This window comes from Streptomyces sp. NPDC045899 (assembly GCF_056431485.1).
In genome coordinates, this window is record NZ_JBWKKP010000020.1 from 24308 (window position 1) to 81832 (window position 57525).

The 57525-nt window shown below is 72.7% G+C and carries 45 protein-coding genes, 2 pseudogenes and 1 riboswitch (1 of these 48 running past the window's edge); of the genes and pseudogenes, 14 read left to right on the forward strand and 33 right to left on the reverse strand.

Annotation, left to right across the window (positions count from 1 at the left end; all coding sequences use genetic code 11):
- Positions 1 to 121: 121 nt before the first annotated feature.
- The gene (locus tag AC07FT_RS26140; protein ID WP_431774727.1) at positions 122 to 2056 is read right to left on the reverse strand and encodes an acyl-CoA dehydrogenase family protein; all 1935 of its coding nucleotides are present in this window, start codon (positions 2054 to 2056) and stop codon (positions 122 to 124) included.
- A gap of 355 nt (positions 2057 to 2411) precedes the next feature.
- Here AC07FT_RS26140 and AC07FT_RS26145 point away from each other — a divergent pair, with 355 nt between their 5' ends.
- A complete protein-coding gene (locus AC07FT_RS26145; protein ID WP_479178310.1) occupies positions 2412 to 6785 on the forward strand; it encodes a CHAT domain-containing protein in 4374 nt (1457 codons plus the stop codon).
- A 76-nt stretch (positions 6786 to 6861) separates the two neighbouring features.
- On the opposite strand, the gene AC07FT_RS26150 is transcribed toward AC07FT_RS26145, so the two are convergent.
- The 3 genes from AC07FT_RS26150 to AC07FT_RS26160 form a co-directional block, all read right to left on the reverse strand.
- Positions 6862 to 8322: an aldehyde dehydrogenase family protein gene (locus AC07FT_RS26150; RefSeq protein ID WP_471202089.1), complete on the reverse strand. Its 1461-nt coding sequence runs from the start codon at positions 8320 to 8322 to the stop codon at positions 6862 to 6864.
- Positions 8323 to 8481: 159 nt separating this feature from the next.
- Positions 8482 to 10272 (reverse strand): PucR family transcriptional regulator, encoded by a 1791-nt coding sequence (locus AC07FT_RS26155; protein WP_479178311.1) that lies wholly within the window; start codon positions 10270 to 10272, stop codon positions 8482 to 8484.
- Between the two features lie 229 nt (positions 10273 to 10501).
- Positions 10502 to 12706 (reverse strand): ATP-binding protein, encoded by a 2205-nt coding sequence (locus AC07FT_RS26160; protein WP_479178312.1) that lies wholly within the window; start codon positions 12704 to 12706, stop codon positions 10502 to 10504.
- Positions 12707 to 13046: 340 nt separating this feature from the next.
- Between AC07FT_RS26160 and gabT the strand changes: the two genes are divergently transcribed.
- Both gabT and AC07FT_RS26170 read left to right on the forward strand, forming a co-directional pair.
- Positions 13047 to 14396, forward strand: a complete 1350-nt coding sequence (gabT, locus tag AC07FT_RS26165) for a 4-aminobutyrate--2-oxoglutarate transaminase (RefSeq protein WP_479178313.1) — start codon at positions 13047 to 13049, stop codon at positions 14394 to 14396.
- 372 nt (positions 14397 to 14768) lie between these two features.
- Complete coding sequence (locus tag AC07FT_RS26170) at positions 14769 to 15437, forward strand: phosphatase PAP2 family protein (RefSeq protein ID WP_479178314.1); 669 nt, start codon at positions 14769 to 14771, stop codon at positions 15435 to 15437.
- 9 nt (positions 15438 to 15446) lie between these two features.
- Here AC07FT_RS26170 and AC07FT_RS26175 read toward each other — a convergent pair whose 3' ends face one another.
- The 7 genes from AC07FT_RS26175 to AC07FT_RS26205 all read right to left on the reverse strand — a co-directional run bounded on the left by AC07FT_RS26175 (position 15447) and on the right by AC07FT_RS26205 (position 23263).
- Positions 15447 to 16892, reverse strand: coding sequence for an NAD(P)/FAD-dependent oxidoreductase (locus AC07FT_RS26175; RefSeq protein WP_479178315.1), 1446 nt, complete (start codon positions 16890 to 16892; stop codon positions 15447 to 15449).
- A 5-nt stretch (positions 16893 to 16897) separates the two neighbouring features.
- Positions 16898 to 17692, reverse strand: a complete 795-nt coding sequence (locus AC07FT_RS26180; RefSeq protein ID WP_479178316.1) for an ABC transporter permease — start codon at positions 17690 to 17692, stop codon at positions 16898 to 16900.
- Complete coding sequence (locus tag AC07FT_RS26185; RefSeq protein WP_479178317.1) at positions 17692 to 18630, reverse strand: ABC transporter permease; 939 nt, start codon at positions 18628 to 18630, stop codon at positions 17692 to 17694. Before AC07FT_RS26185 ends, AC07FT_RS26180 begins: the two co-directional genes overlap by 1 nt.
- Entirely contained in the window at positions 18627 to 19781 is a 1155-nt protein-coding gene (locus AC07FT_RS26190) for an ABC transporter ATP-binding protein (RefSeq protein ID WP_479178318.1), read from the reverse strand. Before AC07FT_RS26190 ends, AC07FT_RS26185 begins: the two co-directional genes overlap by 4 nt.
- Before the next feature lie 21 nt (positions 19782 to 19802).
- A complete protein-coding gene (locus AC07FT_RS26195) occupies positions 19803 to 21050 on the reverse strand; it encodes a polyamine ABC transporter substrate-binding protein (RefSeq protein WP_479178319.1) in 1248 nt (415 codons plus the stop codon).
- A gap of 68 nt (positions 21051 to 21118) precedes the next feature.
- The gene (locus AC07FT_RS26200; protein ID WP_479178320.1) at positions 21119 to 22639 is read right to left on the reverse strand and encodes a gamma-aminobutyraldehyde dehydrogenase; all 1521 of its coding nucleotides are present in this window, start codon (positions 22637 to 22639) and stop codon (positions 21119 to 21121) included.
- Positions 22640 to 22807: 168 nt separating this feature from the next.
- Entirely contained in the window at positions 22808 to 23263 is a 456-nt protein-coding gene (locus AC07FT_RS26205) for a DUF4190 domain-containing protein (RefSeq protein WP_479178321.1), read from the reverse strand.
- 113 nt (positions 23264 to 23376) lie between these two features.
- On the opposite strand from AC07FT_RS26205, the gene AC07FT_RS26210 reads away from it, so the two are divergent.
- Complete coding sequence (locus tag AC07FT_RS26210) at positions 23377 to 24015, forward strand: NADAR family protein (protein ID WP_479178322.1); 639 nt, start codon at positions 23377 to 23379, stop codon at positions 24013 to 24015.
- On the opposite strand, the gene AC07FT_RS26215 is transcribed toward AC07FT_RS26210, so the two are convergent.
- Positions 23943 to 24746: a DUF4190 domain-containing protein gene (locus tag AC07FT_RS26215; RefSeq protein ID WP_471202064.1), complete on the reverse strand. Its 804-nt coding sequence runs from the start codon at positions 24744 to 24746 to the stop codon at positions 23943 to 23945. The two genes, AC07FT_RS26210 and AC07FT_RS26215, sit on opposite strands and share 73 nt — an antisense overlap.
- Before the next feature lie 110 nt (positions 24747 to 24856).
- Here AC07FT_RS26215 and AC07FT_RS26220 point away from each other — a divergent pair, with 110 nt between their 5' ends.
- Positions 24857 to 25879 (forward strand): adenosine deaminase, encoded by a 1023-nt coding sequence (locus tag AC07FT_RS26220; RefSeq protein ID WP_479178323.1) that lies wholly within the window; start codon positions 24857 to 24859, stop codon positions 25877 to 25879.
- Positions 25876 to 26565: a glycerophosphodiester phosphodiesterase gene (locus AC07FT_RS26225; protein WP_479178324.1), complete on the forward strand. Its 690-nt coding sequence runs from the start codon at positions 25876 to 25878 to the stop codon at positions 26563 to 26565. The genes AC07FT_RS26220 and AC07FT_RS26225 overlap by 4 nt, the downstream gene beginning before the upstream one ends.
- Before the next feature lie 82 nt (positions 26566 to 26647).
- Here the strand turns inward: AC07FT_RS26225 and AC07FT_RS26230 are convergent, their stop codons facing one another.
- Entirely contained in the window at positions 26648 to 28102 is a 1455-nt protein-coding gene (locus AC07FT_RS26230; RefSeq protein ID WP_479178325.1) for a gamma-aminobutyraldehyde dehydrogenase, read from the reverse strand.
- Positions 28103 to 28283: 181 nt separating this feature from the next.
- Here AC07FT_RS26230 and AC07FT_RS26235 point away from each other — a divergent pair, with 181 nt between their 5' ends.
- Positions 28284 to 28757 (forward strand): Lrp/AsnC family transcriptional regulator, encoded by a 474-nt coding sequence (locus tag AC07FT_RS26235; RefSeq protein ID WP_254745116.1) that lies wholly within the window; start codon positions 28284 to 28286, stop codon positions 28755 to 28757.
- Positions 28758 to 28759: 2 nt separating this feature from the next.
- A complete protein-coding gene (locus AC07FT_RS26240) occupies positions 28760 to 30121 on the forward strand; it encodes an aspartate aminotransferase family protein (RefSeq protein WP_471202056.1) in 1362 nt (453 codons plus the stop codon).
- A 78-nt stretch (positions 30122 to 30199) separates the two neighbouring features.
- Here AC07FT_RS26240 and AC07FT_RS26245 read toward each other — a convergent pair whose 3' ends face one another.
- Entirely contained in the window at positions 30200 to 31741 is a 1542-nt protein-coding gene (locus tag AC07FT_RS26245) for a PucR family transcriptional regulator (RefSeq protein WP_479178326.1), read from the reverse strand.
- 207 nt (positions 31742 to 31948) lie between these two features.
- On the opposite strand from AC07FT_RS26245, the gene AC07FT_RS26250 reads away from it, so the two are divergent.
- From AC07FT_RS26250 to AC07FT_RS26270, 5 genes and pseudogenes are all read left to right on the forward strand, one after another.
- Positions 31949 to 33415: a sodium:solute symporter family protein gene (locus tag AC07FT_RS26250; protein WP_479178327.1), complete on the forward strand. Its 1467-nt coding sequence runs from the start codon at positions 31949 to 31951 to the stop codon at positions 33413 to 33415.
- A 55-nt stretch (positions 33416 to 33470) separates the two neighbouring features.
- Positions 33471 to 35108 (forward strand): thiamine pyrophosphate-binding protein, encoded by a 1638-nt coding sequence (locus AC07FT_RS26255; RefSeq protein WP_479178328.1) that lies wholly within the window; start codon positions 33471 to 33473, stop codon positions 35106 to 35108.
- 231 nt (positions 35109 to 35339) lie between these two features.
- Positions 35340 to 35984: pseudogene (locus AC07FT_RS26260) on the forward strand (ABC transporter ATP-binding protein); the annotation flags it as partial.
- Positions 35966 to 37201 carry a hypothetical protein gene (locus tag AC07FT_RS26265; RefSeq protein ID WP_479178329.1) on the forward strand — a complete coding sequence of 412 codons (1236 nt, stop codon included), beginning with the start codon at positions 35966 to 35968 and terminating at the stop codon, positions 37199 to 37201. The pseudogene AC07FT_RS26260 and the gene AC07FT_RS26265, both read left to right, overlap by 19 nt.
- 75 nt (positions 37202 to 37276) lie before the next feature.
- Entirely contained in the window at positions 37277 to 38395 is a 1119-nt protein-coding gene (locus tag AC07FT_RS26270; RefSeq protein ID WP_479178330.1) for an LOG family protein, read from the forward strand.
- A gap of 15 nt (positions 38396 to 38410) precedes the next feature.
- Here the strand turns inward: AC07FT_RS26270 and AC07FT_RS26275 are convergent, their stop codons facing one another.
- From AC07FT_RS26275 to rpsB, 9 genes are all read right to left on the reverse strand, one after another.
- Positions 38411 to 39448 (reverse strand): ABC transporter ATP-binding protein, encoded by a 1038-nt coding sequence (locus tag AC07FT_RS26275; RefSeq protein ID WP_479178331.1) that lies wholly within the window; start codon positions 39446 to 39448, stop codon positions 38411 to 38413.
- Positions 39449 to 41062 carry an ABC transporter permease gene (locus AC07FT_RS26280; RefSeq protein WP_479178371.1) on the reverse strand — a complete coding sequence of 538 codons (1614 nt, stop codon included), beginning with the start codon at positions 41060 to 41062 and terminating at the stop codon, positions 39449 to 39451.
- 113 nt (positions 41063 to 41175) lie between these two features.
- Positions 41176 to 42246 carry a thiamine ABC transporter substrate-binding protein gene (locus AC07FT_RS26285; RefSeq protein ID WP_479178332.1) on the reverse strand — a complete coding sequence of 357 codons (1071 nt, stop codon included), beginning with the start codon at positions 42244 to 42246 and terminating at the stop codon, positions 41176 to 41178.
- Positions 42242 to 42346: riboswitch (TPP riboswitch) on the reverse strand. It overlaps the preceding gene by 5 nt.
- A 51-nt stretch (positions 42347 to 42397) precedes the next feature.
- Positions 42398 to 43504 (reverse strand): dual-specificity RNA methyltransferase RlmN, encoded by a 1107-nt coding sequence (rlmN, locus tag AC07FT_RS26290; RefSeq protein ID WP_479178333.1) that lies wholly within the window; start codon positions 43502 to 43504, stop codon positions 42398 to 42400.
- Positions 43505 to 43576: 72 nt separating this feature from the next.
- The gene (locus AC07FT_RS26295; RefSeq protein WP_479178334.1) at positions 43577 to 44752 is read right to left on the reverse strand and encodes a phosphatidate cytidylyltransferase; all 1176 of its coding nucleotides are present in this window, start codon (positions 44750 to 44752) and stop codon (positions 43577 to 43579) included.
- On the reverse strand, positions 44752 to 45309 hold the full coding sequence (gene frr / locus AC07FT_RS26300; protein WP_176180391.1) for a ribosome recycling factor: 558 nt from the start codon (positions 45307 to 45309) through the stop codon (positions 44752 to 44754). Before frr ends, AC07FT_RS26295 begins: the two co-directional genes overlap by 1 nt.
- A 104-nt stretch (positions 45310 to 45413) precedes the next feature.
- Positions 45414 to 46196: a UMP kinase gene (gene pyrH / locus AC07FT_RS26305; RefSeq protein WP_254745138.1), complete on the reverse strand. Its 783-nt coding sequence runs from the start codon at positions 46194 to 46196 to the stop codon at positions 45414 to 45416.
- A 154-nt stretch (positions 46197 to 46350) separates the two neighbouring features.
- Complete coding sequence (tsf, locus tag AC07FT_RS26310) at positions 46351 to 47187, reverse strand: translation elongation factor Ts (protein WP_471202037.1); 837 nt, start codon at positions 47185 to 47187, stop codon at positions 46351 to 46353.
- A 99-nt stretch (positions 47188 to 47286) separates the two neighbouring features.
- A complete protein-coding gene (gene rpsB / locus AC07FT_RS26315; RefSeq protein ID WP_479178335.1) occupies positions 47287 to 48213 on the reverse strand; it encodes a 30S ribosomal protein S2 in 927 nt (308 codons plus the stop codon).
- A gap of 313 nt (positions 48214 to 48526) precedes the next feature.
- Between rpsB and AC07FT_RS26320 the strand changes: the two genes are divergently transcribed.
- Positions 48527 to 49465, forward strand: a complete 939-nt coding sequence (locus tag AC07FT_RS26320; RefSeq protein ID WP_479178336.1) for a peptidoglycan DD-metalloendopeptidase family protein — start codon at positions 48527 to 48529, stop codon at positions 49463 to 49465.
- Here the strand turns inward: AC07FT_RS26320 and AC07FT_RS26325 are convergent.
- The 10 genes and pseudogenes from AC07FT_RS26325 to lepB (AC07FT_RS26370) all read right to left on the reverse strand — a co-directional run.
- Positions 49416 to 49958, reverse strand: coding sequence for a TetR/AcrR family transcriptional regulator (locus tag AC07FT_RS26325; protein ID WP_471202169.1), 543 nt, complete (start codon positions 49956 to 49958; stop codon positions 49416 to 49418). The genes AC07FT_RS26320 and AC07FT_RS26325 overlap by 50 nt on opposite strands.
- 93 nt (positions 49959 to 50051) lie before the next feature.
- Entirely contained in the window at positions 50052 to 50885 is an 834-nt protein-coding gene (gene whiG, locus AC07FT_RS26330) for an RNA polymerase sigma factor WhiG (RefSeq protein ID WP_254745141.1), read from the reverse strand.
- Between the two features lie 129 nt (positions 50886 to 51014).
- Complete coding sequence (dprA, locus tag AC07FT_RS26335; protein WP_479178337.1) at positions 51015 to 52301, reverse strand: DNA-processing protein DprA; 1287 nt, start codon at positions 52299 to 52301, stop codon at positions 51015 to 51017.
- The gene (locus tag AC07FT_RS26340; protein WP_479178338.1) at positions 52301 to 53926 is read right to left on the reverse strand and encodes a YifB family Mg chelatase-like AAA ATPase; all 1626 of its coding nucleotides are present in this window, start codon (positions 53924 to 53926) and stop codon (positions 52301 to 52303) included. Before AC07FT_RS26340 ends, dprA begins: the two co-directional genes overlap by 1 nt.
- Positions 53926 to 54285 carry a YraN family protein gene (locus AC07FT_RS26345; RefSeq protein ID WP_479178339.1) on the reverse strand — a complete coding sequence of 120 codons (360 nt, stop codon included), beginning with the start codon at positions 54283 to 54285 and terminating at the stop codon, positions 53926 to 53928. Before AC07FT_RS26345 ends, AC07FT_RS26340 begins: the two co-directional genes overlap by 1 nt.
- Before the next feature lie 92 nt (positions 54286 to 54377).
- Positions 54378 to 54686, reverse strand: coding sequence for a DUF2469 domain-containing protein (locus AC07FT_RS26350; RefSeq protein ID WP_176180398.1), 309 nt, complete (start codon positions 54684 to 54686; stop codon positions 54378 to 54380).
- 39 nt (positions 54687 to 54725) lie between these two features.
- A complete protein-coding gene (locus AC07FT_RS26355) occupies positions 54726 to 55259 on the reverse strand; it encodes an NUDIX hydrolase (protein ID WP_479178340.1) in 534 nt (177 codons plus the stop codon).
- Positions 55252 to 56001, reverse strand: coding sequence for a signal peptidase I (gene lepB / locus AC07FT_RS26360; RefSeq protein ID WP_479178341.1), 750 nt, complete (start codon positions 55999 to 56001; stop codon positions 55252 to 55254). Before lepB (AC07FT_RS26360) ends, AC07FT_RS26355 begins: the two co-directional genes overlap by 8 nt.
- Before the next feature lie 145 nt (positions 56002 to 56146).
- Positions 56147 to 57229: a signal peptidase I gene (gene lepB, locus AC07FT_RS26365; protein WP_479178372.1), complete on the reverse strand. Its 1083-nt coding sequence runs from the start codon at positions 57227 to 57229 to the stop codon at positions 56147 to 56149.
- Positions 57177 to 57525, reverse strand: a pseudogene (lepB, locus tag AC07FT_RS26370) (signal peptidase I); its annotated part runs 683 nt beyond the window's last position; the annotation flags it as partial. The gene lepB (AC07FT_RS26365) and the pseudogene lepB (AC07FT_RS26370), both read right to left, overlap by 53 nt.

Sequence of the window (57525 nt, forward strand, 5' to 3'; positions counted from 1 at the left end):
TCTCCCCCCCTCCCTCTCCCCCCCCCCCCCCCCCTCCCCCCCCCCCCCCCCCCCCCCCCCCCCCCCCCCCCCCCCCCCCCCCCCCCCCCCCCCCCCCCCGGGCCCGGCTCAGGCCGCACCGTCAGCGGATGGGGCGGTGGACGTTGTCCTTCGCGGAGGGGCCGGGGGTGGCGTCGGCGATCCAGGGACCGTCGTCACTGGGGTCGAGGACACCCTCTTCCAGCCAGGTGTACGAGCCGGAGAGCACCCCGGAGACCACCTTGCGGTCGAGCTCGTCGGTGTTGGTCCACAGCCGGCCGAAGAGCTCCTCGGCACGGATCCGGGCCTGCCGGCAGAAGACGTCGGCCAGTTGGTACGCCTCCGCGCCGTGGTCCCCACGGCTGCGCAGCATCTCGGCCCGCACACAGGCCGCGCTCATCGCGAACAGCTCCGCCCCGATGTCGACGATCCGGCCCAGGAACCCCTGCTTGGTCTCCATCCGGCCCTGCCAGCGCGACATGGCGTAGAAGGTGGAGCGCGCCAGCTTGCGCGCCGAACGCTCCACGTAGCGCAGATGGGGCGAGAGGTCCCGGTGGCCCTCGGGGTGGAACTCGCCGTAGGAGCGGGGCAGCTGGCCGGGGCCGGTGACCAGGCCGGGCAGCCAGCGGGCGTAGAAACCGCCGGCCTTGGCGGCCGCCTTGCCCTTGTCGGACAGGGACTTGTCCGGGTCGATGAGGTCACCCGCCACCGACAGATGGGCGTCGACCGCCTCGCGGGCGATCAGCAGGTGCATGATCTCCGTGGAGCCCTCGAAGATCCGGTTGATGCGCAGATCGCGGAGCATCTGCTCGGTCGGGACGGCCCGTTCGCCGCGGGCGGCGAGCGAGGCGGCCGTCTCGAAGCCGCGGCCACCGCGGATCTGGACCAGTTCGTCCGCCATCAGCCAGGACATCTCACTGCCGTACAGCTTGGCGAGCGCGGCCTCGATGCGGATGTCGTTGCGGTCCTCGTCGGCCATCTGGGAGGCGAGGTCGATCACGGCCTCCAGGGCGAAGGTGGTCGCCGCGATGAACGAGATCTTGGCGCCGACGGCCTCGTGGCGGGCGATCGGCTTGCCCCACTGCTCACGGGCGGCGGACCACTCGCGGGCGATCTTCAGACACCACTTCCCGGCACCCGCGCACATCGCGGGCAGCGAGAGCCGGCCGGTGTTGAGCGTGGTGAGCGCGATCTTGAGCCCGGCGCCCTCGGGGCCGATCCGGTTGACGGCGGGGACGCGCACCCGGTGGAGCCGGGTCACCCCGTTCTCCAGACCGCGCAGCCCCATGAAGGCGTTGCGGTTCTCGACCGTGACACCTTCGGACGCGGTCTCGACGACGAAGGCGGTGATCCCGCCCTTGTGCCCCTCGGACCGCGGCACCCGGGCCATCACCACCAGCAGATCGGCGACCACCCCGTTGGTCGTCCACAGCTTGACGCCGTCGAGGACGTAGTCGTCGCCGTCCGGGACGGCGGTGGTGGCGAGCCGGGCCGGGTCGGAGCCCACGTCCGGTTCGGTGAGCAGGAACGCCGAGATGTCGGTGCGGGCGCAGCGCGGCAGGAACAGGTCCCTCTGCTCCTGGGTGCCGAACAGTTTGAGGGGCTGTGGCACACCGATGGACTGGTGGGCGGAGAGCAGCGCGCCGACGGCGGGGCTGACGGAACCGACCAGCGCCAGGGCCTTGTTGTAGTACACCTGCGTGAGGCCCATGCCCCCGTACTTGGTGTCGATCTTCATGCCCAGGGCGCCGATCTCCTTGAGACCGTTGATGGTCTCGTCGGGGATCCGTGCCTCGCGCTCGATGCGGGCGGCGTCGATCCGCGTCTCGCAGAACTCGCGGAGCTTGGCGAGGAACGCCTCGCCGCGCCGCACGTCGTCCGGTGCGGGGGCGGGGTGCGGATGGATCAGATCGAGTCGGAAGCGGCCGAGGAACAGCTCCTTGGCGAAGCTCGGCTTGTGCCATACCTGTTCGCGGGCGGCCTCGGCCACCTGGCGCGCTTCACGTTCGGACACCGGCCTGACGGATGATGCGGTCATCGGTGCTCCCTTGCCGCGAATGACGATCTCGTGACATTACCGGCACGTACCGCTGCCAGTGTGCCTCCCGCCGGGCACTCCGGCAAAGCGGGCGGACGCGGGGATCCTCGGCGGATCCGCGAGCGGGGCGCGAGGGGGCCGTGCCACGCTGCGGCCGGGGCACCGGGACGGCCCGCCCCGGCTTCTCCGGTTGAGGGTCCGCGGAAGCCGGGCCGGGTCCCGGGCCCCGCTCGCCGTCCGGGTCCTGGGGCTTCGCCTAGGACCCCGCTCGCACAGGCTCGATTCGCACCCCGTGCGACCTGCCGCCTGCCACACTCACCCCGGGGAGATCCGCACGCTCTGGGGGGTGCCGCGCATGGGGGGACATCAGCCTTTCTGCCCGTCCCGTCCGCCGTGGGGCGGGGAGCGGGAGAACGGCGGGACGGAGGCCCGGGACAGCTCCTGGGCACGCCCCGGCGGCTCCCCGTACGGCCTGCAGGACGGTCCCCAGGAGAACGGCCCCGCACACCGGGCCGCCGCGGGCCGCTCGGGCCAGGAGGACGCGCGCGCCCAGGCCGACGTCGGACAGCGGCTGGCCCGGCGCGGAGACGCCGAGGGAGCGCGGCGGTGGTTGACACGGGCGGCCCACACCGACGACCCGGAGGTGCTGTGCACGGTCGCGGGCGTGCACCACCGGCTGCTCGGCGACCCCGGCGCGGCGCGGCCCCTGTACGAGCGCGCCGCTCGGTACGGCTCGACGGACGCCATGCGGACGCTGGGCGCGCTGCTCGGTGAGCCGGAGCGGCGGCCGCCGGCCGACGCCGAGCGCCCACTGCGCGAGGCGGCCGGGACCGGCGACCCGGACGCGGCGTACCGGCTCGGCCGCGCGCTCCACGAGCGCGGTGACCTCGGCGAGGCGGCCGTCTGGTTCGAGCGGGCGTATCTGACCGGGGGCGATCCGGACGCGCTGGGCGGACTCGCCGGCACCCTGCGGGCCCTCGGCCGGGACGAGGAGGCGCGTGAGCTGCTGGCGGCGGCAGCGGAGCGGGGCGACCCGCTGACCCCCGGCCACGACCCCGTGCGCACCGGAGGGGAGGACCGCCCGCCGTCCGGACAGCCGGGGGAACCGCCCACGAGCCAGGAGCCGCCGCGACGGCCGCCGACCGACCCCGCCCCCGACGTCGCCGACGCCGACGCCGACGCCGCGAGATCCGGAACGGACCCCACGGACCCCGGGCACCCCGCCGTCACCATCGACCCCGGTGATCCGCTCACCTCCGCGGACGGGCTGCGGCTGGCCTACGCCCGGACCGGCGATCCCCAACTGCTGGAACTCGCCCTGGACATGGGCCGCCTCGCGGTCCAGACCTACCGGGGCTCCGCGCGCACCGACCGCCACGCCCTCGCCCTCTCCACCCTCGGCGTCCTGCTGCGCATGACGTACGAACGCGACCGCTCCCCCGCGACACTGACCGAGGCCGTCGAGACCGGACGGGCCGCGGTCGCCGTCTCCTCCCGGGAGGACCCCGACCACGCCCGGCACCTGTCCGGGCTCGCCAACTCCCTCCAGGAGGTGTTCGGGCGCTCGGGCGACCTCGCCGTGATCGACGAGGCCATCGCGCTGTACCGCACCTGCTTGTCCGTCGTACCGCCCTCCCACCCCGAACACGCGGGCCTGCAGACCGACTTCGGCAACTGTCTGCTGCGCCGGGCCTGTCAGGACCCGGACCCGGCCGTGCTCGACGAGGCCGTGCTGGCCGGACGGTCGGCGGTGCGCGGCACTCCCCCGGACCATCCGCGCCGTCCGGTCGCCTTGAGCAACCTGGGCGCCGCACTGCTCCAGTACGCGATCGTCACCGTTCAGCTGCCCGCGCTCGACGAGGCCGTCGACGTCTACGAACGCGCCCTGGAGGCGTTCCCGGACGGGCATCCCGCCCGGAAGCGGGCCCAGGAGGCGCTGGACAACTGTGCCCGGGTCCGGCAGGCGGTGCACTCGGGCCGCGGCTCCCCCCAGCGGTCCCGGAGCCCGCGGCGTTCGGCACCCGCCGGGCCCGCCGCCGTACTACGGGACGCGTCCGCCCGGCTCGCCGCGTATGAACGCGGCTGTTCCCTGCCGGACCTGGAGGCCGCGGTGGCGGGTTTCGAATCCGTCCTGCGCTCCTCGGCCGATGTCCTGCTGCGGGTCGAGGCGGCCGGCGGACTGGGCGCCGCCACCCGGGCGCGCTACGAACGCAGCGGTGAACGCCGCGATCTGGACCGCGCGGTCGACCTGTTCGCGGACGCGCTGGCGATGAGCCCCCGGGACGATCCCGAGGCGCCCGCCGTGCGGGCCCGGCTGTCCGACGTCCTGCGGCTGCGCTGGCGGCTCTCGGGGGACGGTGAGGATCTGGCGGCGGCCGTCGAGCTGTCGCGCGCCGCGCTGGCGGCGACCGCGCCGGAGGATCCGCGCCGCCCGGAGCGGCTGTCCGGGTTCGCCGCGGGGCTGCTGGGGGTCTTCCTGCACCAGCGGGACGCCTCGGCGCTCGCCGAGGCCGTCGGGATCTGCCGTCAGGCACTGGCCACGGCACCCGACGACACCGAGGGGCGGGCCCTCGCCCGCTCCCGGCTCGCCGAGACGCTGCGCGAGCAGGCGGGGCTGAACGGCGCGGGGGCGGCGGAGGCGCTGGACGAGGCGGTCGCGCTGGCGTGGGAGGCGCTGGACGCCGTCCCCGCGGACCGGCCGCCGTACGCGCACCTCCAGTGCCGGCTGGCCGTCACCCTGCACCAGCGGTGCGCCACCGGCGCCCGGCCGGAGGACCCGCGCGCCGCGGTGGACGCCGCCCGGCGCGCCGTGGAGGCCACCCCGGCCGGCCATCCCGACCGGCCGGAGCGGCTGAGCGTGCTGGCGCGGATGCTGTTGCTGGACCACGAGCGGCGGCGGGACACGGCGGCGCTGGCGGCACTGGTCGACGCCGCCAGCGCGGCGGCCGCGGCGGCGCCTCCGGGTCACCGGCTGCGTGCCCAGGCGCTCACCCTCCACGCCCACGCCCTGGGGCTGCGCACCACCCCCGGAGCCCGGGCCGCCGCCGAGGCCGTCCACCGCGAACTGGCCCTGGACGCCACGGCCCCCGTGGGCGCGCGGGTGCGGGCCGCCCGGAGCTGGGCGCACTCGGCGCTCGCGGCGGACGATCTCCCCGGCGCCCTGGAGCCGTTCGCACTCGCCGTGGACCTGCTGCCGCGTACCGCGCCCCCGCGTCCCGGGGTCCGGTCCGCCGGGGAGCCGCGGCCGGACGGTTTCGCTGGCCTGGCGTCGGACGCGGCGGCCTGCGCGATCGGGCTCGGTGATCCGGAGCGGGCACTGCGGCTGCTGGAGCAGGGCCGCGGGGTGCTGCTGGGCCAGGGTCTCGGCATCGGGGCGGCACCACCGGAACTGCGCACGGAGCACCCGGGTCTGACGCACCGCCTGGAGGAACTGCGCACGGCGCTGGACCGCCCCGAAGAGTCCGTCCTCGGCTCCGCCGGGAGCGTCGCGGACCGCTCGGGCGCGTCGCCGTGCGGTCCGGGCGGGGAGGACCGGCACGCGCTCGCGGCGGAGTGGGAGCGACTGACCGAGCGGATCCGTCAGCAGCCGGGGTTCGAGGGGTTCCTGCGGGCGCCGGAGGTACCGGAGCTGCTGTCCGCCAGTGCTGGGCAGGGTCCGGTGGCGGTCGTGAACCTGAGCGAGCTGCGCTGTGACGCGCTGGTGGTCACCCACCGCGCGGTACGGGCCGTTCCGCTCCCCGCGCTGAGCCTGGCGGAGGCGGTCCGGCGCGCCGACAACTTCTTCCCCGCCGTCCGCACGGCGGAGGACACCGGTGCGGCGGAGGCGGACCGGACCGCCGCGCGGGCGCGGGTCCGGGAGACGCTGGCGTGGCTGTGGACGGCGGTGGCCGAGCCGGTGCTCGGCGCGCTGGGGCTCACCGGCCGCCGCTCCCGGGGGTCACGGGACGGCGCTCCGCCACGGCTGTGGTGGGTTCCGACCGGCCCGCTGACCGGGCTGCCGCTGCACGCGGCCGGGCGCCATGACGCCTCGGGCCGCGCGGCCGACTCCGTACTGGACCGGGTGGTCTCCTCCTACGCCCCGACCGTCCACGCGCTCGCCCGCGCGGTCCGGCGCGGCGGCGGCGATGAACCGCCGGGGGCGGAGGAACCGCTGGTGGTGGCCGTTCCGGCCACCCCGGACGCACCCGGTCCGCCGGGCGGCCGGGAGGGGATCGCCGCGGTGACCGGCCGACTGCCCGCCACCCGGGTGCTGATCGGTGCGCGGGCCCGCCGGGACGTGGTGCTCGACACCCTGCCCCGGCACCGCTGGGCGCATTTCGCCTGCTCCGCGGTGAGCGAGCCCGGCACGCCGACGGCCGGGCGGGCGCTGCTCCACGACCACCGGGAGCCCCCGCTGACCGCCGCCGATCTGGCGGGACTCCCCCTGGACGACGCACAGCTGGCGTATCTGGCGGGAGGTGTGACGGCTCGCGCGGAGCGGGCCGCGGGCGCCGAACCGGTCCATCTGACCGGGGCGTTCCACCTCGCCGGGTACGCGCATGTGATCGGGACACTGTGGGACCCGGGCGACACGGCGTCGGCCCGGGCCGCGGACACCTGCTATGCGGAGCTCACCGCGGCCGGGACCGCGGGGGCCGCCCGCGCGGTGCACGGCGCGGCGAGGGCCCTGCGCGACGCGTACCCGGCGGAGCCCACGCGGTGGGCCGCGTTCGTCCACGTGGGCACCTGAGCCCGGAGCGGGCCCGTGCCGTGCCGGCCGGATCTCCGCTGATCCGCGGAGATCCGGCCGGCACGGGTCACCCGGCCTAGAGGTCGAGCCCGGTGAGGACCATGACCCGCTCGTAGGTGTAGTCCTCCATCGCGAAGCGCACGCCCTCGCGGCCCACACCGGACCGCTTGGCACCGCCGTACGGCATCTGGTCGGCGCGGTAGGAGGGCACATCGCCGACGATCACGCCGCCGACCTCCAGCGCGCGGTGAGCGCGGAAGGCGGTCTGCACGTCACGGGTGAACACACCCGCCTGGAGGCCGTACTTGGACGCGTTGACGGCCGCGTACGCCGCCTCCTCGCCCTCGGCCCGCTGGACGGTCAGGACCGGGCCGAAGACCTCCTCGCACGCGAGGGTGGTGTCCGCGGGGACGTCCGCCAGCACCGTCGGGGCGTAGCTGGCGCCGTCGCGCTTGCCGCCGGTCAGCAGCTGGGCACCGGCCTGGACGGCCTCGTCCACCCATGCCTCGACGCGCTGCGCGGCCTCCTCGCTGACCAGCGGGCCGACATCGGTGGCGCCGTCGGCCGGGTCACCGGTGACCTGGGCCTCGACGGCCGCGATGATCTTCGGCAGCAGCCGCTCGTACACGGAGGCGTCCGCGATCACCCGCTGCACGGAGATGCAGGACTGGCCGCCCTGGTAGTTGGAGAAGGTGCCGATACGGGTGGCGGCCCAGTCGAGGTCCTTCTCGGAGGCGTAGTCGCCGAGGACGACCGCCGCGCCGTTGCCGCCGAGCTCCAGCGTGCAGTGCTTGAGCGGCACCGACTCCTTGATGGCGTAGCCGACCTTCTCCGAACCGGTGAAGGAGATGATGGGCAGCCGCTCGTCCTGGACCAGTGCGGGCATCTGGTCGTTGGGCACCGGCAGCACGCTCCAGGACCCCGCCGGGAGCTCGGTCTCTGCCAGCAGCTCGCCCAGCACGATCGCGGAGAGCGGGGTCGCGGGCGCGGGCTTGAGGATGATCGGCGCACCGACGGCGATGGCCGGGGCGACCTTGTGGGCGCACAGGTTCAGCGGGAAGTTGAACGGCGCGATGCCCAGCACGGTGCCGCGCGGGAAGCGGCGGGTCAGCGCCAGACGGCCGACGCCGCCGGCGTCGGTGTCCAGCCGCTGGGCCTCCCCGCCGTTGAACCGGCGGGCCTCCTCGGCCGCGAAGCGGAAGACGGACACGGCGCGGCCGACCTCGCCGCGCGCCCACTTCATGGGCTTGCCGTTCTCGTCGGAGATCAGCCGGGCGATCTCCTCGGTGCGCTCGGCGAGCCGCCGGGAGACGTGGTCCAGCGCGGCGGCTCGGACGTGGGCGGGCGTCGCGGCGAACTCGTCCCGGACGGCGTCGGCCGCGGCGACGGCCTCCTCGATCTGCGCCTCGGTGGGAACGCTCACCGCGCCGACGCGACGGCCGTCCCAGGGGGACGTGACCTCGAGCGTGCTCTCGCCCGTCGCCTTGCGACCGGCGAGCCAGAACGCGTGGGTGACAGCTTCGGTTGTGTCTGGCACGGCGGATCCCGACCCTTCTGGAGTGGTGGGGTGATGGTGCGGATGTCTCTGCCCCCACCGTAGGCGCGCGGGGCGCGCCGGGCGTTTGTCCGAGGCGTAGCAGTCGGGGGCGGGGTCGCTCCGCTATGGCTGGTAGGAGGCGGGGCAGGGGCCCGTGGATCAGGGGGCGGTGGCCGGGGAGGTCGCCTTCAGGGCGAGCCACAGCTCCATCCGGACGTCCGGGTCGTCCAGGGACCGGCCGAGGATCTCCTCGACCCGGCGCATCCGGTAGCGCAGGGTGTGCCGGTGGACGCCGAGGTCGGCGGCGGCCGCGTCCCACTGGCCGTGGCGGGAGAGCCAGGCGCGCAGGGAGGCGACGAGATCACCGCGGCCCGTGGCGTCGTGTTCGCGCAGGGCGCGCAGCATGCCGTCGGCGAAGGCCCGTACGGCGTCGTCGGCGAGCAGCGGCAGGACGGATCCGGCGGCGACCTGCTCATGCTCGACCAGCACCCGGCCGCGGCGGCGGGCCACCGACAGCGCCTGCTCCGCCTGGCGGTAGGCGGTCGCGGCGGCGATGGGGCCCGCGGGGGCGGACAGCCCGACGACCAGGTCGTCGCCCGGGGCGGTGGCGGCCAGGCGCTCGCGGGGGCGGGTGGCGGTGCCGCGGCGGTTCTCGATCGCCCCGGCGTGCTCGGCGCACGCGGCGACCGCGGCGCCGCCGTCGGGGGCCAGCACGATCATCCGTCCGCCGTCGGGCACGACGAGCACGGCCTCCCCGCTGCGGGCGGCGGCGGACTCCATGGTGTCGCCGAGGGTGGCGAGCGGATCGGTGGCGGCCGGCTCCCCCGCGGTGGGGGTGGTCCCGGTGTCGGCGAGGTGCTCGGCCGGGGAGTCGTCCGCGGAGGCGGTCGGCGCGGCGGTGCCGCCGGCGGAGGAGGCGGTGCCCGCGGTGGTGCCCTTGGCCCCGGAGGAAGCGGTACCGGCGGAGCCGGACGAACCGGGCGCGGCCTCGGCGACGAGCATCCGGAACGGCGCGTCGAGCAGACTCCCGTACAGCCGCCCGGCCACCGCCCGCGCATGGTCGGGCTCGCCCGCGAGCAGCATCCGCAGTACGGCGGCGCCCAGGCGCTGCTCGGCCTCCTGGAGGGCGCGGGACCGCTCGGTGGTCAGGGTCAGCAGCGCCACCGCGGAGTGCACGGCATAGCGCTCGGCGGTGCCCAGCGGGGCACCCGTACCGACGGCGAGGACGCCCCGGGTACGGCGCCCGGTGCCCAGCGTCTGGAGCTCCACCCGGTCCGAGACGGCCGTGTCCGAAGCGGACTCCGCACCGTCCCCGCCGACCACGACGCTGGCGGGGGCGGGCCGGGCGCGCAGCCGCTCGACGTCGGCGGTCAGCCGGGCGGCACGGCGGGCGGCCCAGTCGGGCGCGGCGGCGACCACGGAGCCGGAGGCGTCGTAGAGCGCCGCCCAGCCGTCGAGGTGGGAGGCGAGCCGGGCGAGCAGCGCGGCGGGCCCCTCGGCGCCGATGGCGGCGCGGGTCAGCTCGCGCTGGGCCTCGAACCCGGCGGTCACCGCCCGGTACTGGTCCGCGGCTATCGCCGCCGAGACGGCCTTGCTGATGGCGATGAAGGGGGTGCGGCGCGGTACGGCAAGCAGTGGCAGCCCCTCCTCCTTGGCCGCGGCCACCAGGGCGGGCGGCACCTCGTCGTACTTGACCCCGATCGCGAAGCCGAGCCCGACGACGCCCGCGCCCACCAGCCGCCGCACATAACGGCCCATCTCCTCCGGGTCCTCGGCCCGGAGCTGCATGGCGGTGATGAGCAGCAGTTCACCGCCGTCCATATAGGGCACGGGGTCGGCGAGCTCGCTGACATGGGCCCAGCGCACGGGTGTCTCGAGCCGGTCCTCACCCGCGAGGACGGTCAGCTTGAGCGCGGTGTGGTGGACGAGGGAGGCGAGCGTGGGAGGCATGGCACCTTCGAAGCGAATGCGATGACTTCACCGCCCCGTATGAACGGCTACTGCCGATTCTGCCTCAATGGAGGAATCGGTGGAATCCGCGTCCGGAGTACGGCGGGCGGACGGGGGTGGAACACCGGGACCGTGCCGTGCGCGGGGCGGGGACGGCGGCCGGCCCGGGTGGGGGCCGACCGCCGGGAGCCGACCGCCGCGGGCTCTCGCGGGGGGAGCGGGAGCAGCCTCAGCGGCGGAGGTCCACCAGGACGGGGGGCCCGCCCTGGCCCCGTACGGAGGTGACGGACAGCACCGCGTGCCCGGCGGGGACGGAGTGCGCCAGCTCGGACGCCGACCAGCGCTCGCGCTCCACCTTGCGCACGGTCACGGACTGGGTGGTCACCGCCTTCCCCGTGACCACCTTCCGGATGAAGTGCAGGACCTTGGTGAACGGCTCGTCCGAGATGATCTGCCGGTCGGTGACGTCCCGTGTCTCCACCCACTCCGTGCCCCACACCTCGGCGAACCGCGCCCCGTCCCAGGTCGTCACCCCGGCGTAGGCCATCCGGCAGCCGACGGCGCCGAGCAGCGCGCTGCGCAGGGCGTCGGGGACGTCGTCGAGGGTGCGGAGGGTGAGCACGGCACCGGCGTTGGCGGAACGGAGCCGCTGGATGCCGCGCAGCGCCTCGGGGGTGATGGTGTGCGAGGCGTCGTCGAGGACGAGACACGCGAAGAGCGAACGGTCGGTGCGGCCGACGGCGCATTCGGTGAACTGCGCCAGCACCAGCCGCGCCAGCATCCGGGACGCCTCGGCGTGGCCGCGCTCGGGGAGGTCGATCCGGACGCGCAGCGGGTGTTCGAGGGCGCGCAGCGAGAACGGGCGGCGGTCGCCGGCGGTGTCGAAGAAGTCGGCGAAGGCGGGCCGGTCCAGCAGCGCGATCCGGTCGGCGAGCAGCGCGCCCGCGTCGCCGGGCGCCCCCGACTGACGCACCCGCGCCTCCAGCTCGCGCGCCTGGGCGCGCTCCCCGGCGGCGTCGAGCGCGTCACGGAGCCCGCCGACGGCGGTCTTGGAACCGTCGAGCAGCTCGCGCAGCTCGGGCACGGAGGGGAAACGGCCGTGGGCGGCACGGTAGGGGCCGAGCAGCTGGGCCAGCGCGGTGGCGGCCCGGCGACTGTCCCCGCCGGGGAGCGAGGCGGCCATGTCGCCGATGAGGGCCTCGGCGAGGATGCCGGCGGCCTCGTCGGGGTCGGTGGTGCCGCCGTAGAGGTCGAAGTCGTAGGCGGAGTCGGGACGGCCGATCTTCACGACCACGTCGAACGCCTCGTCCCCGCCGAGCCCCGCACCCGCGGGACCCACGGCGACGACGGCGGTCTGCCCGGCGAGCGCCTGGAGACACAGCGACTCCGTGACCGGCCGCACCAGCCGCCCGGTCTTCCCCGCACCGGGCGGCCCGACGGCGAGCAGCGAGGTCCCGAGCACATCGGGGTCGAGGGCGAGGCCGACACCGCGGTGGTGATAGGGGTTGCGGGGGTCCTCGGGGGCGGTGCCGATGCGGACCTGGTGGGCGAGGAGATCGTGTTGCGCGGTGCGGGCGGGCAGGTCGCGGGCCCCGGAAGGGTGGCCGTGGGCGGCGGCGCCGTGGCGCAGCACGGTGTCGGTGAAGGCGGCGAGCGAGTTCCTCCCGGCCCGCACGGACTGCCAGGCGCGCTCGATCCGGGCGTGATCGACGTCGTTCATCGCCCCGGCCCGCGCCTCGGCCGCCAGCCGGTCGGCCGCACTGTGCGCCCCGGCCGCCCGCAGATGCGGCCACTCGGCCGGATCGGTCTCAGGATGGACGGCGGCCGGCGCGGCGGCCCCGCTCGGCTGGGTGCCGGGGTCGTCCCAGGCGCGGCGGAAGAGGGGGGCGACGTAACGGCGGAAGACTTCGCCCCAGTGGCCGACGCGGCTGAAGACGGCCGCGATACCAAGGAACCACAACGTCTCGTACCCATTGGCGATCAGCTTGATCATCTGTGGGTCGCTGTCCGCGTTGAACCAGTCCTCCGCGTTGAGCAACTCCAGAGGCCATAGCCAGTACCTGCCGAGATAGCCGTTCGTGATGAGTGACCACAACAGCCATGTGCACAGGAGCGCGATCAACGCGCCGCTGAGCAGTCCCCGCCCCGGGATCCGGTCCGGATCCTCCGGGGGCTTCGGCTTGTGCCCGTACGTCCAGACGCCCGGCTGCGCCTCGGGGCGGGCGGCGCGCAGCCAGGTGACGAAGGACGGACGTGCGGCGGCCGCCGGGACCGTGACGGGAGGCGTCGGAGGCGGGGCGGGCGGCGCGGGCGGCATCGGCGGAGGACCCGCGGGGCGGCTCGCGGGCGGCACCGGATGAGGGTGTGGGGGGGTGGGGGGTGGGACCGCGTCGCGCCGCGTACCGCGTGAATCGAACGTGCCCTCGGTGTCCATGTGCTGCCCCTTGCCCCCTGACCGGCTGTGCCTGTGCTGATGCGCACCGCTCAATCTAGTGTTCCCGCCCGGGGAGTTCAGCGACCCCGGGCGGTACGGGGCGGTACGACCCGTACCGCCCCGTACCCGAGCCCCTCGCACGCCACGGCCGCCGCTATGGCCGCGGCGGACAACGCAACACGCGTACTGCTACCGAACGGAACATGCCTGATCCGCTTCCGCGCGCCTAGCCTGCGAAGAAGCGACCGACTGCCTTCGTTTCAGGCATGTGAAGCATTTTCGACAGTTCTGATAATCGAGGCATGACACACCCTTGCCCCTCCTCTCCCTGGAGCACCTCATGACCGCACAGTCCGGAGGCCCGTCCCTCCCCCAGGAGCGCCGCGTCGTCACCGCGATCCCCGGCCCGAAGTCCCAGGAGCTGCTCGCCCGCAAGACCGCCGCGGTCGCCGACGGGGTCGGCAACGTGCTGCCGGTCTTCACCGTGCGCGCGGGCGGCGGGGTGATCGAGGATGTGGACGGGAACTCGCTCATCGACTTCGGCTCCGGTATCGCCGTGACCTCCGTCGGCTCCAGCGCGGAGGCCGTCGTACGCCGGGCCTCGGCGCAGCTGGCCGACTTCACCCACACCTGTTTCATGGTCACGCCCTACGAGGGCTATGTGGAGGTCTGTGAGGAGCTGGCCGAGCTCACCCCGGGCGACCACGCCAAGAAGTCGGCGCTGTTCAACTCCGGCGCCGAGGCGGTGGAGAACGCGGTGAAGATCGCCCGCGCGTACACCAAGCGCCAGGCGGTCGTGGTCTTCGACCACGGCTACCACGGCCGCACCAACCTCACCATGGCGCTCACCGCCAAGAACATGCCGTACAAGCACGGCTTCGGACCCTTCGCGCCCGAGGTCTACCGCGTACCGCTGGCCTACCCCTACCGCTGGCTGACCGGTGCCGAGAACTGCGCCGAGGAGGCCGCGGCGCAGGCCATCGACATGATCAGCAAGCAGGTCGGAGCGGAGAACGTGGCCGCGATCGTCATCGAGCCGATCGCGGGCGAGGGCGGCTTCATCGAGCCCGCCAAGGGCTTCCTGCCCCGGATCCAGGAGTTCGCCCGCGCCAACGGCATCGTCTTCGTCGCGGACGAGATCCAGACCGGCTTCTGCCGCACCGGCCAGTGGTTCGCCTGTGACGACGAGGGTGTCGTCCCGGACCTGATCACCACCGCCAAGGGCATCGCGGGCGGTCTGCCGCTCGCCGCCGTCACCGGGCGCGCCGAGATCATGGACGCGGCGCACGCCGGCGGCCTCGGCGGCACCTACGGCGGTAACCCGGTGGCCTGCGCCGCCGCGCTCGGCTCCATCGAGACCATGCGCGAGCAGGACCTCAACGCCAAGGCCCGGCGGATCGAGGAGGTCATGAAGGGCCGCCTCTCCGCGATGCAGGAGAAGTACGACATCATCGGCGACCTCCGCGGCCGTGGTGCGATGATCGCGATCGAGCTGGTGAAGTCCGGCACCAAGGACCCCAACCCCGAGGCGACCTCCGCCGTCGCCAAGGCGTGCCACGCCGCCGGACTGGTCGTTCTGACCTGCGGAACCTACGGCAACGTCCTGCGTTTCCTGCCCCCGCTGGTGATCGGCGAGGAGCTGCTCAACGAGGGTCTGGACATCATCGAGAGCGCCTTCGGCGAGCTGTGACCGTGTGTGAGCGACGCGCGGCGTGAAGAAGATGTGCGGGGCCGATGACAGGAGGGTGATCGGCCTGTTGGGCGGGGCTCCGCTGCCGTACGGTCATTGCAGATGAGAGAAACACCCCGCTCGCAGGGGACTGCGGGCGACGCCGAGCCGGTGCTTCCCCAGCCCCGACCCGGCCGTGCCCTCGCGCACACCACTGGAGCCTCAGGCTCCAAATCTCCTCACCGATCGGATGGCCGCCCGCCCCAAACCCCCCGGGGCGCGCGGCACCCCGGTCGCCACGGCGGCCCCGGAACCACCCCCCCTGTTCCGGGGCCGCCGACTGTTTTCCCTCCTTCCCGGACACCTTCCTCCCGGACGTTCCCGTCCCGGGCGTTGCTCGTCCCCGCCGCGCTGCTCGTCCTGCTCGCGCTGTGCACCTGGCAGATCGTCCGCCACGGTCCGCTGCGCTCCCTGGACGAGCGGCTCGGCCGGGCGATCGCCGGATCCCCGTTCCCCTCCCCCGTCGCCGGGTTCCTCGCGGACCTCGGCAACACGGCGGTGGCACTCCCGGTGCTCGGCGCGGCCCTGGTGTGGTCACTGTGGCGCGCCCGGCGTACGGGGGCGGTCCGCTGGTGGCTCCCGGCACTGGCCGCCGCGGTGGCGATGGCCCTGGTCCCGGCGCTGGTCGTCCCGTTCAAGGCGCTGGTCGACCGCCCGGGGCCGCCGGGACCGCTGGCGGGCGAGACCGGGTTCTTCCCCTCCGGGCATACCGCGACGGCCGCCGTCGCCTATGGCGCGGCGACCCTCCTGCTGTGCCCGCGCCCGGGACAGGGACACGGGCGGCGGCGGGCCCTCTTCGCGGCCGTCGCCCTCCTCAACGCCGGGGTGGGCGTGGGTCTGGTCCGGTGCGCGTACCACTGGCCGCTCGATGTGGTCGCCGGCTGGTGTCTGACCGGCGCTCTGCTGTGGACGGTGGCCCGGCTCAGCCGTGCGGACGGTACGGCGACGGGGCCGGAGCCCGGTGGATCCCCCACCGCGCCCCGGCCCCGCACCGGCCCGTAGGCCCGGACCTCAGCTGTCGAAGCCCAGCCCGACCTTGTCCATCGCCTTCAGCCACAGGTTCCGGCGCCCGCCGTTCTCATCGGCCCGGGTCATCGACCACTGGGTGATCCCGATTCCCGCCCAGCGCACCGGCTCCGGCGGGAACGGCAGCGGCTTGCTGCGCACCATCTCCAGCCGGGTGCGTTCGGTGCGTTCACCGCCGAGCAGATCGAGCATCACCTCCGCGCCGAACCGGGTCGCCCCCACACCGAGACCGGTGTAGCCGAGGGCGTACGCCACCCGGCCGCCGTGCGCGCTGCCGAAGAACGCGGAGAACCGCGAACAGGTGTCGATCGCGCCGCCCCAGGCGTGGCTGAAGCGCAACCCCTCCAGCTGCGGGAAGCAGCGGAAGAAGTGCTGGGCGAGGGTGCGGTAGGTCGCCGGGTGGTGGTCGTACTCGGCGCGTACCCGGCCGCCGTAGCGGTAGATGATGTCGTAGCCGCCCCACAGGATGCGGTGGTCGGCGGTGATGCGGAAGTAGTGGAAGTGGTTGTTGGTGTCGCTCAGCCCCTGCCGCCCCTTCCAGCCGATCGCGTCGAGCTGCTCCTCGGTGAGCGGCTCGGTCATCAGCGCGTGGTCGTAGACGGGTACGACATACGGGCGGACGCGGCGCATCAGCGCGGGGAAGGCGTTGGTGGCGAGCGCCACCTGACGGGCGCGCAACCGGCCGTAGGGGGTGCGTACGGCCATGGCCGCCCCGGCGCCCGCCAGCCGTTCGGCCGGGGTGTGCTCGTAGATCCGTACACCGAGCTCGACGCAGGCGCGCTTCAGCCCCCAGGCCAGCTTGGCGGGGTGCACCATCGCCACGCCCCGGCGGTCCCACAGACCCGCGAGGAAGGTCGGTGAGTCGACCTCGGCGCGTACCGCGTCGCGGTCCAGGAACTGCTGCTCGCCGACGCCGAGCCGGGCGGCCAGTTCGGCGGTCTCGCGCAGTTCCTCGATCTGGTGGGGCTCGGTGGCCACGTCGATCTCGCCGGTGCGCTCGAAGTCGCAGTCGATGCCGTAGCGGCCGACGGCGGCCTCGATCTCATCGAGGTTCTGGTGGCCGAGCCGTTCGAGTTCGGCCTGTTCACCGGGCCAGCGGGCCAGTCCGTTGCCCAGGCCGTGGGTGAGGGAGGCGGCGCAGAAGCCGCCGTTGCGCCCGGAGGCGGCCCAGCCGACCTCCTGGCCCTCCAGCAGGACCACGTCCCGCGCGGGGTCGCGCTCCTTGGCGATCAGGGCGGTCCACAGTCCGCTGTAGCCGCCGCCGATGACCAGCAGATCGCAGGTCTCCTCCCCGACGAGGGCGGGGCGGACCCGGGGCCGGCCGGGGTCCTCCAGCCAGTACGGGGTGTACGCGGCGTCGGCCAGCGATTCCAGAGCGGACGGTCCGGGGGTGCTGCCCCCGGCAGAGCGCGTCATGGCGTCAGCGGCCATGGTTCTCAGCTCCTCTTGCGGCGGTTTCCGGCCAGTTGGCCTGCGAGGACGCACAGCACCGCGATGGCGAACATCGCCGTTCCGATCACATTGATCTGGACCGGGGTGCCGCGCTGCGCGGATCCCCACACGAACATGGGGAAGGTCACGGTCGATCCGGCGTTGAAGTTGGTGATGATGAAGTCGTCGAAGGAGAGCGCGAAGGACAGCAGCGCACCGGCGGCGATCCCGGGGGCGGCGATCGGCAGGGTGACGCGCAGGAAGGTCTGCGCCGGGGAGGCGTAGAGGTCCTGGGCGGCCTGTTCCAGCCGCGGGTCCATGCTCATCACACGCGCCTTGACGGCCGTCACGACGAAACTCAGACAGAACATGATGTGGGCGATGAGGATCGTCCAGAAGCCGAAGCCCACGCCCATGTTGAGGAAGAGGGTGGCGAGCGAGGCGGCCATGACCACCTCGGGCATGGCCATCGGCAGGAAGATCAGGCTGTTGACGGCCGGCCGGGCGCGGAAGCGGTAGCGGGCCAGCGCGAACGCGATCATGGTGCCCAGGACAGTGGCGCCGATGGTCGCCCACACCGCGATCTTCAGGCTCAGCGAGAGCGAACCGCACATGTCGGTGACGCCGCAGGGGTCGGTCCAGGCGTCGGTGGAGAACCGCTGCCACTCGTAGTTGAACCGTCCGTTGGGCTTGTTGAAGGAGAAGACCAGGACGACCACATTGGGCAGGATCAGGTACGCCAGCGTGCCGAGCCCCGCAATGACGACCAGGTTCCGTCGTATCCAGCGTGTCAGAGCCATCAGACCAGGTCCTCCGTCCCGGACTTGCGGATGTAGACGGTGACCATCGCGAGGATCGCCGCCATGAGGATGAAGGACAGCGCCGCTGCCGTCGGATAGTCGAGGACCCGCAGGAACTGCGACTGGATGACATTGCCGACCATCTTCTGGTCGGTGGAGCCCAGCAGTTCGGCGTTGATGTAGTCGCCCGCCGCCGGGATGAAGGTGAGCAGGGTGCCCGCGACGACGCCCGGCATGGACAGCGGGAAGGTCACCTTGCGGAAGATGGTGAAGGGCTTGGCGTACAGGTCCCCGGCCGCCTCGTGCAGCCTGCCGTCGATGCGCTCCAGCGAGCTGTAGAGCGGCAGGATCATGAAGGGCAGGAAGTTGTAGGTCAGACCGCAGACCACGGCCAGCGGGGTGGCCAGCACCCGCTCGCCCTCGGTGATCCCCAGCTGGCTGGTGATGTCCAGGAGGTGCAGTGAGTTCAGCACCTCGACCACCGGACCGCTGTCGGACAGGATGGTCTTCCAGGCCAGCGTGCGGATCAGGAAGCTGGTGAAGAACGGCGCGATGACCAGGATCATCACCAGGTTGCGCCAGCGTCCCGCGCGGAACGCGATGAGGTACGCCAGCGGATAGCCGAGCAGCAGACAGAGCACGGTGGCGGTCGCCGCGTAGATGACCGAGCGCAGGAACTGCGGGTAGTACTCGGTCAGCGCGTCCCAGTAGGTCTGGAAGTGCCAGGTGACCTTGAAGCCCTCTTCGAGGGAGCCGGTCTGGACCGAGGTGGACGCCTGGTAGACCAGCGGTGCCGCGAAGAAGATCACCAGCCACAGGATGCCGGGGAGCAGCAGCCAGTACGGGACCAGTTTCTTGCGGCGTACGGCCTTGGCGACGCCCGCCGGGGCCGGGGGCGGGGCCGGGGGCGCCGTCTCGGGGGCGGTGGTCGCGCTCACGCGGCCTCCTCGTCCAGCTCCGTGCCGGCGTCGATGTCCTGCGCGGCGTCGAGGCCGAAGGTGTGTGCCGGGTTCCAGTGCAGGACGACCTCGGCACCGGGGACCAGGCGGGAGTCACGCTCGATGTTCTGCTCATAGGCGGCGAACTCGGAGCAGACCGGGGTGTCGATCACGTACTGCGTGGAGACGCCGATGAAGCTGGAGTTCGCGATCCGGCCGGTGATCCGGTTGCGCCCGTCGGGGATGGTGCCGGCGTCCTCGGCGTGGGTGAGGGAGACCTTCTCGGGGCGTATCCCGACCAGCACGGTGTCGCCGGTGCGCGCCGGGGCGCTGCACCGGGCGGCGGGCAGGGCGAGTTTGCCGCCCTCGGTGGTGAGCACCAGGTCGCCGCCGCTGGTGTCGGCGACCTCGGCCTCGATGAGGTTGGAGGTGCCCAGGAAGTTGGCGACGAAGGTGGTGCCGGGGTTCTCGTAGAGCTCGGCGGGGGCGCCCTGCTGCTCGACGCGGCCGCCGTTCATCACCGCGACCGTGTCGGCCATGGTCATGGCCTCCTCCTGGTCGTGGGTGACATGGACGAAGGTGATGCCGACCTCGGTCTGGATGCGCTTGAGCTCGAGCTGCATCTGACGGCGCAGCTTGAGGTCGAGCGCGCCCAGCGGCTCGTCGAGGAGCAGCACCTTGGGGTGGTTGATCAGGGCGCGGGCGACGGCGACGCGCTGCTGCTGTCCGCCGGACAGCTGCTGGGGCTTGCGGCGGGCGAAGTCACCGAGCTGGACCAGCTCCAGCATCTCGTCGACCTGCTTCTTCACCGACTTGATGCCGCGTCTGCGCAGCCCGAAGGCGACGTTCTCGTAGATGTCGAGGTGCGGGAAGAGGGCGTAGCTCTGGAAGACGGTGTTGACCGGCCGCTTGTGCGGGGGCAGGGCGGTGACGTCGTTCCCGGAGAGTTCGACGATGCCGCTCGTGGGGTCCTCCAGGCCCGCGATCATGCGCAGGGTGGTGGTCTTGCCGCATCCGGAGGCACCGAGCAGGGCGAAGAAGGAGCCGGCGGGTATGTGCAGGTCGAGCGGGTGGACGGCGGTGAAGGACCCGTAGGTCTTGCTGATCCCGGTGAGACGGACGTCGCCGCCGGTGGAGGGCTGCTGGGTCATGGCTGGGGTCTTCCTCGCTTATCAGGCGCCGGTGAGCTTGGCGAACTTGTCCTCGAATGCCGTCTCTTCCTTGCTCGACAGCAGGCGGAAGGCATGGGACTTGGCGGCCATCTCGTCGTCCGGGAGGATCAGCGGGTTGTTCGCCAGATCCTTGTCGATCTTCGCGAGTTCGGCGCGTACGCCGTCGACCGGGCACACGTAGTTGATGTACGCGGCGATCTTCGCGGCGACCTTGGGCTCGTAGTAGTAGTCGATGAGCCGTTCGGCGTTCTTCTTGTGGCGCGCCTTGCTGGGGACCAGAAGGTTGTCGGTGGCGGTCATGTAGCCCGCGTCCGGGATGGTGAACTCGATCTCCGGGTTGTCCGCCTGGAGCTGGATGAGGTCACCGGCCCAGGCGACGCATGCGGCGAGGTCACCCTTGGTGAGGTCACCGGTGTAGTCGTTGCCGGTGAACCGGCGGATCTGGCCGCGGTCGGCGGCCTTCTGGATCCGGGCGATGGCGGCGTCGTACTCGTCGGCGGTGACGGTCTCGGGGCGTTTGCCCATGTCCAGCAGGGTGAGCCCGACGGTGTCGCGCATCTCGGTCAGCATCCCGACCCGGCCCTTGAGCCCCGGGTCGTCCAGCAGCTGGGAGATGGAGGTGACCTTGCGGCCGCCGGTGGCCTTCTTGTTGTAGGCGATGACGGCGGGGATACCGGTCCACGGGTAGGAGTGGGCGCGGCCCGGGTCCCAGTCGGGGTTGCGGAAGCCCTCGGCCAGGTTGGTGTACGCGTGCGGCAGGTTGGAGGCGTCCAGCTGCTGCATCCAGCCGAGCCGGATCATCCGTCCGGCCAGCCAGTCGGTGACGCAGATGAGGTCGCGTCCGGTCTCCTGGCCCGCGGCGAGCTGGGGCTTGATCTTCCCGAAGAACTCGACGTTGTCGTTGATGTCCTCGGTGTACTTCACCTTGATACCGGTACGGCGCTCGAACTCGTCGAGCGTGGGACGGCGCTTGTCGTCCGTCTCGTCCATGTACTCGGTCCAGTTGGAGAAGTTGACCTGCTTCTCCTCGGCGGAGTGGTCATCGGACGCGCCCTGCGCCTCGGTCCGCCCCGCGGGCGGGATACCGCAGCCGCTCAGTGCGCCGAGCCCACCGATGGCGAACGCGCCGGCGCCGCCCACGCGCAGCAGGTTGCGGCGGGACAGCGCCATCCGGCCGCTGGTCATGCTGCGGCGCATTGCGGCGATCTGAGGTGGGGACAGGCTCTCGGGCTCGTGGGTTGGTTCCATGAAGCTGTGCCTTTCGAGGTGTCGGCCGGTCTCAGCCGGACGGAGGCCACTCGCGGTGGCCGCACGAATCAGGTCTGTCGGTCCCCGAAGACCGTGCGGTGCCAGTCCTTGCGGGCCTCCGCCGTGTTGTCGAACATCACATGCTTGACCTGCGTGTACTCCTCGAAGGAGTACGCCGACATGTCCTTGCCGTAGCCGGAGGCGCGCATCCCGCCGTGCGGCATCTCGCTGATGATCGGGATGTGGTCGTTGATCCAGACACATCCGGCCTTGATCTCACGGGTGGCGCGGTTCGTCCGGTAGACATCGCGGCTCCAGGCGGAGGCGGCGAGACCGTAGGGGGTGTCATTGGCCAGGGCCAGACCCTCGTCATCGCTGTCGAAGGGCAGCACGACCAGGACCGGGCCGAAGATCTCGGACTGGACGATCTCGCTGTCCTGGGCGGCGCCGGTGATGAGGGTCGGCCGGTAGTAGGCGCCCTCGGCGAGGTCGCCGCCGGGGGCCTCACCGCCGGTGACGACGGTGGCGTAGCCGCGGGCGCGCTCGACGAAGCCCGCGACGCGGTCGCGCTGCGTGTGCGAGATGAGCGGACCGAGGTCGGTGTGCGGGTCGAAGGGGTCGCCGAGGCGGACGGTGGCCATCAGATCGGCGACGGCGGCCACGAACGCGTCGTACAGCGGGCGCTGGACGTAGGCGCGGGTGGCGGCGGTGCAGTCCTGGCCGCTGTTGATCAGGGCGCCGGCGACGGCGCCGTGGGCGGCGGCCTCGACGTCCGCGTCGTCGAAGACGACGAACGGCGCCTTGCCGCCCAGTTCGAGGTGGAGCCGCTTGACGCTGGCGGTGGCCAGTTCGGCCACCCGCTTGCCGACCCCGGTCGATCCGGTGAAGGAGGTCATGGCCACGCCGGGGTGGCCGACCAGGTGCTCCCCGGCCTCCGACCCGGTGCCGGTGACGATGTTGACCACACCGTCCGGGATACCCGCCTCGGTGGCCGCCTGCGCGAACATCAGCGAGGTCAGGGGGGTGAGCTCGGCGGGCTTGAGAACGATCGTGTTGCCCGCGGCGATGGCCGGGAGGACCTTCCACGCCGCCATCTGGAGCGGATAGTTCCAGGGGGCGATGGAGCCGACGACACCGATCGGCTCGCGGCGGACGTACGAGGTGTGGTCACCGCTGTACTCGGCGGCGGCCTTGCCCTCCAGATGACGGGCGGCGCCCGCGAAGAAGGCGGTGTTGTCGACGCTGCCGGGAACGTCGAACTCGGCGCTGAGCTTGATCGGCTTGCCGCACTGCAGCGACTCGGCGTAGGCGAGTTCCCCCGCCCGCTCCCCGAGCGCCGCGGCGAACCGGTGCATGGCGTCCGAGCGTTCACCGGGGGTGGCGCCCGCCCATACCGGGAAGGCGGCCCGTGCCGCCGCCACGGCGTCGTCGACATCGGCCGGACCGGCGAGCCGGTAGGTGTACACCTGCTCGCCGGTGGCCGGGTCCACGACCGCGTGTATGCGTTCCGAGCCGCCTGTGCGCAACCGGCCCGCGATGTACTGCGCACCCTCGGCGAACCGCTCCGTCACATCGAACCGCTGATCCATCGCGTGCTCTCCTCCGCCGTTCGCCCCGTGGGGCACGGCGTCGCTCCAACCGGAATCGAAGGCCGATCCTGACAGAGGACCTTCGCTTCAACAAGGGATTCCGTTGTTGCTTTTTAGTTTCGCGACGGATTCGGTGATCGGGTAGGGCCGGAGGTCACCGATTCCGGGCTAGAAGACCGAGTCGATGGCGGCGTCCAGCGCGGCGAGGTAGATGGCCGGGATGACCATGCCGAGGATGCCGCAGACCAGCCCGGCGGTGGCCGAGCCCCCGTTGACCGCCTCGCCGCGGCCGACCTTGCCCTTGCCGATGGCTCCGAAGATGATCGCGAGGATGCCGAGGATGATCGCGAAGACCCACAAGAAGTAGGTGATTCCGCAGACCAGACCGATGATGCCGCAGACCAGCGCGGCGGTGCCCATCCCGTTGCTCTGCTGCATCGGCATCCCGGTCTGGCCCGGGTGGACCGGGGGCGCGGCGGGGTAGCCGCCGCCTCCCGCGGGGTAGCCGCCGCCTCCTGCGGGGTACTGCGGCGGGGGAGGTGGCTGGAACCCCTGCTGGGGCGCCGGGTGGGGCTGGTTGGGGTCGTACGGGCCGTGCTGCGGGCCCGGAGTACTGGTGGACATACGGTCTCCCCTCCTGGTGAATATCGGGCAATGTTATGGGCATGACGCACCCCTGGTCAGCCGAGCTGCGCTGCTCGCCGGTGAGGTCGGCGGCGAGTGCGAGAATCCCCGGCATGGAGACGAATGGGGTGACGGGGCGGGCGGACGGTGGCCCCCGGTCCGTCGAGGAGCTGATGGAGCTCATCGCGCGCGGTGAGCGCGTGAAGTACGTCTGGTTCTGGGGTCACCGGCCGCGGCGGGACGGCAGCGTGGGACCGGGCTGCTTCAGCCAGTGGTGGCCGTCGCCGTTCACCGTGGACGGCGTCACATACGCGACCGCCGAGCACTGGATGATGGCCGGGAAGGCCCGGCTGTTCGGGGATGCCGACGCCGAGCGGCGGGCGCTGGCGGCGGGCCACCCCAAGCAGGCCAAGGACGCGGGCCGCGCGGTGCGCGATTTCGACGAGGCGGTCTGGCGGGAGCACCGCTTCCGGCTCGTGGTCGAGGGCAGCGTGCACAAGTTCGGACACCATCCGGAGCTGCGGGAGTACCTGCTGGGCACCGGGTCGCGGGTGCTGGTCGAGGCGAGCCCGATGGACCGGGTGTGGGGCATCGGACTCGCGGCTGACGACGAGCGGGCGGCGGATCCGGCCCGCTGGTGCGGGCTGAACCTGCTGGGCTTCGCGCTGATGGAGGCCCGTCAGCGGCTCATGGCGGCCGGGGCGGCGGATCCGGGCGACGGCACCACCAGCACGGCCGCGGTGTCGTCGTAGGGGTCGTAGGGATCGTCGTCGTCCTCGTCCGCGGCGATGTAGACGAAGATCATCAGCACGCTCGCCACGATGGCGATCACTCCGAGGATCAGCCCGGCCAGGGCCATCCCCCCGTTGGTCGCCTCCCCGGTGGCCGCCTTGGTGCGGCCGAGCGCGCCGAAGACGATCCCGAGCACCCCGCAGACGATGCCGAACACGATGCTGAAGCAGAGGACCAGACCGACGATGCCGAGCACCAGGGCGGCCGTGCCGTGGCCGTTGTTCGGGAGGTATCCGCCGCCCGGCGCGTAGGGACCGGCCGGACCCGGGTAGCCGCCCGGGTGACCGTAGCCGGGCACCCCGTACGGCGCGGGCTGCCCGTAGGACGCCGCGCCCGCGTAGGGGCCCGGCTGCCCGCCGTGTCCGACGGCGCCGTAGGGCCCGCCCGGGTACGCGCTGGGGGTGCCGGGGCCGGTCGGCGCGGGCGGCGGCGGGGGCACCGCGCCCGGCGGGGGCGCGGGGGGCGGCGGGCCGGGCACGCCGTGCGGCGGCAGGGGCGGCAGTCCGGGGGTCGAGGTGACCGTCGGCTGGTCGGCCACCGAGGGCCGCGGCGACGGCTTGTCCAGCGGCACGCGCTGCGCCGGCGGGGCCCACGGGTCACGGTCGCGCGGCTCCGGCGGCCGGGCCGGTCCGGGCTCCGGCGCCGCTCCCCCGCCATCCTGTCGGGCGGGCTGGTCGTGCTCGTCGGACATGGATCTCCCCCCTGCGATGTCCGCCCATGCTACGGCCTTCGACGGCCCTCCCGAGCACCCCTTTACGATGACCGGAGCCCGCCATGGACAGCCGTCTCCCGGAGGTTTCGTTGACCGATCTCAGCACGTTCATCGCCGGACTGCCCAAGGCGGAACTCCACGTCCACCACGTCGGGTCGGCGTCGCCCCGCATCGTGGCCGAACTCGCCGCCCGGCACCCGGACTCCGCGGTGCCCACCGACCCCGAGGCGCTCGCCGACTACTTCGTCTTCCAGGACTTCGCCCACTTCATCGAGGTCTACCTCTCCGTGGTGGACCTGATCCGGGACGCCGAGGACGTACGGCTGCTCACCTACGAGATCGCCCGTGACATGGCGCGGCAGCACATCCGCTACGCCGAGCTGACCGTCACCCCCTTCAGCTCCACCAGCCGCGGCATCCCGGACACCGCCTTCGTCGAGGCCATCGAGGACGCCCGCAAGAGCGCCGAGGCCGATTTCGGCACCGTGCTGCGCTGGTGCTACGACATCCCCGGCGAGGCCGGTCTGGCGGCCGCCGAGGAGACCGCCCGGATCGCCTGCGACCTGCGCTCCGAGGGACTGGTCAGCTTCGGTCTCGGCGGCCCGGAGATCGGGGTGCCGCGGCCCCAGTTCAAGCCGTACTTCGACCGGGCCATCGCCGCCGGGCTGCACAGCGTGCCGCACGCGGGCGAGACCACCGGGCCGCAGACGATCTGGGACGCGCTCAACGAGCTGCGGGCGGAGCGCATCGGCCACGGCACCAGCGCCGTGCGGGACCCGAAGCTGCTCGCCCACCTCGCCGAGCACCGCATCCCGCTGGAGGTGTGCCCGACCTCCAACATCGCCACGCGCGCGGTCGCCACCCTCGAGGAGCACCCGATCCGGCAGATGGTCGAGGCCGGGGTACTCGTCACGATCAACAGCGACGACCCGCCGATGTTCGGCACCGACCTCAACACCGAGTACGAGGTGGCCGCCCGGCTGCTCGGCCTGGACGCGGCCGGGGTCGCGGCCCTGGCCAAGAACGCGGTCGAGGCGTCCTTCCTGGACGCCGAGGGCAAGGCGCGGCTCGGCGCGGAGATCGACGCCTACACGGCGGTCGCGGGCCGATGACCGCGCCGGGCGGGCGCTGCGTCCCGGTCGGCCACCGCGGCGATCCCTATGTCCACCGCGAGAACACCCTGGTGTCGGTCGCCTCCGCGGTGGCCGCCGGGGCGGGCGCCGTGGAGATCGACGTACGGCTCACCCGGGACGGGGTGCCGGTCCTGCTCCACGACGCCACGCTCAAGCGGCTGTGGGGCCATGACCGCCCGCTGTCCGGGCTGACCGCCGAGGCGGTGCGGGAGCTGACCGGCGGCGGGGTGCCGACCCTGCGGGAGGCCCTGGCCTCGGCCGACTCGGCCCGGCTGCTGATCGACCTGCCCGATCCGGCGGCGGCCCCGGCCGCCGTGGACGCGGTGCGCGCGAGCGGAGCGGGCCACCGGGTGTACTACTGCGGGGCGCTGGGCGCCCTGCGCACCGTGCGCCGTGCCGACCCGGACGCCGAGATCGCGCTGACCTGGACGACGCTGGCACCGCCCCGCCCGGAGCTGCTGTCCGCGCTGCGCCCCCGGTGGCTCAACTACCGCTTCGGACTGGTCTCACCGGAGCTGGTGGCCCGCCACCACGCCGACGGGCTGCTGGTCTCGGCCTGGACCGCCGACACCCGCCGGTCGATGTCCCGGCTGCTGCGCGCGGGCGTCGACTCGATCACCACCAATCGCGTCGGCGCCCTGTGCGCCCTGCTCGACCGCCGCTGAGGACCGACCGCGAAGGGGCACGGACGCGGGATGCGTCCGTGCCCCTCGGGGTCTCGCGGGAACTGCCCGGGATATCGCGGGATCAGCCGTCCAGCGACGTCATCACGTGCTTGATCCGGGTGTAGTCCTCGAACCCGTAGGCCGACAGGTCCTTGCCGTAGCCGGACTTCTTGAAGCCGCCGTGCGGCATCTCGGCGACCAGCGGGATGTGGGTGTTGATCCACACACAGCCGAAGTCCAGGGCCTTGGACATCCGCATCGCGCGGGCGTGGTCCTTGGTCCACACCGACGAGGCGAGCGCGTACTCCACGCCGTTGGCGTAGGAGACTGCCTGGGCCTCGTCCGAGAAGGACTGGACGGTGATGACCGGGCCGAAGACCTCGTGCTGGACGATCTCGTCGTCCTGCTTGAGCCCGGAGACCACGGTCGGCGCGTAGAAGTAGCCCTTGTCGCCGACCCGGTGGCCGCCCGCCTCGACCTTGGCGTGCGCGGGCAGCCGGTCGATGAAGCCGGTGACCTGGGCCAGCTGGTTGGCGTTGTTCAGCGGGCCGAAGAGCACGTCCTCGTCGTCCGGGGCACCGGTCCTGGTCTCGGCCGCGGCCTTGGCCAGGGCGCTCACGAACTCGTCGTGGATGGACTCGTGGACCAGGACGCGGGTGGCCGCCGTACAGTCCTGACCGGCGTTGAAGAAGCCCGCGACCGAGATGTCCTCGACCGCCTTGGCGATGTCGCTGTCCTCGAAGACCACGACGGGCGCCTTGCCGCCGAGCTCCAGGTGGACCCGCTTGAGGTCCTTCGAGGCGCTCTCGGCGACCTGCATACCGGCGCGCACCGACCCGGTGATGGACGCCATGGCGGGCACGGAGTGCTCGACCATCAGCCGTCCGGTCTCGCGGTCACCGCAGACGACGTTGAACACACCCTGCGGATGGCCCAGTTCCGCCAGCACCCCGCCGATGATCTCGGCGATCAGCACGGTGGAGGCCGGGGTGGTGTCCGAGGGCTTGATGACGACCGTGTTGCCCGCGGCGAGCGCCGGGGCGAACTTCCACACGGCCATCATCATCGGGTAGTTCCAGGGCGCGACCTGCGCGCACACCCCGATCGGCTCCCGCCGGATGATCGAGGTGAGTCCGTCCATGTACTCACCGGCCGAGCGGCCCTCGAGCATCCGGGCCGCGCCCGCGAAGAAGCGGATCTGGTCGACCATCGGCGGGATCTCCTCGTCCCGCGTGAGGCCGATCGGCTTGCCGGTGTTCTCGGACTCGGCGGCGATCAGTTCCTCCGCGCGCGCCTCGAAGGCGTCGGCGACCTTCAGCAGCACCTTCTGCCGCTCGCCGGGCACCAGGTCGCGCCACGCGGGGAAGGCGGCCTCCGCGGCGGCCATCGCCGCGTCCACGTCCGCCGCTCCGGAGAGCGGGGCCGTGGCGTACGGCTCGCCCGTGGCCGGGTTGACCACCTCCGTGGTCCGCCCGTCCGCGGCGTCCCGGAACTCTCCGTCGATGTAGTTGCGCAGACGACGCAGTTCGGTGGTCACGTTGCCACCCCTCCTAGTCAGCTGTCTTGATGGGTGAGACGTCCACCCTAATCTGCGGGACGACGCTTTCAACATACCCGCCACACCAGAACAACGGAATCAGTGATCTGAGGGCGCCTGGACGACGAATTTCATCGATTGAGGGTTGCGAGACAGCCGACCCTCGTGCACAGTGAGGGTCGTGGCCACACCTGACAAGAACGGCACGCCGTCGATCGACTCCGTCTCCCTGGCGATCATCGAGCAGCTCCAGGAGGACGGACGCCGGCCGTACGCCGCCATCGGAAAGGCCGTGGGTCTGTCCGAGGCGGCCGTGCGGCAGCGCGTGCAGAAGCTGCTCGACCAAGGCGTGATGCAGATCGTCGCCGTCACCGATCCTCTCACTGTGGGGTTCCGGCGCCAGGCGATGGTCGGCATCAATGTCAACGGTGACCTCGATCCGGTCGCGGACGCGCTGACCGGGATGGACGAGGTCGAGTACGTGGTCGTCACCGCGGGCTCCTTCGATCTCCTCATCGAGATCGTCTGTGAGGACGACGATCACCTCCTCGAAACGATCAACAAGCGGATCCGCACGCTGCCCGGCGTGCGCTCCACCGAGAGCTTCGTCTACCTCAAGCTCCGGAAGCAGACCTATACCTGGGGAACGAGATAGCAATGAGCGCCGACCTCTCCAAGACGGCGTACGACCACCTGTGGATGCACTTCACCCGCATGTCGTCGTACGAGAACTCCCCCGTGCCCACGATCGTGCGCGGTGAGGGCACGTACATCTACGACGACAAGGGCAAGCGGTACATCGACGGGCTGGCCGGCCTCTTCGTGGTCAACGCCGGCCACGGCCGCGTCGAACTCGCGGAGACCGCGTACAAGCAGGCCCAGGAGCTCGCCTTCTTCCCGGTGTGGAGCTACGCCCACCCCAAGGCTGTCGAGCTCGCCGAGCGGCTGGCCCACCACGCCCCCGGCGACCTCAACAAGGTCTTCTTCACCACCGGCGGCGGCGAGGCGGTCGAGACCGCCTGGAAGCTGGCCAAGCAGTACTTCAAGCTCATCGGCAAGCCCACCAAGTACAAGGTGATATCCCGGGCGGTGGCCTACCACGGCACCCCGCAGGGCGCCCTGTCCATCACCGGACTGCCGGGGCTGAAGGCCCCGTTCGAGCCGCTGGTGCCGGGTGCGCACAAGGTGCCCAACACCAACATCTACCGGGCGCCGATCCACGGTGACGACCCCGAGGCGTTCGGCCGCTGGTGCGCCGACCAGATCGAGCAGCAGATCCTCTTCGAGGGCCCGGACACGGTGGCCGCGGTCTTCCTGGAGCCGGTGCAGAACGCGGGCGGCTGCTTCCCGCCGCCGCCCGGGTACTTCCAGCGGGTCCGCGAGATCTGCGACCAGTACGACGTGCTGCTGGTCTCCGACGAGGTCATCTGCGCCTTCGGACGGCTGGGCACCACCTTCGCCTGTGACAAGTTCGGCTACGTCCCGGACATGATCACCTGCGCCAAGGGCATGACCTCGGGGTACTCCCCGATCGGCGCGTGCATCGTCTCCGACCGGCTCGCCGAGCCCTTCTACCGGGGCGACAACACCTTCCTGCACGGCTACACCTTCGGTGGCCACCCGGTCTCGGCCGCGGTCGGCGTCGCCAACCTCGACATCTTCGAGCGCGAGGGCCTCAACCAGCATGTGCTGGACAACGAGGGCGCGTTCCGGTCCACGCTGGAGCGGCTGCACGATCTGCCGATCGTCGGCGACGTCCGGGGGAACGGCTTCTTCTACGGCATCGAGCTGGTGAAGGACAAGCACACCAAGGAGTCCTTCAACGAGGAGGAGACCGAGCGGATCCTCTACGGCTTCCTCTCCAAGGCGCTCTTCGAGAACGGCCTGTACTGCCGCGCCGACGACCGTGGTGACCCGGTCGTGCAGCTCGCGCCGCCGCTGATCGCCGACCAGTCGGTGTTCGACGAGATCGAGCAGGTGCTGCGCGGCGTCCTGACCGAGGCGTGGGCCAAGCTCTGACCCCCGTGCGGGCGGTGCGGGGTCCTCACCCCAAGACCCTCACCCCCGCGCCCCGGGGAACCCTCGACGGCGGCCCCCTCACCGCCACTTGAGGGCGAACCACAACTCCATACGGACGTCCGCGTCGGTCAGGTCCGCCCCCAACAGGGCCGCCGCGCGGGCGATCCGCTGCCGGACCGTATTGCGGTGGACCTCCAGGGCCACCGCGGTACGGTCCCAGCTGCCGTGCAGCGACAGCCACACCCGCAGCGTCTCCAGCAGCGCGGGTGAGCCCTCCAGCGGGGCCAGCAGCGCCCGGCCCAGCGCTCCCGCCTCCGCCGGGTCCACCAGCGAGGCCACCCCGTCGGCCCGGTCCGGCGTGTGCCGCGCGACCGCCTTCCGGCCGGCCACCGCCCTGCGCAGCGCGCGGGCGGCGTCCGCCGCGCCGCGTACCAGTTCAGCGGCGGGTACCGGCGCCCCGGCGCCCAGCGTCCAGCCGGGCTGGGCGCGCACCGGCCCGTCGCCGGGGACCAAGGCGTACAGCTCGTCCCCGGCCAGGTCGACCAGCGGTGTGCCGAGCCCCGCCGCGAGCGCCGCGGCGGCCAGCGGGCGCGGGCCGCCGTCGCCCGCGCGGCCGCGCCGCCGTCCGCGGACGACCGTCCACGTGCCGCCGTCCGCCGCGCCGGCGGACTCCTCCCCCGCGCCCGTCAGGGAGCTCCGGACCAGCCCCGCGACCTCGTCCGGGGCGGCGCCGAGCAGCAGCCGCACCAGAGCCGCGGTCCGGTCGGTCTCGGCGCCGGCGGTCCGGCGCCCGGTGAGGAGTGCGAGCAGGACGACGGCGAGTCCGATGACGGCCCCGTTCGCCCCGTCCGCCGCGTCACGGCGCGGAGCGCACACCCCGAGCGCGAGCCGCCGCTCCGCGTGCCCCAGACCGTAGGCGCTCAGGTGCAGCGGGGCGCCGTCCGCGTCCAGCGCCGTGTCCGCGGCCGAGGACAGCCCGGGCCGCAGCCGGGCGGCGAGCGCGCCCAGCGCGGTACGGGCCGGGAGCGGCGGACGCGGCCCCTCGTCGGCCAGTTCGGCGCCGTCCGGGCCGTGCAGGACCGCCCAGACGCCCAGGTGGCGGCTGAGCCGGCGCAGTACGGCCGGGACGGGGTGCGGGCGGGCGGCGGCCGTGGCGAGGGACTGCTGCGCCTCGGTGATCCGGCGCAGCTCGTGGTGGCGGCGTTCGGCCATGGCGTCCCACACCGCGCTGGCGACGGCCGTGAACGTGGTCTCCCGCGCCACCTCCACCAGCGGCAGCCCGTGCCGGTCGCACGCCTCGGCCAGCGCCCGCGGCACCGTCTGGTGCACCGGCGCGATCCCGAAGCCGAGCGCCGCCGCGCCCGCCTGGACCGTACGGGCGACATAGCGGTCCCACGCGTCGGCGGTGCCCTTCTGGGCCGGGGTGTGCACCCCGGCGCTGAGCAGCAGCTCCCCGCCGAGCAGATACGGCACGGGGTCCTCCATCTCGCTGGTGTGCACCAGGTACACCCAGGTCTCCGTCCCGCGCGGGCCCGCGACCTGACGCAGTCCGAGCGCGGGGTGGGCGAGCAGGGCGGAGAGCGGGACAGGGGCGGTGGGGGGTACGCGGTCGTTCCGCACCAGGGGGCCTCCCCGATGACATGGCTGGATGGTTCCTACATCCCGATGGCCGGGAGTGGAGGAAACGTACACTTCCCGGCCGCCCGGGCGACACCTAGGGTCTCGGTCACTCCCCACAGCGCGATCCGCCTCACCCCGCGGATCCCTCTCCGTCCCCGCCCCGTCTCCCCCCGCTATCCCGGCCCCGCGCCGGACCGAGGAGCACCCATGAGCGCTGTCGACTACACGGTGATCGTCATCTATCTCGCGGGCATGCTCGCGCTCGGCTGGTGGGGGATGCGCCGCACCACCTCCACCAGCGACTTCCTGGTCGCGGGCCGCCGGCTGGGCCCGGTCATGTACTCCGGCACCATGGCGGCGATCGTCCTGGGCGGCGCGTCCACCATCGGCGGTGTGGGACTGGGCTACCAGTACGGGCTGTCCGGTGCCTGGATGGTGCTGACCATCGGCCTCGGCCTGCTGGCGCTGTCCGTCTTCTTCTCGGCGCGGATCGCGCGGCTGAGGGTCTACACGGTCAGCCAGATGCTGGACCTGCGCTACGGCGGCTCGTCCGGGCTGATCTCCGGCATCGTCATGTGGGCCTACACCCTGATGCTGGCGGTCACCTCGACCATCGCCTACGCCACCATCTTCGACGTGATCTTCGGCCTGGACCGGACGGTCGCGATCGTGCTCGGCGGGGCGATCGTGATCTGCTACTCCACGCTCGGCGGGATGTGGTCCATCACCCTCACCGACATGGTGCAGTTCGTGGTCAAGACGGTGGGTGTGCTGCTTCTGCTGCTGCCCATCGCCGTCGTCAAGGCGGGCGGCTTCGGCGCGATGCGGGGCGAACTGCCGGACGGGTACTTCTCCCCCATGGGCATCGGCGCGCAGACCGTCTTCACCTATGTGCTGATCTACTCCTTCGGCATGCTCATCGGGCAGGACATCTGGCAGCGCGTCTTCACCGCCCGCGACGACCGGGTGGCCCGGCGCGGCGGCACCGCGGCCGGGACGTACTGCCTGGTCTACGCCGTCGCGGGCGCCGTCATCGGCACCGCGGCCAAGGTGCTCTACCCCGAACTCGGTTCGCCCGACGACGCGTTCGCGACCATCGTGGAGGACGCCCTGCCGGTGGGGGTGAAGGGGCTGGTGCTGGCCGCGGCGCTGTCCGCGGTGATGTCCACCTCCTCGGGCGCGCTCATCGCCTGCGCCACGGTCGCCAACAACGACATCTGGGCACGGCTGCGCGGACGCACCCTGCGCACCGGCGGCGGTCCGCATGACGAGGTGGCGGGCAACCGGCTGTTCATCCTCATCATGGGAGTCGCGGTGGTCGGTATCGCGATCGCGCTGAACAACGTGGTGGAGGCGCTGACGGTGGCGTACAACGTCCTGGTCGGCGGGTTGCTGGTGCCGATCCTGGGCGGGCTGCTGTGGAAGCGGGGCACCGGCGCGGGCGCGCTGGCCTCGGTCGGGGTCGGCGGTGTCACCGTGATCGGGCTGATGGCGTGGAAGGGCATCCTCGCCAACGAGCCCATCTACGGCGGTCTGCTGGCCTCCCTCGCCGCCTATGTGGTCGTCAGCCTCGCCACCAGGCCGACGGACGCGGCAGTGCTCGACGCCTGGCGCCGCAGGCTGGCCGGGGAGTCCGCGCCCGCCGACGAGCCCCCGGCCCCGGCCCCCGTCTGACCCGTTCCCTCCTCCCCCGTTCCCCTCCTCCCTTCCCGAAAGGCAGTTCCCTCCCATGCACACCGCACCGCGGATGCGTCACGGCGGCGATCTCGTCGTGGAGTCCCTCACCGCGCTCGGCGCGACCACCGTCTTCGGGCTTCCCGGGCAGCACGCGCTCGGGGCCTTCGACGCGCTGCGCCGCTCGGGGCTCGCGTACGTGGGACTGCGGGTGGAGAACAACGCGGGCTTCGCGGCCGACGCGTTCGCCCGGGTCACCGGGTCGGTGGCACCACTGCTGGTGTCCACCGGACCGGGAGCGCTGATGACGCTCGCCGCGCTCCAGGAGGCGGCCGCGGCCTCCGCACCGGTGCTGGCGATCGGCAGTCAGGTGCCGACCGCCGGGCTGGGCGGCGGACGCAAGGGATATCTGCATGAACTGACCGATCAGCAGGCGTCGTTCCGGGATGTGGTGAAGTCCGTGCACACCGTCCGCACGGCCTCCCAGATCCCCTCGGCGCTGGCGGCCGCGTGGACGTCCGCGCTGGAGGCGCCCGCCGGTCCGGTGTGGCTGGAGATCCCGCAGGACGTGCTGCTGGCGCCGGTGGCCGTCCCGCCGGTCAGCGCGCTGCGGGCCGAGCCCCGGCCGCTGCCGCCCCGCCCCGAACTGATCGAGCACAGCGCGGAGTTGCTGCGGGGTGCCGAGCGGCCGGTGATCCTGGCCGGGGGCGGGGTGGTGCGTTCCGGGGCGCGGGAGGAGCTGCGAGCGCTGGCCGAACGGCTGGACGCGCCGGTGGCCACCACCTTCGGGGGCAAGGGCGCCTTCCCCTGGGACCATCCGCTGTCCCTCCAGTCCTGGCTGGAGGACCGGCACACCACCATGTTCCTGGAGGACGCCGATGTGCTGCTGGTCGTCGGCTCCGGACTCGGTGAACTCTCCTCCAACTACCACACGTTCCGCCCGCGCGGCCGGCTGGTCCAGATCGAGGCCGACCTCGGCAAGCTGGAGTCCAACCACCCGGCGCTCGGTATCCACGCCGACGCCCGTACGGCACTCGCCGCCCTGGTCGACGCGGTACCCGCCCGCCCCGCCGGGACCGGCGCGAAGGCCGCGGCGGAGCTGCTGGCCCGGGTGCGGGAGCGGATCGACGGCCAGGGCCTGGAGCTGGAGCAGGGGGTCCTGGCGGCGGTCCGGGAGGCGCTGCCCGACGACTCCCCCAGCTTCTGGGACATGACGATCCTCGCCTACTGGGCCTGGTCCGCGTTCGACCCCCGCGCGGGCGCCCTGCACTCGGCCCAGGGCGCGGGCGGCCTCGGCTACGGCTTCCCCGCCGCCCTGGGCGCCGCCGCCGCGGACCGCACCCGCCCGGTGCTGGCGGTCTCCGGCGACGGCGGGGCGATGTACTCGATCGCGGAGCTGGCCACGGCCCGTCAGTACGGACTGCCCGTCACCTGGCTGATCGTGGACGACGGCGGCTACGGCATCCTGCGCGCCTATATGCAGGACGCCTTCGGCGAGGCGACCGGCACCGAGCTGGCCCGCCCCGACTTCGTGGCCCTCGCCGAGTCGTTCGGCGTCCCCGCGGTCCGTACCACAGCCGGGCGGCTGGCCGAGGACCTGGGCGCCGCACTGGCCGCCCCCGGACCGTCGGTCGTGGTGCTCCCCGCCCAGCTGCGTATGTTCGCCCCCACCCACCTCGCGGACCAGGGCTGATCGGAGGAAATGGGCCCCGCCCGGCGCCGAGCCTAAGGCGCGGCCCTCCTGTCCTGTCCTTACCGTGCCAGTGACCCATTGGCTCCGCGCTCGTTCCCCCAACCGGGGGAACGGGACGATCGCAGGTAAGGCGAGGTGCTCTGGATGGTGGCTCCGCCGGACAACGATGATGTGCTCCGGGCACGCACCCTGTCGTACGCCTACGGCGGTTCGCCCGCCCTCCTCGGTGTCTCCGTCGGCGCGCGGGAGGGGGAGATCCTGGGGGTCACCGGCCCGCGCGGCTGCGGGAAGACCACCCTGCTGCGGTGTCTGTCGGGCCAGCTCGTCCCGGACCACGGCGAGGTGTGGTTCGGCGAGGTCGCCGTGCACCGCCTCCCCGCGCTGGACCGCGAGCGGCTGCGCGGTGCGCGCTTCGGCTGGATCGGCACCGAGCCCCATCTCGTCCCCGAGCTGACCGCCTGGGAGAACGCGGCGCTGCCGCTGCTGCTGAGCGGCACCGCCCGGCGCACCGCCAAGAGCGCCGCCCTCGAATGGCTGGACCGGCTGGACGTCGGCGAGTGCGCCCGGGTCCGCCCGGCCGGACTGGTGCAGGCCCAGCGCCAGCGGATCGCCATCGCCCGCGCGCTGGCCGCCACCCCCTCGGTGCTCTTCGCCGACGAGCCCACCGCGCCGCTGCACCGCGCCGACCGCGGCCAGGTGCTGCGCACCCTCACCTCGGCGGCGCGCTCCCACGGCATCACCGTGGTGCTCGCCACCCAGGACGAGGAGGTGGCCACCCTCGCCGACCGCACGGTCGCGCTGGTGGACGGCCGCCGGGCGGGCTCGTCGCCCGCCTCCGAGGAGGAGGGCAGGGCGGCGTGCTCAGTCTCCGCCTAGCCCGTGGTTCCCGTCCGGCCGTCCTGCTGCGCAGGACGCTGGTCGTCCTCGCCGCCGCGGGCGCCGGCTTCCTGTTGCTGAGCGCGCTCGGGTTCGCGGCCGGCCATCCCACCGAACCCCGGGGCGGGGTGGCACGGCTGCTGTGGTGCCTGGTGCCGCTGGCCGCCACCGTCCATCTGACCGTGGCCGTCGCGCGTGCCGATCCGATCAGCCGCCCGCCGTCCGGACTCTCCGCGGTCGGACTCGGCCCGGCCCGCGCGGCGCTGCTCGCGGCCACCGGCGCGGTGCTGTGCTGCGCGGCCGGATCCGGTCTCGCCCTGCTGACCTTCCTGCACCTGCGGGGCGGGCTCGGCGGCTCCTGGCTGGAGTGGGCGGGCAGCGGCGCGGCGGACCGGGCGCTCGGCGCCGGGCGTCCGCTGCCGCTGGCCGGGGCGATCATCCTGGTGGCGCTGGTCCCGGTGGTCGCGGGCGCGGTGTGCGCGGCGGTGCTGTGGCCGCGGCAGCCCGGCGACCGGCGGACCGCCGCCGAGGCCCGGCGGAGCACCGTGCCGCCGGTCGCCACCGGCGCGGTCGGGCCGCTCCCGGACCGCTCGACCTCCGGTCTGCCCTGGGGCATCGCCCTGACGGCGGCCGGGCTGGCGCTGGAGGCGTACGCGGGCAGCGGTGCGGCACCCCGTCATGACGCCCTGTTCCAGCTGCCCGGAGGGCTGGGCGACACCCCGCCCGGAGTGGTGGGCGGCTGGGCGCTGACCATGGCCGGGCTGGTGCTGGCCGGACCGGGACTGACCCATCTGTGCGGCCGGCTGCTGGCTGTCGGGCGGCCCGGCGCGCTGCGGCTGCTGGCGGGGCGCCTCCTCCAGCAGGAGGCCGGGCTGATCGGCCGCCCGGTCGGGGTGCTGTGCGCGATCGCCTCCTCCGGGTACGCCGTGGCGCGGCTGGACGGCACCGGCTCCGGACGCTCCGGGGACCAGTTGCTCGGCCCGCTCACCGTCCTGGGAGCGGCGCTGGTCGTGGTGTGCGCGCTGGCCACCACCGTCACGGCGGCGCTGGAGGCGCGGGCGGCGCGGCGGCGCACCACCGACGCCCTGCTGCGCCTGGGCGCGCCGGCCCGGCTGCTGCGGGGCGCCGCCGCGGTGCGCGCGGCGGCCCTGGTGGCGGTGCTGTCCCCGCTGACGTGGGCGGTGGCGCATCTCACCACGATGCCGATGAGCCACTGAGACCGGTGGCACCGCCGGGGCGGGGGTGTGATCGCGGAAGCAGACGGTCCGGCGCGGTGTGATTAGCATGTCGCGATGCAGACCGATGACGCTTCCTCCACCGCGCCCGACCGGGAGATCGAATCCCTCGAGGAGTTCGACCGGGTCGTGGCGCGCGGCACGCTGGCCGGTTTCCGGGTCCAGTCCGTCGATCTGACGGACCGTACCTCCGCGCTGCTCTCCACCGGGAGCGCGGAGGCCGTCTTCCTGGGCTGTCCGATGGACCCCGAGGCCGCGGCGAAGGTGCGGGCCGGGGGCGCGCTGGTCTTCCCGCCGGTGCCGGACCTGCCGTTCGATCCGTACCGCGGCACGCTCTACTCCGCGGCGGAGCTGTTCGAGGGCCTGGCCGCGGAGGGTTACGAGGGCACGCCGGACGCGCTGGCCTACACCTGGTTCCAGCGGACCAGGGCCGACGGCGACATCTTCGGCTCGATGCTGCGCGCCGTCCACGACGACGCGGTCTCCGACGCCCTCGACGAACTCCTCGTCGGCGCCCCGGTGGTGGGGGTGATGGGCGGCCACGCGCTGGAGCGCGGATCGGACGGCTTCGCGGGCGCCGCCCGGCTCGGCCGCACCCTGGCCCGGGCGGGGCTGACGGTCGCCACCGGCGGCGGTCCGGGCGCCATGGAGGCAGCCAACCTGGGCGCCTACGCGGCACCGCTGGCCGACCCGATGCTGGACGAGGCACTGGAACTCCTCGCCAAGGCACCGTCGTTCAGCCCGTCCATCGGCACCTGGGCCGAGATGGCGTTCGCGGTGCGGGAGCGCTGGCCGGAGGGCGGCACCTCGGTCGGCATCCCCACCTGGTTCTACGGCCATGAGCCGCCGAACGCGTTCGCGTCGCACATCGCGAAGTACTTCGCCAACGCCACCCGTGAGGACGGCCTGCTGGCGCGGTCCACCGCGGGCGTGGTCTTCCTGCCGGGCGCGGCCGGGACCGTTCAGGAGATCTTCGACAACGCCACGCCGAACTACTACGAGTCGCGCGGTGAGCCGACCCCGATGGTGCTCGTGGACCGCGACCACTGGACGCGGCGGCTGCCGACGTGGCCGCTGCTGGAAGCCCTCGCGGAGGGCCGGCCGATGAAGTCCCGCATCGCGCTGGTGGATTCGGTGGACGAGGCGCCGGACGCGCTGGCGGCACTGCGGGGCTGAGGGGCGGGGCGGGCGTCAGCCGTCCCGCTCCAGCACCACGACCTCCGCCGCCTCGAAGACGGCCCCGACCCGGTCCCCCGTCCCGGGGGCGTCGCGCAGCGCGCAGGACGCCTCCAGGCGGGGGGCGTCGCTTGTCGACGGCCGGAGAACGAGCGCCACGTGGTCCCCGCGGAAGGTGCGCGCGGCCACCGTGCACTCCAGCCCGTCCCGGGGCCCGGTCAGCCGCACCCCGGCGGGGCGGACCAGCAGCCGGCACGCTCCGGGCCGGGTGCCGGACGGTACCGGCAGCCTGCCCCAGGGGGTTTCGGCGACGCCGTCCCGCACGGTCGCCCCGACCACGTTGTCGAAGCCGAGGAAGCGGGCGACGAACTCGCTCACGGGCCGCTGCCACACCTCCAGCGGGGTACCGCTCTGCGCGATCCGGCCGCGGTCCATCACCACCACCCGGTCGGCGAGCGCGAACGCCTCCCCCTGGTCGTGGGTGACCGCGAGCACGGTGGTGCCCAACCGGCCGAAGAGCTCGCGCAGTTCGACCACCAGCCGCTCGCGCAGCCCGCGGTCGAGCTGGCCCAGCGGCTCGTCGAGCATCAGCAGCCGGGGCCGCGGGGCCAGGGCGCGGGCCAGCGCCACCCGCTGCTGCTCACCGCCGGACAGCGAGTCGACGGCGCGCCGCTGGGCACCGGGCAGCCCGACCAGGTCCAGCAGTTCGGCGACGGTGCGCTCGGTCTCCGTACGCCCGGTCCGGCGCATCCGCAGGCCGAAGGCGACGTTGCCGCCGACGTCGCGCTGCGGGAAGAGCTGGTGGTCCTGGAACATCAGGCCCACGCCGCGCCGGTGCGCGGGGACGCCGGTCTGGTCGCGGCCCGCGAGCCACACCCGTCCCGCGTCGGCGCGCTGGAGCCCGGCCACCACCCTCAGCAGGGTGGACTTGCCACTGCCGCTCGGCCCGAGCACGCACACCGTCTCGTGCTCGGCGACCGCCAGGTCCACGGCGGCCAGGGCGTCATGACGGCCGAACCTGACCGACACCCCGTCACAGCGCAGCAGTGTCATTCAGAACTCCCCGGAACGGTCGGTGCGGATGCGTTCCAGCGCCACCAGGGACGCGGCGCAGACCAGCATGAGGATCGTGCTCAGGGCCATCGCCTGGCCGTAGCTGAGTTCACCGGCGCGGCCCAGGAAGCGGGCGACTGCCACCGGCAGGGTCGGCTGGTCGGGCCGGGAGATGAACACCGTCGCCCCGAACTCGCCCAGCGACACCGCGAACGCGAAGCCGGCCGCCACCGCCAGCGCCCGTCCCACCAACGGCAGGTCCACCTCCCGCCAGACGCGCAGCGGGGAGGCGCCCAGCACGGCCGCGGCCTCGCGCAGCCGGTGGTCCACCGCCCGCAGCACCGGCAGCATGGTCCGCACCACGAACGGCACACCCACCAGGGCCTGCGCCAGCGGCACCAGCATCCAGGAGGCGCGCAGATCCAGCGGCGGCTCGTCCAGGGCGATGAGGAAGCCGAAGCCGACGGTGACGGCGGAGGTGCCCAGCGGGAGCATCAGCAGCGCGTCGAAGCCCCGCACCAGCCTGCCCGCCCGCCGGGTGAGGGCGGCGGCCGCGAGGCCGCCCACGACCAGGGCGATGACGGTGGCGACGACCGCGTACCGCAGGGAGTTCCCGACAGCCTCCAGGGGGGCCACGAAGAACGTGCCGCCGCTGTCGGCCGCCGACCGGAGCGCCCGGTAGGAGTCGAAGCCGTAACCGTCGGGCCCGTTGAGCGAGCGTTCCACCAGCACCGCGAGCGGGGTCAGGATCAGCAGCGCGGCGACCGCCAGCACGCTTCCCAGCAGTGCCCACTGCGCCGCGCCCTGGGGGCGGCGGGCGGTGCGGGCCGGATCGACCAGCCGCAGCGCGCCCTCCCTGCGCCGGACGGTCCACGCGTGCAGGGCCAGGACACCGCCGACCGCGGCGAACTGGACGAGGCTGAGCACGGCCGCGGTCGGCAGGTCGAGCAGCTGCGCCGTCTCCCGGTAGATCGCCACCTCCAAGGTGGCGTAGTGCGGGCCGCCGAGGATCTGCACCACCCCGAAGGAGGTGAAGGTGAAGAGGAAGACCATCAGGGCGGCGGCGGCCACGGCGGGCGCCAGCGCGGGCAGGGTGACCCGCCGCCATGCGCTCAGACGGCTCGCGCCGAGCATCCGCGCGGCCTCCTCCTGGCGCGGGTCGAGCTGGGCCCACAGCCCGCCCACGGTCCGTACCACCACGGCGTAGTTGAAGAAGACGTGGGCGAGGAGGATCGCCCAGACCGAGGTGTCCAGCCGCACCCCCCACAGCTCGTCCAGCAGTCCGCCACGGCCCAGCAGCGCCAGGAACGCGGAGCCGACGACGACGGTCGGCAGGACGAACGGCACGGTGACCACGGCGCGCAGCAGCCCCTTGCCGGGGAAGGCGAAGCGGGCGAAGACATACGCGCCGGGAAGGGCGATCAGCAGGGTGAGGGCGGTGGAGGCGGCGGCCTGCCAGGCGGTGAACCACAGGACGTCCACCACGGCCGGGTCGCTCACCACCTCCGGGATCCGGCCGAACCGCCACCGGCCGTCGGTGCGCAGGCCCCGGGTGACGATGGCGGCCACCGGATAGGCGAAGAAGATCCCGAAAAAGGCGAGGGGCACGGCCATCAGGGCCAGCCGCAGCGCCGCACCGCGCGGATCGCGCGGCGGCCTGTCCTCCCGGGACTCCCCGGCGGCCCCGGCGCTCCCGGTGCCCCCGGCGGTCTTCTCGGGGCCGGTTCCTACAGGACGAGCGAGGACCATGCCTTGACCCACGGCTCACGGTTCTTGGCGATCTTCTGCGGGGAGAGGGTCGCCGGGTCGGCGATCTCGACCCCGTACCGGGCGAAGAGCTCCGGCAGCTTGACGTCCTCGCGCGCCGGGTTGACGTACATGCTCAGCGGGACGTCCCCCTGGAACCGCTTGCTCAGCAGGAAGTCCAGCAGCGCCTTGCCGCCCTTGGTGTTGGACGCGCCGTTCAGCAGCCCGGCGAATTCCACCTGCCGGAAACAGGTTCCCGTGGCCACCCCGGTCGGAGCCTTGGCGGGCTTGGTCTTGAGGTCCGCCACCCCGGCGGGCGGGCTGGACGCGTAGGAGACGACGAGCGGCTTGTCGCCCTTGCCACCGCCGGAGAAGCGGTCGAAGTACGCCTGCTCCCAGCCGTCGACGACCTCGACCCCGTTGGCCCGCAGCTTCTTCCAGTAGCCCTTCCAGCCCTCGTCGCCGTACCGGGCGGCGGTGCCGAGCAGGAAGCCGAGTCCGGGGGAGGACGTGGCCGCGTTCTCGGTGACCAGCAGGTTCTTGTAGGCGGGCTTGGTGAGGTCCGCGAAGGTCCGCGGCGGCGCCAGCTTCTTCTCGGCGAAGTACGCGCGGTCGTAGTTGACGCAGATGTCGCCGTAGTCGACCGGGGTGACACGGTGCCGGCCGGCGTCCAGCTGGAACGCGGCCGGGACCTTGTCCAGGCCCTTGGCCCGGTACGGCGTGAACAGGTCGTGGTCGAGGGCGCGGGAGAGCAGGGTGTTGTCGACACCGAAGAAGACATCGCCCTGCGGGTGGTCCTTGGACAGGATGGCCTGGTTGACGGCCGAGCCCGCGTCGCCGCCGGTCTGTCTGCGCACCTTGTAGCCGGTCTTCTCGGTGAACTCCGCGAGCACCGCCTTGGAGACCGCGAAGGAGTTGTGCGAGACCAGGGTGACGGTCTTGGAATCGGCGCCGCCGGAGCCCCCGGAGTCCTCACCGCAGCCCGCGAGGGCTATGAGGCCGAGCGAACCGAGGAGGGCCGTGCCGATGGCACGCCGGAGGTGGCTGTTCATGCTGATGCTGACTCCCTACGCCGGTATGACCCGGATCAGGTCCGAGGGTCTGCGGCCGTGCCGCACTCTCAGCGCCCTGGGCGCTCCCCTGTCGGAATGTTCATTTGTACGACGGTGCGATGTTTCGCGAAGGCACCGTATCAGCCGCCGTTCAGCGCTCCGTGGCCGCCAGCTGCCCGCAGGCCCCGTCGATCTCCTGCCCCCGGGTGTCCCGGACGGTCACCGGCACACCGTGCGCCTCCAGGGCCGCCACGAACGCCTTCTCGTCCTCGGGACGGGAGGCCGTCCACTTGGAGCCGGGCGTGGGGTTGAGCGGGATGAGGTTGACGTGCACCCGGCGGCCCTTGAGCAGCCGCCCGAGCAGATCGGCCCGCCACGCCTGATCGTTGATGTCCTTGATCAGGGCGTACTCGATGGAGATCCGGCGGCCGGACTTCTCCGCGTACTCCCACGCGGCGTCCAGGACCTCGCGGACCTTCCAGCGGGTGTTGACCGGAACGAGGGTGTCGCGCAGCTCGTCGTCGGGGGCGTGCAGGGAGACCGCGAGCCGGCACTTGAAGCCCTCGTCGGCGAAGCGCAGCATCGCCGGAACCAGCCCGACGGTGGAGACGGTGATCCCGCGCTGGGACAGGCCAAGACCGTCCGGCTCGGGGTCGGTGAGCCTGCGGATGGCACCGACCACCCGGTTGTAGTTGGCCAGCGGCTCGCCCATGCCCATGAAGACGATGTTGGACAGCCGGGCCGGACCGCCGGGGATCTCACCGTCCCGCAGGGCCCGCATCCCGTCGACGATCTGGTGCACGATCTCGGCGGTGGACAGATTGCGGTCCAGACCCGCCTGGCCGGTGGCGCAGAACGGGCAGTTCATCCCGCAGCCCGCCTGTGAGCTGATGCACATGGTGACCCGGTCCGGGTAGCGCATCAGCACGGACTCCACGAGCGTGCCGTCGAACAGCCGCCACAGGGTCTTGCGGGTCGTGTCGTCGTCACAGCTGATGTGACGCACCACGCTCATCAGTTCCGGGAGCAGCTCGCCGGCCAGCTTCTCGCGCGAGGCGGCGGGGATGTCCGTCCACTGGGCCGGATCGTCGGTGTACCGCGCGAAGTAGTGGCGCGACACCTGACCGGCCCGGAAGGGCTTCTCCCCCAGGGCCGAGACGGCCTCGCGGCGCTCGGCGGGGGTGAGGTCGGCAAGGTGCCGCGGGGGCTTCTTGGCCCCGCGCGGCGCGACGAAAGTGAGTTCTCCGGGCTTAGGCATGGTTCACCCAGTGTCGCAGACGTACGAAGGGCCCCGCGCCGCCCGGGGCGCGGGGCCGCTCGGCGGGGGCGGTCAGCCTCCGCCGACGAAGATCACCAGCAGCAGCCACACCACCGGCGCGGTGGGCAGCAGCGAATCCAGCCGGTCCATGATCCCGCCGTGGCCGGGCAGCAGCTTGCCCATGTCCTTGATGCCCAGATCGCGCTTGATCATGGATTCACCGAGGTCACCGAGGGTCGCGCTGACCGCGACGGCCAGGCCGAGCAGCAGCCCCTGCCACCACGCGCCGCCGTCGATCAGGAACTGCATGCACAGCGCGCCCGCGACCATGGCGAACGCCACCGCGCCCATCAGCCCCTCACGGGTCTTCCCCGGGCTGATCCGCGGCGCGAGCGGATGCTTGCCGAAGCGCCAGCCGACCGCGTAGGCGCCGGTGTCGCTCACCACGGTCAGCAGCAGGAAGATGAGCACCCGCCACGCACCGTCGTCGGTGTCGAGCATGAGGGCCACGAAGGTGGCGAGGAACGGTACGTAGAAGGCGGCGAAGACACCGGCCGTGACGTCCCTGAGGTAGTTGTCCGGCGGTTCGGTCATCCGCCACACCAGCACCGCGAGGGCCGTGAGCGCCACCGCCACCCAGGCGCCCTGGGCGCCGCGCACATATCCCGCGACGACCATGGCGACGCCGCCGACGGCGAGCGGCGCGAGCGGCACCCGGATGTCCTTGCGCTCGGCCAGCCGTGAGGTCAGCTCCCAGAGCCCGACGACCACGGCGACCGCTATGACGCCGATGAACACGGGCTTGTAGATGAAGAGCGAGGCCACGATGACCACACCGAGGCCGACGCCCACCCCTATCGCGGCACGCAGGTTCCGGCCCGCGCTCTTCTTCGCCTGCCCGCCACCGGTGCTCCGCGCGCCGTCGGAGCGCGCCGGATCGGGTGCGGGGCCGGAAGGCGTCGGAGGACGCCCGGCGGGCTGCCCGGGGCCGGGCCGCCGCTCCCGCTCGTCGCGGAAGAGGGGACCGCCCGGTCCGGCGGCCCCCCGGTCACGGTCGGCGGCATCGCCGGGTTCGCCGCCTGCGTGCGGCACGGTGGGCATGGGGCGAGTGTGCGCCGCTTCGCCCACCTCGTGCACGGGACCCGCCGAAGAAGGGGGCACCTCCCAGCCGTAGCCGGGGGAGGTGCCCTGATCGGCGGGACCCCAGAGTCCGGCGCGCGGCGGGGCCCCCCAGGAAGAGTCGTTCATCAGACCTCGAGCAGCTCGGCTTCCTTGTGCTTGAGCAGCTCATCCACCTGCGCGACGTACTTCGCGGTGGTGTCGTCGAGCTCCTTCTCGGCGCGCCGGCCCTCGTCCTCGCCGACCTCGCCGTCCTTGATCAGCTTGTCGATGGACTCCTTGGCCTTGCGGCGGACGCTGCGGATCGAGATCTTCGCGTCCTCGCCCTTGCCCTTGGCGACCTTGATGAACTCCTTGCGGCGCTGCTCGGTGAGCTCCGGGAACACCACCCGGATGATATTGCCGTCGTTGCTGGGGTTGACGCCAAGGTCGGAGTCGCGGATCGCCTGCTCGATGTTGCGCAGCGCGCTCTTGTCGAACGGGGTCACCACGGCCATCCGCGGCTCCGGCACCGAGAACGACGCCAGCTGGTTGATCGGCGTCAGCGCACCGTAGTAGTCCGCCACGATCTTGTTGAACATCGCCGGGTGCGCACGCCCGGTGCGGATCGCGGCGAAGTCCTCCTTGGCGACCACAACGGCCTTCTCCATCTTCTCCTCGGCCTCGAGGAGGATCTCTTCGATCACCACTTGCTCCTGGTGTTATCCGTAGGCAGAGCCTCGCCCCTGCGTGCGTCTTCTCCTGCACGGTGTCCGACCGGCAGGCCGTTGTCCATCCCCCGTTCGAGCCGTCAGGCCCGGGAGCCCTGGTCGCTCACGAGCGTGCCGATCTTCTCACCCTTCACCGCACGCGCGATGTTGCCCTCGGCAAGGAGTTCGAACACCAGGATCGGCAGCTTGTTGTCGCGGCACAGGGTGATCGCGGTGGCGTCGGCGACCTTGAGATCGCGGGTGATCACCTCGCCGTACTCCAGCGCGTCGAACTTCACCGCGTCCGGATTGCGGGCCGGGTCGGAGTCATAGACCCCGTCGACCCCGTTCTTGCCCATGAGCAGGGCTTCGGCGTCGATCTCCAGGGCGCGCTGGGCGGCGGTGGTGTCCGTGGAGAAGTACGGCATGCCCATGCCCGCGCCGAAGATGACCACGCGCCCCTTCTCCAGGTGGCGCACCGCCCGCAGCGGAATGTACGGCTCCGCGACCTGGCCCATGGTGATGGCGGTCTGGACCCGGGAGTCGATGCCCTCCTTCTCCAGGAAGTCCTGGAGCGCCAGGCAGTTCATGACCGTGCCGAGCATGCCCATGTAGTCCGAGCGCGCCCGGTCCATCCCGCGCTGCTGGAGCTCCGCCCCGCGGAAGAAGTTGCCGCCGCCGATGACGATCGCGATCTCCGCGCCGTCCCGGACCACGGCGGCCACCTCGCGCGCGATGGCGTGCACGACATCGGGGTCGACACCGAGTCCCCCGCCTCCGGCGAACGCCTCGCCGGACAGCTTCAGCAGGAACCGGCCATGTGGGGCTGTGCCGCGCGCGTGCTTGTCGTCGGCGGCCTGTTTGGCGTCCGCGCCGTGATTCATTGGAGATCTCCTCGTGCACATACGAAGAAGGCCATTGCCGGACGGTCCTGGTACGACCTCTGCGGCAATGGCCTCCTCGTCACATCTGCGGCCGACCGGTTGACGGTTGGCTGCCTACGACCCTATCGGGGTCGCCGGTCATTCGCTGCTCGGCTCAGACGCCGACGCGGAAACGGGCGAAGCGCTTCAGCGAGACACCGGCCTCGTCCAGAACCTTCTGGACGGTCTTCTTGTTGTCCTTGGCGAACGCCTGGTCGACCAGGACGTTCTCCTTGAAGAAGCCGGTGACGCGACCCTCGACGATCTTCGGCAGGGCGGCCTCGGGCTTGCCCTCCTCGCGAGCGGTGGCCTCGGCGACCCGGCGCTCGTTCTCGACGGTCTCGGCGGAGATCGCGTCGCGGCTGAGGAACTTCGGCGCGAAGGCGGCGATGTGCTGCGCGATGTCCTTGGCGACCTCGGCGTTCTCCTTGTCCAGCTCGACCAGGACGCCGACCTGCGGGGGCAGGTCCGGGCTGGTGCGGTGCATGTACGCGGCGACGTAGCCGCCGGAGAACTGCGCGAAGCGGTCGAGGACGATCTTCTCGCCGAGGGTGGCGTTGGCCTCGTCCACGAACGCCTGGACGGTCTTGCCGGACTCGATCTCGGAGGCGAGCAGCGTCTCCAGGTCGGCCGGGGAGGTCTTGGCGACGTGCGCGGCGATCGCGTCGGCGACGGCGACGAACTTGTCGCCCTTGGCCACGAAGTCGGTCTCGCACTTCAGCTCGACCAGGACGCCGGAGGTCTTGTCGTCGGCGATCAGGGAGACGACGGCACCGTTCTCGGCGCTGCGGCTCTCGCGCTTGGCCACGCCCTTCTGGCCCTTGACGCGCAGGATCTCGACGGCCTTGTCGACGTTGCCCTCGGCCTCGTCCAGCGCCTTCTTGCAGTCCATCATGCCGGCGCCGGTCAGCTCACGGAGCTTCTTGACGTCAGCGGCGGTGAAGTTCGCCATGATCTGTGAATCTCTTCTCGAAAGTCGAAAGCTCTACGGGTGAACGGCGGGGGCGGCGCCTGCGCACCATCCCCCGCCGTCGTACACCGTCTGCGTGGATCAGCCCTGCTCGGCGCCCGCGGCCGGGGTCTCGGCAGCAGCCTCGGCCGGCTTCTCGGCGGCAGCCTCGGCGGGCTTGTCGGCGGCAGCCTCGGCCGGCTCCTCGCCGGCGGCCTCGGCCGGCTTGGCAGCCTCGGGCTCGTCGGCCTTCTTCTCGCCCTCGAGCAGGTCACGCTCCCACTCGGCCAGCGGCTCGCCCGCGGCCTTGTCGGCCTTCTCGTCACCGGTGGCGACGCCGGAGCGGGCGATGAGGCCCTCGGCGACGGCGTCGGCGATCACGCGGGTGAGCAGGGTGACGGAGCGGATCGCGTCGTCGTTGCCCGGGATCTTGTAGTCGACCTCGTCGGGGTCGCAGTTGGTGTCGAGGATCGCGACGACCGGGATCCGGAGCTTGCGCGCCTCACCGACGGCGATGTGCTCCTTCTTGGTGTCCACGATCCAGACGGCGCTCGGCACCTTCTGCATCTCGCGGATACCGCCGAGGGTCTTCTCCAGCTTGGCCTTCTCGCGGGAGAGGACCAGGAGCTCCTTCTTGGTGAGGCCGGAGGCGGCCACATCCTCGAAGTCGATCTGCTCGAGCTCCTTCAGGCGCTGCAGACGCTTGTAGACGGTCGAGAAGTTGGTGAGCATGCCGCCCAGCCAGCGCTGGTTGACGTACGGCATGCCGACGCGGGTCGCCTGCTCGGCGATGGCCTCCTGCGCCTGCTTCTTCGTGCCGACGAACATGATGGAGCCGCCGTGCGCGACGGTCTCCTTGACGAACTCGTAGGCGCGGTCGATGTACGACAGCGACTGGAGCAGGTCGATGATGTAGATGCCGTTGCGCTCGGTGAAGATGAAGCGCTTCATCTTCGGGTTCCAGCGGCGGGTCTGGTGCCCGAAGTGGACGCCGCTCTCCAGCAGCTCCCGCATCGTGACGACGGCCATGGCCGTACTCCTTGAGGTACTCGGTTCCGCGGTGACCGGGCGGCCGCCGCGCCTGACGCCCCGGCGCGCCTGCCACGGACGGGGCCTTGAGGGGCTCGTCCGAGGACCGAGGGGCGCGGCCGCCGTGCTGTCCGATGGGAGATCGGGGCACCGGTGGCGGGGCGTGCGAAGTCGATCCGGTGACCCGGATCGCCATAAGAAGTGTACGGGACCGGTGCGGTGCCGGGTGACGGCGCTGTCCACAACCAGTGAGTAGTACCCGGATCCGATCCATGATCCACCCGATCCGGGTTCCCGGGACACGGTGGGAGGCATGCGAAGGCTTGTGGTGTGGTGGGCGCTCGCCCTGTGCGTCCTGATGTGGTGGCCCGCGGCGGCGGCCGCCTCCGGCCCGGCGCCGGGGAGGGCGATGGGGCCGGGAGCGGTCGCGGATTCGGGCTCGGATTCGGGCTGGGATTCGGGCTCGGATTCGGGCTCGGATTCGGTGGCCGCCCCGGCCGGGCACGGGACGCCGGGGAGTGGTCTCGGGCGAGCGGTTCCCGCCGACCACGCTCCGGGGCGGGACGGGCCCGCCGATGATCACGGTGAGGGCGGGCGGGCGTGGCCGGTGGACGGTCCGGGAGCGGCGCGGCCCACCGTACTGAGGGGCTGGCGGCCACCTCCGGTGCCGTGGGCCGCCGGGCACCGCGGTGTCGATCTCGCGGCGCGCGCGGGGCAGCGGGTGCGGGCGGCGGCCGCGGGGCGCGTGACGTTCGCCGGTCCGGTCGCGGGCCGCGAGGTGCTCACCATCGAACTGTCCGGGACCGGCACACCTCCCCTGCGGACGACCTATGAGCCGGTGCGCGCGCTGGTGAAGAAGGGCGAGCGCGTCGCGGCCGGACAGGTGGTCGGGGTGGTGCGGCCGGGGCCCTTCCACTGTCCGGAAGGCTGTCTGCACTGGGGGCTGCGGCGCGGGGACCGCTATCTCGACCCGCTGTCGCTGCTGCCGCCGTGGATGCTGCGCGGCGGGCCGTCCCGTCTGCTTCCGGTGTTCGGCGTCCCGGACGCCCCGGCGCCCGCCGCGGCGATCTCCCCCGCCGGATGGGCCGGCCTCCTGCCGGCCACACTCCTGGCCGCGGCCTCCGCCTGGGCCCACTGCCGTCTGCGGCCAGGCGACGGACGCCGCAGCGGGGTACGGGCGGGCCGCCGCGCGGCCGCGCGGGTCAGTGGCGGGCGACGCCGTTCAGGGCCATGGCGACCGCGGCCTCAGTGATCGCCTCGGGGTCCTCGGCCGCGCCGAGCTCGATACGGCGGACCGCCGCGTCCACGACCCCCTGGAGGAGCATGGCCGTCAGCCGGGGCTGCTGGTGGCCCAGGGCGCCGAGGGCCTCGACCACCATGGCGATCAGCCCACCGTGCGCGGCGCGGATCTTCTCCCGGGCTCCGGCGTCCAGCTCACCGGCCGAGATGGCCACCACGGCCCGGTGGCGGCGGTCGCCGACGAGCGCCAGCTGCTGTCGGACATACGCTTCGATCTTCACTTCGGGGGTGTCGGCCCGCTCCATGGCGGCCTCGACCTCGGCGGCCCAGACCGGGAAGTCGACGGCGCACAGCTCCTCGACCACGGCCGCGCGGGAGCGGAAGTATTCATAGACGGAGGACCGCGCGAGGCCCGTGCGCTCGGCGAGGGCGGGGAAGGTCAACGCCTCCGTACCACCCTCGGACAACAGGGAGCGGGCGGCCTCCAGCAGGGCGCCGCGCTGCATCGTCCGGTGCTCGGCCACTGAGGCCGCTCGAATCCTGGGCACCCGACCACTGTACGAAAAAGGCCGCCGCGGAGGCGATGGTGGAGGGACGATTCAGCGTCCGACGTCGGCGAGTTTCGCCCGCAGCTGGAGCACCGACTTGGTGTGGATCTGGCTGACCCGGCTCTCCGTGACCCCGAGGACCTGGCCGATCTCGGCGAGGGTGAGGCCCTCGTAGTAGTAGAGGGTGACCACGGTCTTCTCCCGTTCGGGAAGGGTGTTGATGGCGCGGGCGAGCAGTCTGCGCAGCTCACGGTCCTCGGCCACCTCGACGGGGTTGTCCGCGGCGGTGTCCTCGAGGGTGTCCATGAGGCTGAGCCGGTCGCCACCCTCACCGCCGACGTGCAGCAGCTCTTCCAGGGCGACCACATTGGCCAGGGACAACTGGCTGAAGACCCCGTGCAGTTCATCCAGGCCGATGTCCATCTCGGCGGCCACCTCGGCCTCCGAGGGGGTGCGGCGCAGCGCCGCCTCGAGAGTGGCGTATGCCCGCTCGACCGCCCTGGCCTTCTGGCGGACCGAGCGCGGGATCCAGTCCAGCGCCCTGAGTTCGTCGATCATCGCGCCCCGGATCCGGGTGATCGCGTAGGTCTCGAACTTGATGGACCGCTCGGGGTCGAACTTCTCGATGGCGTCGATGAGTCCGAAGACGCCGGACGAGACGAAGTCCGCCTGTTCGACATTGGAGGGCAGGCCCACGCTGACCCGCCCGGCCACATATTTCACCAGGGGCGAGTAGTGCAGGATCAGCTGCTCCCGCAGCCGGCCGTCGCCCGTGGTCTTGTACGACCGCCACAGCTCGTCGAGCGAAGACGGTGCGGCCGGCCGCACCGCGCCGTGGGCAGCGGTCGGCGCCGTGCGGTCAGACCCGGAGATGTGCTGGGGCATTCGTCGCCTTGAGCCGTTCTGCCATGACATGGGTGAGGACGTGCGCTTCCGCCGGAAACCCTGTGAGCGTAGCGTGATCGGACCATCGTGGTATGCAAAGGCTGTCGGCTCGGCGGTGTGCGGATACGGTCATCGCCCCAACCCTTTCACCCGATTGCCCCGATTCGGGGGACCGCCTCGCCGTACGCTGCCGTTCCGACGCGCCGGAGGGACCAACTCCCAGCGATCGCCACGGCGTTCGACGAATCCCAAAGCGAGCAGCTCATAGAGCCGGCTCAGGGTCTCGTCGCAGCCGGACCCGGATTCCCGGGCCACCTCCCGCAGGTCGTTGCCACCCTGTGCCGACAACGCTTCCAGCACCCGTGCCGTCACGGGATCGAGCAGGTCCCGCTCGACGAGCGGGCCCCTCTTCTCCGGGGCGAGCTCGCCGATGCCTCCGATCAGCTCGGCCACTTCATCGGCGTCGGTGACCACCACGGCCTCACCGCGCAGCAGTTCATGCACTCCGGCGGAGAGCCCGCTGGTGACCGGCCCCGGTACACCCATGGTGAAGCGGCCGAGATCCCGGGCCCGGCGCGCGGTGACCAGGGAACCGCTGCGGTACTGGGCCTCGACCACCACCGTGCCGCGGGTCAGCGCGGCGATGACCCGGTTGCGGAGCACGAAGCGGCTGCGGGTGGGATGCGCTCCGGGCGGCAACTCCGCCACCACCAGACCTTGTTCCGCGATGCGCTCGATCAACTCGGTGTGACCACGCGGATAGGGGACATCCACTCCCGAGGCCAGGACGGCGATGGTGGCGCCGCCCGCCGCGAGCGCCCCGCGGTGGGCCGCGCCGTCCACCCCGTGCGCCGCTCCGGAGGCCACCACCCATCCGCGCTCGCTGAGCCCCGCGGCGAGCGTCGCGGCGACATGGGCGCCGTAGTCGCTGCACGCCCGCGCGCCCACCAGGGCGACCGAGCGCAGCGCCCACATCCGCAGGGAGGCCGGCCCGCGCACCCATAACCCGACCGGGCGAGTCTCCCCGAGGTCATCGAGCTGACCGGGCCACTCCCGGTCACCCGGGCACAGGAACCGTCCACCGCGCCCGGCGGCCCTGGCGAGGTCCGCTGCCGGGTCAAGCCCGGCGGCCCGCAGCGCGCATCCGGCCAGCCGTTCCCGGCCGGCCCCGGGCGGTGGCGGGCCCTGGCCGCTGAGCGCCCGGCGCAGCGCCACCGGGCCCATCCGGCGCAGCCAGCGCCCCGCCGTCGCGTCACCGGGTTCCACCAGGCGGGTGAGTGCGGCGCGGGCCAGCCGCTCCTCCTCACTCACCCCCTGACGATCTCCCGGCTCCGCCACCCCGGAGCCGTGTGCCACCCCGGGGCCGTCCCCCGCTCCCGGATCCGGTGGACCGCCGGTGGCCGGACGCACGGCCATCAGCGCTCCCCCGCCCCGACCGGCACAGCCCGCCTGACCCCGGTGCGCAGCTGGAGCGCCCGGGCGATGTCCGACGCCAGCGGCCGGTCGTGTCCGGCCAGATCGGCGACGGTCCAGGCGACCCGCAGCACCCGGTCCAGCCCCCGGGCGGTGAGCAGTCCGCGCTCCATGTCCCGCTCGGCCTCGCGCAGTGCCCCGGAACAGGGCTGCCAGCGGGTGCGCAGCTCATGGCCCGGGACCTCGCTGTTGAGCCGCCAGGGAGTGTCCGTCAGCCGGGCCGCGGCGCGCTCCCGGGCCTCATGCACCCGAGCGGCGACCGACGCGGTGCTCTCGGCCACGCCGTGCGCCCCGGTCAGCTCGGCCCGGGTGACCGCCTCGACGTGCACCCGCAGATCCACCCGGTCCAGCAGCGGTCCGGACAGCCGCGCCTGATAGCGGCGCACCATCACGGGTGTGCATTCGCAGCCCTCACCCACGAGGGCGTGGCGCCCGCACGGACAGGGGTTGGCGGCCAGCATCAGCAGGAAGCGGGCCGGCATCCGCATCATGCCTCCGGAGCGGGCCACCACCACATGGCCCGATTCCAGGGGCTGCCGCAGCGCGTCCAGGGCCCGACCGCTGAATTCCGGGGCCTCGTCCAGGAAGAGCACCCCACGGTGGGCCAGCGAGACCGCACCGGGCCGGGGCAGGCCGTTGCCCCCACCGACCAGGGCGGCCATGGTGGCCGAATGGTGTGGTGCGCAGTAGGGCGGGGTGTCCACCAGGGGCTGGCCGGGCGGGAGCACTCCGGCGATCGAGTGGACCGCGGTGACCTCCAGGGCCTCCTGCCGGGTGAGCGGCGGCAGCAGTCCGGGAAGCCGCTCGGCGAGCATCGTCTTGCCCGCGCCCGGCGGTCCGATCAGGAACAGATGGTGCCCTCCCGCCGCCGCGACCTCCAGGGCGCCGCGGGCGGCCCGCTGTCCGGCGACATCGGCCAGATCGGGACCGCCCGCCCCGCTCCCGGGCCCCGCGGTCACCCCCGTGCCCATGCCCGCGCCCGGCACGGTGAGCCCCGCCAGCAGCGGATCGGGGCGTCCCGGCTCGAACGGCTCCTGCTCCTCCTCGGGCACCGGTTCATCCGTCAGCACCGCGATCAGCTGACGCAGACTGCGCACGCCGAGCACCGAGACCCCGGGCACGAGCGCCGCCTCGGCCGCCGTCTGCTCCGGCACGACGACCTGCTGATAGCCCGCCTCGGAGGCCGCGAGCACCGCGGGCAGCACCCCGCGCACCGGACGCACCCGGCCGTCCAGCCCGAGCTCCCCGATCATCATCAGATCGGCGATCTGCCGTGGGTCGATCCGCTCCGCCGCGCCCAGCACCGCACAGGCCACCGCCAGGTCGAATCCACTGCCGCCCTTGGGGACGGACGCGGGGCTCAGCCCCACCGTGAGCTTCTTCTGCGGCCAGACGGCCCCCGAGTTCACCAGGGCGGCACGGACCCGGTCGCGGCTCTCCACCAGGCTCTTGTCGGGCAGCCCGACCAGGGTGAAGGCGGCCACTCCCGGCTCCAGATCGGCCTGGACCTCGACCACCACGCCCTCGACCCCGACCAGCGCCACCGAACAGGTGCGGGCGAATCCCATCAGGCCACCCCCCGCACGTGCTCGACGACGGGCGCGCCCCGGTGCGGCAGCACCACACCGACCAGATCGATCCGCACCCCGCCCGGCGGCGGGCCCCCGTGCCGCTCCAGCCAGCGCTCCGCCAGCAGCCTCAGCCTCTCGGCCTTGCCCGCCCTGACGGCCGCCATCGGATGCTCATAGGACCCCGCGCGGCGCGTCTTGACCTCGCACACCACCAGCGCTCCGGCGTCGAGCGCGACGATGTCGATCTCGCCGTCCCGGCACCGCCAATTGCGCTCCAGAACGGTCATCCCGGCCTCGGCCAGCCGTCGTACCGCCACATCCTCGCCGTAGCGGCCCAGTGCCCCTCGGGCGTTCATCGGCACCACCTCCGGCACCGACTGTGACTCCTCGGTCACTCATTGTGGGATCTTGGAGGATTTCCGTGGAGGGGCATCAGCCTGTGGACAACTCAGCCACTCGGAAGGTCGAGGTCGCTCTTGTTGAGCTCCTCGATGTTCACATCCTTGAACGTGAGCACCCGGACCTGCTTCACGAAGCGCGCCGGACGGTACATGTCCCAGACCCAGGCGTCGGCCATGGACACCTCGAAGAAGACCTCACCCTGGACGGAGTGCACCTGCATCTCGTACTGGTTGGTCAGATAGAAGCGGCGCTCGGTTTCGATCACGTATTTGAACAGACCGACGACATCTCGGTACTCCCGGTAGAGCTTCAGCTCCATCTCGGTCTCGTACTTCTCGAGGTCCTCGGCGCTCATGGCATGTTCCCCTTCAGCCGTGCGTCCCCCCATTGTGCGTCAGACGCGCTCAGTCTCCAGGATCACCGGTGCACTCGGGGGTCCCTCGACGAGCAGCGTACGCAAGAGTCCGGGGAGGCGGGTCGGGTACACCGGTTCCTCCACCCCCGCCAGCTCCTCCGCGGTCCACCACCGCAGCCCGGCCACACTGCGCCGCTCCAGCTCCGTCAGTCCCCCGCCGATCCCGGTCCCGGTCTGCTCGGTGCGCCCCAGGAAGTACCACTCGTCCTGGTCCCAGCGCTGCCCCGCGAAGGGGAACGAGCAGGTCCGCCGCCACAGCAGCGGGCCGAGCCGGACATCGGTGATCCCGGTCTCCTCGGCCAGCTCCCGCCGTGCGGCCTCCTCCCGGCTCTCCCCGCCCTCCAGACCGCCGCCGGGTGTGAACCACCAGGTCTTGGAGGGATCGTCCGGTTCATAGCCGTGCAGCAGCAGAATCCGGTCCCGCGGGTCCAGCAGCACCACCCGGGCGACCTGCCGCAGCGGCCGCTCCTCCGCGCCGGTGCCCGGCGGCCGTCCGGCCGCCCCGTCAGCCACTCGCCGTCACCGTCCCACGCGCCTCCTCGCGCCGTACGGCGCCGGCGCGCCTGCGGCGGGCGATCGGCCCGTACGCCGCTCCCGCCAGGATCAGGACGGCACCGCTGACCACTGCGATCACCATCAGCCGCAGCGGCCCCGGCTGTGAGACCCCGCCCGGCAGCCCGTCGAACGTCCCCGGCCGCTCCAGCATGCCGAAGCCGCTCATCGGCCAGGCCGTGGCGTCGACCCGGGCGCTGACCGCGCTCCTGGGAACCGCCCCGCGGCTGCTGTCGGTGAGGTGCACCCGGGAGTCGAGCGAATCGCTGCGGTGGTCGCCCATCAGGAACAACCGTCCCCTGGGCACCGTGGTGGAGAAGCCGGTCAGGGACCCCTGGTCCTTCTTCTCCAGATAGGGCTCGTCGAGCGGTGTGCCGTCCACGCTCACCCGGCCCTGCTTGTCACAGCAGACGACCTTGTCGCCACCGACGCCGATCACCCGCTTCACCATGGGCATCGCGCCCCAGACGGCGTCCTGGAAGACCACCACGTCACCGCGGCGCACCTCATCGCCGTCGATCCGCTGTGCCAGCACCCGGTCGTCCTTGCCGATGGTGGGCGCCATGGAGTCGGTCGGGACGGTGTACGGCTTGTAGACCACCGCACCCCAGGCGAATCCGCCCAGGAACAGCACACACCCGAGGGCCACCGCCACACCGGACAGCAGGCTGCCGCACCTGCCCTCCCCCACCGGTCTGCTCATTCCCGTGCTCCCGCCTTGCGCCACCGACGTCAGAAGATCAGGTCCCGTGCCCGAGGGCACGGGACCGCACCTTACCCGCGGTAGGCGCCCGGCGTCAGCAGCGGGACGCCGCGGGGAGACCCCGCGGCAGCGGCGCAGGACCAGGTCAGCCGCTGCGCCGCACCTTGGCGATCATCCTGCGGCGCCGCCACAGCACGAGCGGCAGCGCGCCCGCGAGCCCGCCCGCCGCCGGCGCCAGCGAAGCCGCCGCGCTCAGCCCCGGCTGGTCGAAGGTGCCCGGCACCGACAGCGCGCCCCAGCGGTCGACCGGCCAGGCGACCACGATCGCGCGCCCGACGACATCGTCGACCGAGACCGTGCCCTGGTGCAGGTTCTGGTGGTAGCGCGAGTCCAGCGAGTCCTGACGGTGGTCGCCCATCACCCAGATCCGGCCCTCGGGCACCTTGATCGGACCGAACGGCTTCTCGTCACAGGGGGTGTTGCCGGGGAAGATGTACGGCTCGTCCAGCGGCTTGCCGTTCACCATGACCTTGCCGCCGCGCTTGCACGAGACGGTGTCCCCGCCGACCGCGATGACCCGCTTGATCAGGTCCTTCTCCTCGGCCGACGGCATCAGCCCGATGAAGCTCAGCGCCTTCTGGATGCCCTCGGCGACCGGACCGGAGTCCTTCTTCTCCGTCTCGCCGAGCCAGCCGCCCGGGTCGTGGAAGACCACCACCTCACCGCGCTCCGGCTCCGAGCCGAACCACGGGGTGAGCTTGTCCACCAGCACCCGGTCGCCCCGCTGCAGGGTGTTCTGCATCGAGTCGGACGGGATGGAGAACGCCTGCACCAGGAAGGTCTTGATCAGCAGCGCCAGCAGCAGGGCGATGCCGACCAGGATCGGCAGCTCCTTCCAGAACGAGCGCGCCTTCTTCTGGTCAGCGGTGCCCCGCTTCGCCCCCGGTGCGGCCCCGGCCCCGGAAGGGCCGCCGGACGCCCCGGAGGCCGTCTCCCGCTCCGTGCCCGTCGCGGAGTCCTGGGGCTCGGCGGACCCGGAGCGGTCCGAGGGATCCGCCGCGGTCGCACGATCCGATCCGGCCGGTCCCGCCGGATCGTCCGAGGTCCGGTCCGCGGGCGCACCGGTCTGTGGCGCCGTGTCCGCCCCGTCCCCGTTCACAGGGTTGTCTCCCCGTGCTCCGGGTCGCCGCTCGGGCTCTTCGTGACCGGAACGCGCGCCGACCGCCAAATCCCCCACATCCACTCCTCACACCTGACTGCCGCCTGCTCCACGAACGGCGCAGGACCACCACTCCCATAACGAGCGGGAGTTCCGCAGGGGTCGGGAGCTGGACCATTCCTTGCTGATCCATGGGGGACAGCCTATGCGGCGAGCCCTGCGCCCGTGTCTCCCCGCCCGGCGCGTCCTTCACCGATGCGTACGTTCCCGGCTCCTCCAGCTGGCGCATATGGCCGAAGGGCCAGGCGATCACCACCGCGCGGCCGACCACCATGTCGTCCGAGACGGTGCCCTGACCCGGTTCG

What these genes read in the sequence shown, in the direction of transcription:
- AC07FT_RS26140 (WP_431774727.1), bottom strand. Translation starts at nt 2,056, where the DNA reads ATGACCGCATCATCCGTCAGGCCGGTGTCCGAACGTGAAGCGCGCCAG.
- AC07FT_RS26145 (WP_479178310.1), top strand. Translation starts at nt 2,412, where the DNA reads ATGGGGGGACATCAGCCTTTCTGCCCGTCCCGTCCGCCGTGGGGCGGG.
- AC07FT_RS26155 (WP_479178311.1), bottom strand. Translation starts at nt 10,272, where the DNA reads ATGCCTCCCACGCTCGCCTCCCTCGTCCACCACACCGCGCTCAAGCTG.
- AC07FT_RS26160 (WP_479178312.1), bottom strand. Translation starts at nt 12,706, where the DNA reads ATGGACACCGAGGGCACGTTCGATTCACGCGGTACGCGGCGCGACGCG.
- gabT (WP_479178313.1), top strand. Translation starts at nt 13,047, where the DNA reads ATGACCGCACAGTCCGGAGGCCCGTCCCTCCCCCAGGAGCGCCGCGTC.
- AC07FT_RS26175 (WP_479178315.1), bottom strand. Translation starts at nt 16,892, where the DNA reads ATGGCCGCTGACGCCATGACGCGCTCTGCCGGGGGCAGCACCCCCGGA.
- AC07FT_RS26180 (WP_479178316.1), bottom strand. Translation starts at nt 17,692, where the DNA reads ATGGCTCTGACACGCTGGATACGACGGAACCTGGTCGTCATTGCGGGG.
- AC07FT_RS26190 (WP_479178318.1), bottom strand. Translation starts at nt 19,781, where the DNA reads ATGACCCAGCAGCCCTCCACCGGCGGCGACGTCCGTCTCACCGGGATC.
- AC07FT_RS26195 (WP_479178319.1), bottom strand. Translation starts at nt 21,050, where the DNA reads ATGGAACCAACCCACGAGCCCGAGAGCCTGTCCCCACCTCAGATCGCC.
- AC07FT_RS26200 (WP_479178320.1), bottom strand. Translation starts at nt 22,639, where the DNA reads ATGGATCAGCGGTTCGATGTGACGGAGCGGTTCGCCGAGGGTGCGCAG.
- AC07FT_RS26205 (WP_479178321.1), bottom strand. Translation starts at nt 23,263, where the DNA reads ATGTCCACCAGTACTCCGGGCCCGCAGCACGGCCCGTACGACCCCAAC.
- AC07FT_RS26210 (WP_479178322.1), top strand. Translation starts at nt 23,377, where the DNA reads ATGGAGACGAATGGGGTGACGGGGCGGGCGGACGGTGGCCCCCGGTCC.
- AC07FT_RS26215 (WP_471202064.1), bottom strand. Translation starts at nt 24,746, where the DNA reads ATGTCCGACGAGCACGACCAGCCCGCCCGACAGGATGGCGGGGGAGCG.
- AC07FT_RS26225 (WP_479178324.1), top strand. Translation starts at nt 25,876, where the DNA reads ATGACCGCGCCGGGCGGGCGCTGCGTCCCGGTCGGCCACCGCGGCGAT.
- AC07FT_RS26240 (WP_471202056.1), top strand. Translation starts at nt 28,760, where the DNA reads ATGAGCGCCGACCTCTCCAAGACGGCGTACGACCACCTGTGGATGCAC.
- AC07FT_RS26250 (WP_479178327.1), top strand. Translation starts at nt 31,949, where the DNA reads ATGAGCGCTGTCGACTACACGGTGATCGTCATCTATCTCGCGGGCATG.
- AC07FT_RS26255 (WP_479178328.1), top strand. Translation starts at nt 33,471, where the DNA reads ATGCACACCGCACCGCGGATGCGTCACGGCGGCGATCTCGTCGTGGAG.
- AC07FT_RS26270 (WP_479178330.1), top strand. Translation starts at nt 37,277, where the DNA reads ATGCAGACCGATGACGCTTCCTCCACCGCGCCCGACCGGGAGATCGAA.
- AC07FT_RS26275 (WP_479178331.1), bottom strand. Translation starts at nt 39,448, where the DNA reads ATGACACTGCTGCGCTGTGACGGGGTGTCGGTCAGGTTCGGCCGTCAT.
- AC07FT_RS26280 (WP_479178371.1), bottom strand. Translation starts at nt 41,062, where the DNA reads ATGGCCGTGCCCCTCGCCTTTTTCGGGATCTTCTTCGCCTATCCGGTG.
- AC07FT_RS26285 (WP_479178332.1), bottom strand. Translation starts at nt 42,246, where the DNA reads ATGAACAGCCACCTCCGGCGTGCCATCGGCACGGCCCTCCTCGGTTCG.
- rlmN (WP_479178333.1), bottom strand. Translation starts at nt 43,504, where the DNA reads ATGCCTAAGCCCGGAGAACTCACTTTCGTCGCGCCGCGCGGGGCCAAG.
- AC07FT_RS26295 (WP_479178334.1), bottom strand. Translation starts at nt 44,752, where the DNA reads ATGAACGACTCTTCCTGGGGGGCCCCGCCGCGCGCCGGACTCTGGGGT.
- pyrH (WP_254745138.1), bottom strand. Translation starts at nt 46,196, where the DNA reads ATGAATCACGGCGCGGACGCCAAACAGGCCGCCGACGACAAGCACGCG.
- tsf (WP_471202037.1), bottom strand. Translation starts at nt 47,187, where the DNA reads ATGGCGAACTTCACCGCCGCTGACGTCAAGAAGCTCCGTGAGCTGACC.
- rpsB (WP_479178335.1), bottom strand. Translation starts at nt 48,213, where the DNA reads ATGGCCGTCGTCACGATGCGGGAGCTGCTGGAGAGCGGCGTCCACTTC.
- AC07FT_RS26320 (WP_479178336.1), top strand. Translation starts at nt 48,527, where the DNA reads ATGCGAAGGCTTGTGGTGTGGTGGGCGCTCGCCCTGTGCGTCCTGATG.
- AC07FT_RS26325 (WP_471202169.1), bottom strand. Translation starts at nt 49,958, where the DNA reads ATGCAGCGCGGCGCCCTGCTGGAGGCCGCCCGCTCCCTGTTGTCCGAG.
- whiG (WP_254745141.1), bottom strand. Translation starts at nt 50,885, where the DNA reads ATGCCCCAGCACATCTCCGGGTCTGACCGCACGGCGCCGACCGCTGCC.
- dprA (WP_479178337.1), bottom strand. Translation starts at nt 52,301, where the DNA reads ATGGCCGTGCGTCCGGCCACCGGCGGTCCACCGGATCCGGGAGCGGGG.
- AC07FT_RS26340 (WP_479178338.1), bottom strand. Translation starts at nt 53,926, where the DNA reads ATGGGATTCGCCCGCACCTGTTCGGTGGCGCTGGTCGGGGTCGAGGGC.
- AC07FT_RS26345 (WP_479178339.1), bottom strand. Translation starts at nt 54,285, where the DNA reads ATGAACGCCCGAGGGGCACTGGGCCGCTACGGCGAGGATGTGGCGGTA.
- AC07FT_RS26350 (WP_176180398.1), bottom strand. Translation starts at nt 54,686, where the DNA reads ATGAGCGCCGAGGACCTCGAGAAGTACGAGACCGAGATGGAGCTGAAG.
- lepB (WP_479178341.1), bottom strand. Translation starts at nt 56,001, where the DNA reads ATGAGCAGACCGGTGGGGGAGGGCAGGTGCGGCAGCCTGCTGTCCGGT.